Raw genomic sequence first — 55,910 nt, 5'->3', positions numbered from 1 at the left:
CGCGCCTGGTTCTGGACGTTGTTGCTCGCGGTCGTCGCGGTTGCGGTGGCCGTGGTGCTTCGGGCGCATCCCGGCAATGTATTGCTGCTGGTCTGGCCGTATCGCATCGAGCTTTCGCTCACGCTCGCGGTATTGCTGCTGGTCGCGCTTTTCGTGGCGATCTACGTGGGACTGCGGGTGCTGGCGTGGTTGCTGGCCATACCGGATCGCATGCGGGCCTGGCGCGGACGCCGGGCGCAGGCGCGCGATCACGAACTGCTGGAGCGCGGTTGGATCGGCCTGCTGGAAGGACGCTACGCGCACGCTGAAAAGGACCTGGTCAAACTGCTGGACCAGACCAAGGCGCGCAATCGGCGCGTGCTGGCGGCCTTGTCGGCGGCGCGGGCGGCGCAGGGCCTGGGCGAGTTCGTGCGGCGCGACGTCATGCTGGATCGTGCGCGAGAGGCCGCCGGCAGCGATCCCGGGCTGATCGAAGCCGTGGCCACCGTTACCGCCGACCTGCTGCTCGAACAAGGCCAGGCCGAGCGGGCGCTGGAAGTCCTGGCGCCTCTTCAGGATGGCGGCGCCCGTCATTTGCATACCTTGCGGCTATTGCTGCGGGCCGAGCGCGCGCTGGGGCATCACGAGCGGGTATTCACCTTGGCGCGCGGCCTGTCGCGTCGGGGGGCAATGGCGCGCGATGAAGCCGTGCGCGTCATCGGTGTGTCCGGGGCCGCGCGCCTGCGCGCCGCCGATGGCGACCTGTGGCGTGCCGTCTGGAAGGACCTCAAGGCCGAGGAACGCCTGTTGCCGGATATCGCGCTGGCCGGCGCGGCCGCATTTGAAAATGCCGGCGAAGCCGACGAAGCGGCCCGCATACTGGAAACCGCCATCGCGCAGGGCTTCGATCCGCGGTTATTGAACGCCTATTCGCGCTGTGACGCCCAGCAGGTTCCCCGCCGGCTGGAGCGCGCCGAAAAATGGCTGCAGCAGCGTCCCGCCGACCCTGATGTGCTGACGGCGCTGGGCATGCTTTGCCTGACCGGCCAGCTCTGGGGCCAGGCGGAACGCTATCTCCGCCGCGCGGTGGAACGTCGCGCCGATGCGCGTACCCATGCGCTGTTGGGCAGCCTGTACGACCGCCTGGACCGGCAGGGCGATGCCATCCGGCATTGGCGGCTGGCCACGGCCGCGGGTATCGCATTGCCCGTGCTGGCGGCCGATGAAGCCTTGCCTCCCGCCGAAACCTACGCCGATCCGTCGCGCGTGGATCCCGAAAGCGGCTTCCTGTCGGACGCCGCGGAAGCGCCCGCGCCGGCAAGCAGTCATATCCATGAACCGATGCCCGCCGAGGCGCCGGTAGCGGACTACGTACTCGATCCCGACGCCCGTGAGCACGCGCAGCCCTTGCTGGGCGAGCCGGCGCCGTCGTCGCCGTCGCCCGTGTCCGCGCCTCCGGCGGCCGCATCGCCGGCCGATGTCGAGGACTATTTCGACAGCGCGCCGCTTCCCGTCGCCGGCCTGGATGACGAAGACGAAGAGCCGCGGCGAGCCGCCTCGACCGGCGCCGCTTCGTCCAGGCGCGATGACTTCGCCGGAGACACGCCATTCAAGCCGGGCGGTTCCGGCGACGGTGGCAAGTCCTGATTCTTTCTCATCATGAAGGTTGAACCATGAGTCTCGATCGCGTCCCGCCCGGCTCCAAGCTGCCGGATGAATTCAACGTCATCATCGAAATCCCCATGAACGCGGATCCGGTGAAGTACGAGGTCGACAAGGACACAGGCGCCGTGTTCGTCGATCGCTTCATGCTGACCGCCATGCACTATCCGTGCAACTACGGCTATATCCCGCAGACCCTGTCGGAAGACGGCGACCCCGCGGACGTCCTGGTGGTTACCCCGTTCCCGATCCAGATCGGCTCGGTGATCCGCTGCCGCGCGCTGGGCGTGCTGGAGATGGACGACGAGTCGGGCGGCGATGCCAAGCTGCTGGCCGTACCTGTCGACAAGCTGTATCCGCCGTACCGGCACATCAAGTCCTATCAGGATCTGCCGGAGGAAGACATCAGCCGCATTCAGCACTTCTTCGAACATTACAAAGACCTGGAAAAGGGCAAGTGGGTGAAGGTGAAAGGCTGGAAGGGCGTCGATGCCGCGCACGAAGAGATCACGCGCAGCGCCGAACGCTACGGCAAGGGCGGCAAGTAAGCATCCCCGCTTTCGACGAAACCAAAAAAGGCCGGCCTGCCGGCCTTTTTGCTGCCCGCCCGCCGCGAAACGATTACACTCGCGCATGATTATTTCAGCGCCGGTGCACCGGTCGCGTCTCAAACGAGGTCAACAGCATGGACTACGTTTTGCCCCCTCAGCCCGTCATGGCCGTTCCGGTAGCGGGAAGCGCCGCCTTATTCCCGGTTCGCCGCGTGTATTGCGTTGGACGGAATTACGCCGAGCATGCCAAGGAGATGGGTTTCACCGGCCGCGAGGATCCGTTCTTCTTCTGCAAGCCAGCCGATGCCGTCATCGCCGTGCGGGACGGCGAAACGGGCAAGATGCCCTATCCGTCCAAGACCTCGAACCTGCATTATGAAATGGAGCTCGTCGTGGCCATCGGCAAGGCGGGCAAGGACATCCCCGTCGAGAAGGCCAACGAGCACATCTGGGGCTATGCCCTGGGCCTGGACATGACCCGGCGCGACCTGCAAGGCGAAGCAAAGAAGCTGGGACGTCCCTGGGAAGTGGGCAAGGGCTTCGACCAATCGGCTCCCCTGGGCCCCATCCACCCGGTGGCCAAGACCGGCATCCTGGAAAAAGCCGACATCTGGCTGGATGTGAACGGCACCCGCAAGCAGAACAGCAACATCAGCGAACTGATCTGGAATATCCCGGAGAGCATCGCCTATCTGTCGGGGCTGTTCGAACTGCAGCCCGGCGATCTGATTTTCACCGGCACGCCGGAAGGCGTGGGCGCGGTGGTGAAGAACGACCTGATGGTCGGTGGTGTCGCGGGTCTGGGCGAGCTGCGCGTCCAGGTGGTGTGAACGGTCGCTGCCGGAACAGGCAGCGTGAAATCAAGGAGAGCAAACCATGCGCTCGAAGATGATGCTGACGACGTTGGTGGTCTTTGCGATGGTTTTGGCGGGTTGCAATACAGTGGCCGGCGCCGGCAAGGATTTGCAGCGCGCCGGCAATGCCATTACCAACGCCGCGGAAAAGTAGAGACGACGTTGCCGTGCATGGCCATGACGCCGCCTTCGGGCGGCGTTTTGTTTTGCGGTGTATGCGGCGCGACGTTTCCGCGCGTCCCGACGCGTCGCGATGCGCGCGGCATGGCGATGCGCGATCTTTTGATCCAGCTCGGCATGTACGAATAGGCGCCGCCGCAGGCGTTGCGCACACTGGAGGCCTACCAGATTCACGGAGGCATCCATGCGCAAGCACTATCGGCTGCAGCTCGGCCAGGGTATGACCGAGTACGTTATCGTCGTCGCGCTCGTCGCCGTGGCGGCTATCGCGGTGTATCAGCTGTTCGGTCAGGTGGTGCGTTCCCAGACCGCCGCCATGGCGCGCGAACTGGCGGGCGAAAGCGGCGCGGAACAATCACGGGCGGCGCAGACGGCCGCCGGCAAGGCGGCGGCGCAGGCCAAGGCCAAATCCTTGAAGTCATTCACCGGCAACGCCGGCGCGGCGCAATGAGCATGCGGCGCCATGCATCCGGCCAGGCCTTGCCCCTGGCCCTGGGATTGGCGGGGCTGGGGGCCTTGTCGCTGGTCATGCTTTACAACCTCGGACAAACCATCGCCGCGCGTGCCCGGCTTACGCATGCGGCGGACGCCGCCGCCTATAGCGGGGCGCTGGTGCAGGCGCGCGCCTTGAACCTGATCGCCTACCTCAACCGCGCGCAGATCGCGCATCAGGTTGCAATGGCGCATCTTGTGACGCTGGCGACCTGGACGCGTTTCGGGCAGGCCGAAGGGCAGCGGGTGTTGCGAGGCAATCCACCGGCGCCGGTCATTGGAATGCTGTTCGGGCCGACCCATGGCCGGGGCTATGCCAGCGCCGCCATCGCGGCGAACGCCGGCGCCCTGGCGCCGCGTTTCGAGCGCGCCTACGAACAGCATGACGCTACCGTGCATCGCGTGCTGGCCGCCACTATGCGCGAAACGCTGGCGCGGCTGCCGGATACCCGTATGCAGGCCATGCGGGCCGTTGTCCTGGCGAACTATCCGGAGTTCCAAGCGCCGGTCGCCGAGCCGGCGCCCGCATCGCAAGGCGGTCCGCGCGATGCGCTGCGCCTGCAAGTGCGCTCGGACGAATGGCCCGGCTTTGTGCGGCGTTATGCCGGCAATGGCCGCGGCGCGCTGCGCGCCACGGTACTGGACGCCACCGGCCGCTACGGCTTTCTGGGGCCTCGCAACCAGGACGCGCGCAATGCCTGGCCCGTCAGCTTTCGCTGTCCGACGTGGCGGCATGAGCTGCGACGACGCGGTGGCACGCGGCTGGGGAGCGATGGGTCGTGGCGGTCCATCGATACGCAGTCTTTCCACAAGGTGCGTTCCAACAAGTACATCGGCTGCTATTACCGCGAATACGCAATGGGGTGGGGGAAGGCGGATGCGCGTAGCACCCGTGCGAAATCGGCGGACTCGCGTGCACCCGATGTGTCCGCCGTGCCGGACGATTTCGCGCGGCAGGATTTCTGGAGATGGGTACGGCAGCATACGTCCTGGGACATCGTCAACGGTGTCTCGAATCCGCTCGCGTATGCCTATGCCGTGCGCGATGCGGCACGCTGGACGGGCACGTGGCTGCCGTCGTACGCCGAGGTCCCCCTGCATCGCGCGGGGCGGGGCGCGCGCTTCGCACTGGTGCTGCGGCAACCCGCGCCGCTGTTGGCGACGACCGACGCCGGCAGCACGGTGGCCTCGCCCAAGGGACGCTTTTCCTACGCTGGCTTGAAGCGCGAAGACGACGTCACCGTCATCAGCGCCGCTGAAACCTATTTCGCCCGGCCGCGGGCGCGTCGCGATGGCCTGGACGAAATTGCCACTTTGTTCCGGCCATATTGGCAAGCCCGGCTGACCGGGATTGCCGCGCTGAAGGCGGGTCGCCATGGGGAATAAGGCGCAGCATGGACAAGCCATGGTGGAAGCGGTCGCGGGCCTGGCCGTGCTGGGCCTGCTTGCCACGGCCGTGCTCAGCGTCGCGCGCTTCCAATGGCAAGGCTTGTGGGCGTCCCATGCCGCTCGTACGCAGGCGTTTCGTTATGCCTTGGGAGACCGCGCTGGCGATGTGGCCGCGCCGGGATCGTCATCGTCATCGCTCTCCCGGGGCGGGGCGGTCCATGCCGCGGCACCGTTGCCACGATACGGCGGCGCCAATGTGCAAGTTATGCGCGCCGCGCGGGCGGCCGATTTTGTCGGCCCGGGTGGTCCGCGGGCTGCTGCCTTGCGGCGCGAACTCGGGGCCGAAGACCAGGGCATGGTGCACGCGCTTGCCTCCGTGCGTGTGTCGCCGCATCCCCATCACGGCACCGGCCTGATCGTGCGCCGTCATGCGGCGATTCTGGCCGACGCTGGGCATGCGGACAGCGATAGCGCGGTCCAGCGACGCATCGGGGCGTCGCGGGCGGCCTGGGCGGAAGCCGCGCGCGGCAGCCTGACGCCGGCACGCCAGGCACAGGCGCTATTGAAGCGCATCGATACGGGATGGCGTCGTCCGCCGCCGGATCTGGATTGGCTGGGGCCGTGGTCCGATCTGGTCCCCGCCGACCGGCTGCATCGTGCCGGGACAGGCACAGCAGGATGGCGTCCATGATGACCTTTCCACTGCCGGGCGGGCGTCCTCCGACGTTCGTGCGATCCGCCATTGCCGGCTTGCTGGCCGGCGCGGGCCTGCTGCCGTGGTCCTGTCCCGCCCATTCCTTGCCAGAGGGCGCGCGGCCGGAAATCGCGGGCTCTTTGGTGGCGCTGCCCGCGCTGCCGGCCGGTAGCCGCTACATGCCGCTAGGCGAGGCGATGTATATCCAGGGCTTGCCCTTGCACGCTTACATCTTCGATGCCCCTGTGGCGCCTTCCGAACTGGCGTCGTGGCTGACCGCTCGCCAGCCGGCGCTACGGGACATGTGGGTCATGCGCGATGCCGTCGTCCTGGCCGGTGTCGCGGATGGGCTGCATTGGGTGGTTCGCTTCGCCGATGCCGGCGTGGGCCGTACGCAAGGCACGATCTCCGCGCTGCCGATCGGAGGGCCTGCCGCGTCGGCCAATATGGATTCGCCCGATGCCGCCTATTGGCGGTTGCCAGGCGGACGGCTGCATTTCGAGCTCAGGTCGCGGGATGACGATGCAGCGGTCGTCCAGCAGGTATGGACGCACGTGGCCGCGCCGACGGCGCTGCGGCAAAGGCTGGCACGCGATCTGGCGAGAGAGGGATGGATAGGCTCGGTGGCCGGTGTGGAAACGCCGGATGGCGCCGCGAACCCTGACGGCTTCGCGGCGCCATCCGGCACGCGGCGGGGCATGCCACCGGACACGAGACAGGACGTCCAACACGGCGAACAACACGGCGAACAACACGGCGAGCAACACGGCGAGCAACACGGCGAGCAACACGATGTGCAACGGGACGTGCAACAGAACGGGCGACATGGCGCTCCGAACGCTGCGGCACAGGCCGCGCAGCGATGGTCGCGTGGCCGCGTGACGCTGCTCATTACCATCGCGCCCCTCGACCAGGGCAGCGGCATCACCGCGGTGATCCGCGTCGGAGCATAGGCGCCATGTTGGACCGCATCCCCCAACGCTGGCTGATGGCGGCCGTGACGGTCGCGGCCGGCGTGCTCGCCGCCTGGGCCGCGCGACAGCATATACAAGGCCGCATCGCCCAGATCGAGGCGGACGCCCAGGTGGCCACCGTCCCCCGCCTGGTGGCCGCCTACGACCTGACCCCCGGCACCCGTCTGGAAGAAGCCTATGTCGCCGTGCGCGATATCCCCACCGCATGGGCTCCCAGCGATGCCTTGGCGCCGGAGGACTTCGCCGCGTATACCTACAACGTTCTGGCGCATCCGCTGCGTCGCGGCGATCCGGTATTGCGCTCCCATCTGGTGCCACAAAAGTCCGCGCCTTTGTCGTCCCGCGTATCGGCGGGCCGTCGCGCCATCACCATTCCGGTGGACGATATCAATTCCCTGTCCGGCATGTTGCAGACGGGAGATCTGCTGGATCTTTACGTTTCCTTTGAGCATGGCCGGCGGCAGATCACGGCGCCGCTGCTGCAAGGCGTACTGGTTCTGGCCACGGGCCGGACTGGCGATGACGGCGAGGCGACGACGGGTGCGTACTCCACCATCACGCTGGACGCAGGCCCGGAAGACGCGGTGAAACTCGTCGCCGCCCGGCAAGCCGGCCGCATCACGGCCATCCTGCGCCATCACAGGGACGCCAATACCAACGCCACGGCGGCGCGCGGCGATCTGGCGGCGTTGCTGGGTATAGACGCCGCGGACGATGCGCCGCCGCCTCCCGTGCCTGTTCTGTATGGCGATCGACCCGATGGCCGCGCCAGCGAGCCGCGCGACGACGCTGATGCCGGCTCTCCCGGTTCCGGTTGGTTCGATGCCGATGTGCCCGACGAAGTCGTCAGCGCGGGCCGCACGCGCCCGGCTCCCCCTCCCGGCAGCGCGCGAAGAGGACGATCGAGGCCTTGAACATGCACTCTCATCACGCGTACGGTGATCCGGGGATCGGCGCGACCATGGCTACACGTCGGGGATTGCGACACGCGACGTTGCTGTGTTTGCTGTGCTCGTTGCTCGCGTCCTCGCCGGCATCGGCGCGCGCCGCCGCGGTCCTGGACATGCAGGTGGGCGAAACACGTGTGCTCGCCCATCCCGGCGTCAGCAGGGTCGCGGTGGGGCATGGCGAAATACTCCAGGCGGTTCCCGCGGATACCGCGGAGGTCATTGTCTTCGCACGTGCGGAAGGCGAGTCCTCGCTGCATGTCTGGGCTGGCAGGAAGCGCAGTGCCTATACCGTGCGCGTCGCGCCCGCGCGATCCCGCAGCATGCGAGCCGAGGTCGATGCGCTGCTGGCCCGCATTCCCGGCGCACGGGGCGAATCGATAGGCGACCAGATCGTGATCGAAGGCCATGATTTGTCGGACGCCGATCGGGCGCGTATCGCGGCCTTGGCCGAGCGCTATCCGCAGGTGATCGACTTCACCGGCAAGGTCGGATGGGATCGCATGGTCCTGCTGGACGTCAAGGTGGTGGAACTGCCGCGGTCGCGCCTGACCGAGCTTGGCGTGCGATGGGACGGTACGACACAGGGCGGCCTGATGGCGGGCTGGGCGCTGGATGCGGCGGCTTCCAGCCGCCTGAACGAGCGCCCCGGCGAATCGCCCGTGCCCGTTGCCTTGCGCGCCGCGCCGGGCGCCGGCTACGCCGGCATGAATATGCTGCTTTCCTCGCGCTTGAATCTGTTGGCGGAAAGCGGCGAGGCGGTCGTGCTCGCTCAGCCGCAATTGCTGGCGCGCAGCGGCTCTACCGCCGAGTTCCTTGCCGGCGGCGAAGTGCCGTATGCGACCGTGGACAAGGACGGCAACGCGTCCACGCTGTTCAAGCCTTACGGCGTGTCCTTGCGTATCACACCCACCATAGCGTCCAGCGGCACCGTGCGTTCGCGTATCGAAGTGGAAGCCAGCGCGGTCGATGCGACGGTGACCGGCAACGGCGGTCCGGCGCTGAAAACGCGGCGGGCCTCCACCGAGTTCAATGTCCGTTCCGGACGCACGCTGGTGATCGGCGGCTTTCTTTCGCGCGAGCGGCACACGCAATCCAGCGGCCTGCCCGGTTTGCGCGATATCCCCTTGCTTGGATGGCTGTTTGGCGCACGCCGCGATCAGTTCCGCGAGACGGAGCTGGCCATTTTCGTCACGCCCGTCGTGGTGTCCGAAGACCATGGCGTCATGCGCCGGACCACGGCGCAGGCCGACGAACGATTGCGCAACGCCTTTCCGGAGCCGCCACGCCTATTGACATCCGACCCGGCGGATCCCGCCGCGGCTTCCCCTGTTGGCGTCTGGGATCCCTACCGCGGCCCGGGCTCGCAATGGTCCGAGCCGAACGTGCGCACGGGCGCCAATCAATATGACTTCAAGGACTGAATCGTGCTGGAAATCGAACTCCAATTCGAGGATGGCACGCACCGTATCGTGCGTGTCGCGCCTCCGGTCACTTTGGGTAGAGGCCCTCATTGCGGGATACGGATCCGGCATTGGCGCGTAGGTCGCGAACACGCGCGTCTGCTTGTTTCCGGGCAGGACGTAGTCATCGAAGACGCCGGTACGCTGTCGGGCACCTTGGTCAACGGCAAGCGCATTGCACGGTATGGGCCCTTGACGTCGACGGATGAGGTCCTGGTCGGCCCCTGCCTGATGAAGGTGCGCCGCGAGCCGTTCCTTGCCATGCTGGCGGACGCGCCGCCGCATGGGACGGAAGCCATGCCCTTGCCGGCATCATCGGAGATTCCACTGACCGGACCCACCTTGCGTGATGCCGCCGTGGACCGGCAAGTCTATGGCGCGGATAGCGATCTGCGATCCGCGATCGAGTTGCTGCCGCATCGGCAGCGACTGCAGTCCGCGTTGCTCGATGCGCTCGACTTGCGGCGCCGCGATGTCGCGAAGATGAGCGACGGGCTCTTGCGCAGCGAAGCCACCGAACGTCTGCTTGCCATCGTCCGCGCGGATACGCAGCTTCCCGACGGTATCGATCCGGAAGCCTTGATGCGGGACGTGCTGGACGAAGCCCTGGGTTTCGGCCCGCTGTCACCCTTGCTGCAGGATCCACGCATCACGGAAATCATGGTCAACCGCTACGACGAAATCTATGTGGAGCGCGAGGGCCGTCTGGTCCGCCATGCGGCCGTCTTCAGCAGTGAGCAAGCGGTGTTGAGGGTGCTGGAACGCATCGTGGCGCCGATAGGACGCCGCATCGACGAAAGTTCTCCCATGGTCGACGCGCGCCTGGCCGACGGATCCCGGGTGAACGCGGTGGTGGCGCCCGTAGCGCTGAAGGGCGCCAGCCTGACCATACGCAAGTTTCCACAGCGGGCGCTCGGCATGCAGGACCTCGTATCGCGCGGCTCCCTGGACTCGTCCATGGCCGACTTCCTGGCGCGCTGCGTCGCCGGGCGGCTCAACATTGTCGTATCCGGCGGTACGGGATCGGGCAAGACGACACTGCTGAATATTCTCTCCAACGCCATTCCCTGCGGCGAACGCATCATCACCATCGAGGATGCCGCCGAGCTGCGCCTGCGCCACGCCCACGTCGTGGCGTTGGAGGCGCGGCCCGCCAATATGGAGGGCCGCGGCCACATCACCATACGCGACCTGGTACGCAATGCCCTGCGCATGCGGCCCGATCGCATCGTGGTGGGCGAGTGCCGTGGCGCGGAGGCCTTCGACATGCTGGCGGCCATGAACACCGGCCACGAAGGATCGCTGACCACGCTGCATGCCAACAGTCCGCGCGACGCGCTGGGCCGGCTGGAAACCATGATCCTGATGGCCGGCATGGACCTGCCGTTGGCGGCCGTGCGTGAACACATCGCGTCCAGCATCCATCTGATCGTGCAGCAGGCCCGGCTGCCCGACGGCCGGCGCCTGATAACGGCGATCGTCGAAGTGACGGGAATGGAGGCCGGCCGTATCCAGACCCAGCCGCTGTTCATACACGAGAGCGGACGCGCGGGGGGCGGGTTCGCGGGATGCGGAACGATGCCCACCTTTGCCGATGCGTGGCGGGAAGCGGGCCGGCCGCTCGATCCCGGGCTATTTACGGGTCGTACACCGTTGGCACCGTTGGCACGCACCGCCCTCGATGACGGTATCGCCCGAGCCGAAAGCGGGCGGACGCGTCGCGCGCACGGCATGCCGCGCACGGATGCGCCATGATATGGCTGGCGGCACTGGCCGCGACATGCTGCGTGACGGCGGCCTGCTGGGGTGTTTCCGGCTGGCTTGCCGGGGCCTGGTCGCGCTACCGGCAGGTTTATACCGACGACGCCGGGGCGCGATTGGGCGAGGTCTTTCTCTTCGTCGACCCGCGCCAGCTATGGGCCATCAATCTGGCCTTGTGCTGCACGGCCGCCCTGGCGGCCTACGCGGCCAGCGGCAGCGCCGTGATTGCCATGGCGGCGGGTCTGGCGCCGATCCGGGCGCCGCAAGTCCTGATCGGCGTCTTGAGGCGCCGACGGCAGCATCGCTTCGACGCTCAGTTACCCGACATGCTGTTGGCGCTGGGTTCCAGCCTGCGTGCCGGGACCAGTTTGGCGGGAGCCTTGCGGCAGCTGGTGGAGCATTGCGAGGCGCCGCTATCGCAGGAATTCGGCCTGATCCTGCGGGAGCAGCGCCTGGGCGTTTCCTTCGACCAGGCGCTGCTCAATCTGCGGGCGCGCATGCCCGGCGAGGCCACCGGCCTCGTCGTGGCGGCGCTGCGTATCGCCGCGCACACCGGCGGCAATCTGGCCGAGGCGCTGGACCGGATCGCCGCCGTGTTATCCGCGCGTCTCCAACTTCAGGAGCGCATCCGCACCCTGACGGCCCAAGGCCGCCTGCAGGCCTGGATCGTCGGAGCGCTGACGCCTTGCCTGGCGATCGTGCTGACCTGGCTGGATCCGGCCTCGATGTCCTTGTTGTGGCATACCCGGGCCGGATGGGGCGCGCTGGGCATCATCGTCATGCTGGAAGCAGCCGGCATCATGTGGATACGGCGCATCGTAAACATCAACGTCTGACTAGGGCGGCAACACCATGCATATCCTGGCTCTGATGATGGCCGCGCTTTTCGCGGCGGGGGCATTCCTCTTGTTGCGGCCGCTGTTCCGGCCGGCCGGGCGCAGCCATCCGGCGGCGGGGCGGCTGCCGCCGGCGTGGCGGGCGGCGTGGCCTTGTCTGGAGCTCCTGGCGCCCTTGGCCGCGTCGCTGTTGTCCTGGCGCCGGCGCAAACGCCTGGCCACGCAGTTGCTGCGCGCCGGGCTGCCAGGCGCCCTGGCGCCCGGCCAGGTCGTGGCCGCGCAGTGGTTATGCGCGGCCGCGAGCGCCACGGCCACCCTGGCGCTGCTGCTCGGACTGGACTACGGTTCGGATCGCCACCTGCTCCTGCCGATCGCATCTGGCGCCGCCATGACCGGGGCCGCCATGCCATGCCTGTGGCTGCGCGCGGAAATCAGGCGCCGCCGCGGGCGCATGGCGCGCGAACTGCCGTTCCTGATGGATATGACCACGTTGTGCGTGGAATCCGGCTTGAATCTGCAAGGCGCCTTGAAGCAGGCGGCGGAGCAGGGCCCGGACGGCCCCTTGCGCGACGAGCTGTTGCTCGCATTGGCGGATATGCGCGCGGGCCTGCCGCGCTTGCAGGCGCTGTACGCCTGGTCAGATCGTGTCGATCTGCCGGGCGTGCGCGCGCTCACCGCCGCGCTGGCCCAGGCCGATACGCTCGGGATGAGCCTGGGGCCGGTCTTGCGGGCGCAATCCGAACGCCGCCGCGCGGAGCGATTTCAACAAGCGGAGAAACTTGCCATGCAAGCGCCGGTCAAGATGCTGTTCCCGCTGGTCTGCTGCATCTTTCCCTGCACTTTTGTGGTGCTGGCCTTTCCGATCGCGGTCCAGTTTTGGCAGGCCTTGCAATGAGCGGCGTAGCCCGAGGCGCCGTCGCCGGAACGCAAGGCTGCCGCTTGCGGATACTGCGCGCGAGTGGATGGGGCGGGCGCCTGCGCGGCCTGCTATGCCGGCGCAGGCCGCGGCCCGGGATAGGGCTGTGGCTGACGCCATGCCGAGCCGTGCATACCTTCGGAATGAAATACCCGCTGGACCTCGTATTCCTGGACGGGAGCGGCCGCGTGGCGGCCGTCGTCGCGGGCCTCCGGCCCTGGCGGGTGGCGCTATGCCTGCGTGCCGTGTCCGTCGTCGAGCTGGAAGCCGGCGCCGTCGATCTCGAAAACGGAGGTATAGGCCGGATAGAAGCTGCTATACAGGATGCCGAACGCCGCAATGCTGACGGGAACCTGCACCGTATTCACCAGGGTCTGCGACACGTCCAGCGAAATCAAGGTACTGGCGCAGAAGTCAATGCCCAGGAACACCGCGGCCCAGGTCAAACCGTAGACCAGGAAGGCCCACTTGTTGCGCCAGCAGGCAACACCGGAGAAGAACAGCGCCTGCGGCAGCTTGACGTTGTGCCAGGCCACCAACACCGGTGCGTGCCAGAACAATGCGCCGATGATCAGGTAAAGCACGCCGAAGACCAGCAGGGCGGTGTGCAGGGTTTCGAAGAAGGGCACATAGTCATTGGTGACCGATGCGGCCCGGATGCCGTCCGCGAGTTCGTTCGAGAACGGTACGAAAGCGATAAGACCGGCCAGCATGCAGAGGCCGGCGTACAAGCCCCCGAGGATAAGCAGCTTCTTCAGCACCCCGGGCTTCTGCAAGGGCTTCAGCCACATGGACGGCAGCATGGTGCGGTCGGCTTCGATGTGCTTGCAGGCCGACAGCGTCATCAATGTGACGCAGGGCATCAGCGCGGTGCAGAAGAGCGGGCCGATGGGCACCGTGAACATCGCGAACAGCAACAGCAGGCTGACGACGAGGGACCACGTGAACAACGCCAGCGGCTGACGCATGAATAGCCGGAACCCGTCTCGCGCCCATTGCCATCCGGCGGTTGCAGGTAAGGATGCTGCTTGCATTTTCCTCTTTGCTTATCTCTTTGCTTATGCTGCCAAGCACATAGTCATGTTTGAATTATGGAGCCAGCCCGCGTCAGGGCAAGGTCGGCGGTGTTTCGCGGTGGCGCGCGAGCAACACTCGCTCGAAATGCCGCGGGTCGTGGGGTTTCAAAGTCTGCGCGGGCCGCGGCAAATGGAAGTCGTACAGCCGGGACAGCCAGAACCGCAGGGCCGCGCCGCGCAGCATGGCCGGCCACGCCTGCCGTTCCTGTTCCGTGAACGGGCGTTCGCTGGCATAGGCGCTCAGCCAGCTTTGCGCGAGTTCCGGCACGATCTGCCCCGTCTCGCGCACGATGCACCAATCGTTGATGCTGACCGCCACGTCGAACAGCCAGGTATCGCAGCCGGCGAAGTAGAAATCGATAAATCCGCCCATCAGCGGGTTCTCGAACGTGCCGGCGAACAGCACATTATCGCGGAACAGGTCGCAATGGGCGGGCCCGCTGGGCAGGCCGCGCCACAAAGGGCTCGCCGCCGCGGCAATCTGCTCGTCCAGGCTTTGCCGCAGCAGTTCATCCTGGGGCTGATCCAGGAAAGGCCGTACCTTGGGCGCTGTTTCCCGCCACCAGGACAGGCCGCGCAGATTCGGCTGGCGCAGCGGCAGGTCGCGCGCCGCGATGTGTGCCAGGGCCAGCGTGCGGCCGGTCAGCGCGCAATGCAGCGGTCCGGGCGCCGGCTCGTAGCCGCCAGGCAGCCTGGTGACGATGGCGCAGGGCTTGCCGTGCAGGTCGACCAGCCGGGAGCCGCCGCGGCTGGTCTGCGGCTGCGGCACCGGCACGCCGCGACCGGCCAGCTGGTGCATCAGCTCGATATAGAAGGGCAGCTGTTCCCGGGTAAGCACCTCGAATACCGTCAATACGTACTCGCCGGCAGTCGTGGTCAGGAAGTAGTTGGTATTTTCGATTCCGGCCGTAATGCCCTGCAGGGAAACCAATTCCCCCAGCTCGAATTGCGTCAGCAGGCTGCGGGCGTCGTCGTCGGTGACGGATGTGAATACGGCCATGGAGGATGCGGCTAAGGTTGTCGGGTATCGTCGGCCGCGCCAGGCTGCGGCGGCGCAATTTTAGACCACCCGGCGCGGTCGCCCGGCGCCACGGCTAAAATGGCTGCATCTTCCCTCCAGGTTCTGTCCGTGCTTTCTTCCGACTGGCGGCTGTGCGTCGCGCCCATGATCGATGTCACCGATCGCCATTGCCGCTATTTCCATCGGCTGCTGGCGCCACGCGCACGCCTGTATACCGAAATGATCACCACGGGGGCATTGCTCCATGGCGACGTCGCGCGGCACCTGGACTTCGACACCGCCGAGCATCCCGTCGCCTTACAGCTGGGCGGCAGCGAGCCGGACGCCCTGGCCCACGCCGCCCGCCTCGGGCAGCGCTGGGGCTATGACGAAATCAACCTGAACTGCGGCTGTCCTTCGGAGCGCGTCCAACGGGGCGCCTTTGGCGCATGCCTGATGGCTGAACCCGATCTGGTGGCGGACTGCGTCAAGGCCATGCAGGACGCGGTTGACGTCCCCGTTACCGTCAAGCACAGGCTCGGGCTGGATTATGACGACTCGTATGCCTTTGTCCGCGATTTCGTCGGCAAGCTCTACGACGCCGGCTGCCGCGTCTTCATCGTGCACGCGCGCAATGCGGTGTTGAAAGGCCTGTCGCCGAAGGACAATCGCGAGATTCCGCCCCTGCGCTACGATGCCGCCGCGCAATTGAAGCGCGACTTTCCCGACTGCGTCGTGGTGTTGAACGGTGGCCTGGCCGATGCCGGGACGGCGGCGCAGGCGGGCGACGGATTCGATGGCGTCATGCTGGGAAGGGCGGCCTGGCATACCCCGCGCGTGCTGTCGGAGCTCTCCATGCGCTTCTGGCCCGGCAGCCGACTGCCGGGCGATGCGCAGGTGGTCGATGCCATGACGCGCTACGCCGCGCAGGCCGTGGCGCGCGGCGTTCCTTTGCGTGTGATCGTGCGGCCCTTGCTGGGCCTGGTGAACGGACAGGCCGGGGCCCGTCGCTGGCGCCGCATGCTGTCCGATGCGGCCGCCCTGAAATCGGATGATCCAGGGCTGATCTATGAAGCCTGGCGCAGCGTCTCCCACCCCGCGGCACGGCATGCCGAACCGGTGGAGCTGGAGTAGCCGGCTGGATTTGCCAGCCGGACTTGCACGCTAGATTTCCTTGGACGCCGCGCTTTCCTCGTCCATGGGCCAGTCGCGGATATAGGCCTTGAGCATATTGTTCTCGAAGCGCTGCGCATTCACGATGGCCTGCGCCATGTCGTAGAAAGAGATCACGCCCATCAGCATGTTCCCGTCCATGACGGGGATGTACCGCGCGTGCTTTTCCAGCATCAGGCGCTGCACTTCTTCCGCGCTGGTATTGGGCGTAACGCTGACCGGCGCATCGTCCATGATGGCGCGGATCGTGGTGGCGCCCAGCGTGCCGCCGTTGCGGTTCAGGTGCTGGATGATCTCACGGAAGGTCAACATGCCGGCCAGCATGCCGGATTCCATGATCACGAGCGAGCCGATGTCCTGCAGGCTCATGGTTTCCACGGCCTTGCTGACAGGAGTATCGGGCGAGGCCGTATACAGGGTGTCACCCTTGACGCGAAGAATTTCGCTGACTTTCAACATGATGTCCTCCATGGGCTGCTGCCCAGGCTTATTTTTTGACGGCCTCGATCTTCACGACGTCCGCCGAGCCATTCCGGGTATTTTGCGCCTCCTGCATCAGATCTTCCAGCGTCGGCGCTGCGTCTGTCGTAAGAATGGCGCGGGCGGTGCGCAGGATTTCCGGCGATTCGCGTAGCCGTGCCTGGTGGCGATCGAGCAGGAAACGGTCGAAAAGCGGCGCCAGGGCGGCACGGCGCGGGTCGCAGGCCAGTATCCAGCGCTGCTCCTGCGTGCGCACCACCATGCCCAGGTCGGCCAGCGCTTCCAGGACGGCGTTGAGTTCGTCATGATGCAGATGCAAATCGACGGCAAGACGGCTGGCGCTGCGGCCGGGCGGGTTGGCGCCCATATTGCGATACAGGCAACGCAGTACCTCGACGGCGTCGACGAAGGCCGCGCCCGGCTCGCGGTTGATGTCCCAGCGGCCCACGCGGATCATGGGCAGGCTGGCCGCGACGGTGGCGCCGAACAGTACGGCCAGCCAGGACAGGTAGATCCACAGCAGAAAGATCGGCAGGGTGGCAAAGGTGCCGTAGATGACCGTATACGTGGGAAAGCGCGTCAGGTAATAGGCGAAGGCCGATTTCATGAGCTCCAGCACGATGGCGGTGCCGAAGCCGCCAGCCAGGGCGTCGGTCCATAGCACGCGGCGGTTGGGCACGACGATGAACAACGCGGCGAAGCCCAGTCCCGTCAGCGCCAGGGGCAGGAAAGACACCGCCAGCCCGATGAAATTCGGCACGTCCCTGACCAGTCCCAGCGATTCCCGCGCCAGGAAGGACGTGCCCCAGAGGCTGGCGCCCGCGACCACCGGCCCCAGCGTCAGGACCGCCCAGTACATCAGGGCGCGCTGCGACAGCGGCCGCTGCCGGGTGACGTGCCAGATATCGTTGAAGGTCTTGTCGATCGTCATGATCAACAGAATCGACGTGACCAGCAGCAGCCCGCCGCCGATGGCCGTCAGGCGGCTGGCCTGGCGCGCGAACTGGTTCAGGTAATTCATGATGTTGTCCGACACCGCGGGCGGCATCAGGCTGTGCGTCAGGAAGTCCTCCAACGCGATCCGGAATTCCTGGAAGACGGGGAAAGCCGTAAACAGCGACAGCACCACGGCCAGCATGGGCACGATGGCCAGGACGGTGGTAAACGTAAGGCTGGATGCGACCTGGAGCAGCTGTTCTTCACCCGCGCGCTGCGAAGCGAAACGCAGCACCTTCCCCACCCGGCTTACCCACGAAGCGCGGTGGTTTGGAGACTCCGGTTCCGCGTCCGCGGCGGCCGTTTCGACGGGCGGTTTCATGCGGCGATAATAGCAGCATGGATATCGAACTCAACCGTAACTTCCGGCTAGCCTGCATTCTGACCCTGCTGGCGCTGGCGATATTGTGCGTAGTATGGGAGACCGTCGCGGCGCCGCTGCGGCCGGGCGGCTCCTGGCTATTCCTGAAGGCGGTGCCGCTGTTGCTGCCCTTGCGGGGTATCGCGCGCGGCAACCTGTACACCTATCAGTGGGCGTCCATGCTGATACTGCTGTATGTCATGGAGGGCGCCGTGCGGGTGATGTCCGACACCGCCACGCTTTCGGCCGTATTGGCTGGCGCGGAACTTGCACTGTCGCTGGCATTTTTCGCCTGCGCCGTGCTGTATGTGCGGCCCGCCAAGCAGGCGGCCCGCCGTCGCCGATCGCCGGCCGCCTGATCCTGACCAAGGCAATCCGGCCGCCGGCGCCGCCGCGGCGCCGGCCATCGCGGCGCGCTGTCCGTCATTGATCCCTTTATAGGGTAGGAATTATGTCCGCTGTATCCGAAACGCCCGTGCCTGCCGCCCTGGCCACGGCGCTGGACCAGTTGCCGATGAGCAACTCCTTCGCCGCCTTGCCGGACGCTTTTTACACCAGGCTGAACCCGCAGGGGCTGAATGCGCCCAGGCTGGTACACGCGAACGAAGACGCCGCGGCGTTGATCGGCCTGGCGCCGGAAGCCTTGCGTACGCAGGCTTTCCTGGACGTCTTCTCCGGCCGGGTGCCGCTTCCGGGCGGGGATAGCCTGGCGGCGGTCTACAGCGGTCACCAGTTCGGTGTCTGGGCGGGCCAGTTGGGCGATGGCCGCGCCCATCTGCTGGGCGAGGTCGACGGCCCCAACGGGTCCTGGGAGCTGCAGCTAAAAGGCGCCGGCATGACCCCTTACTCCCGGATGGGCGACGGCCGCGCCGTTCTTCGGTCGTCGGTACGCGAGTATCTGGCCAGCGAGGCCATGCACGGTCTGGGTATTCCGACCACCCGCGCCTTGGCGCTGGTCGCTTCCGACGATCCCGTCTACCGGGAAACCGTGGAAACGGCGGCCATCGTGACCCGCATGGCGCCCAGTTTCGTGCGGTTCGGCTCTTTCGAGCATTGGGCGGCGCGCCGCCAGCCGGACATGCTGCAGACGCTGGCCGACTACATCATCGACCGCTTCTATCCCGAATGCCGCCGCCCGGTGGCGGGGGCGAGCCCGGCGGCCAATGCGCCCCTGGTACGGCTGCTCGACGCGGTCATGGTGCGTACCGCCAAATTGATGGCCCAATGGCAGTGCGTGGGCTTTTCCCATGGCGTGATGAACACCGACAATATGTCCATCCTGGGACTGACGCTGGATTACGGTCCTTACGGGTTCATGGATGCCTTCCGGTTGGATCATGTGTGCAATCACTCGGACACGGAAGGGCGCTATGCCTGGAACCGCCAGCCTTCCGTGGGGCTGTGGAACCTGTACCGCCTGGCCGGCAGCTTCAACAGCGTGGGGCAGGACGCGGACGCCCTGAAAGCGGTGCTGGACCGCTACGAAGCCGTTTTCAGCCGCGCTTTCCACGATGGCATGGCCGCCAAGCTGGGATTGGGCGTGTGGCGCCCCGAAGACGAAGCGCTGCTGGATGATCTGCTGCGGCTGATGCATGAGCAGCGCGCCGACTTCACCCTGGCGTTCCGCCGGCTATCCAACGCCGTGCGTGGCGATGCGCAGCCCTTCGTGGACCTGTTCATCGACCGCGACGCCGCGCGCGCATGGCTCGAGCGCCTGCTGCGTCGCCAGGAAGGCGCGCCGGGCGCCGCCGAAGATCGCGCGGACGCCATGGACCGGGTCAATCCGCTGTACGTGTTGCGCAACCATCTGGCCGAACTGGCCATCCGCGCGGCCGCTCAAGGGGATGCCAGCGTGATCGATGCGCTGCTGCGCGCGCTGCGGGATCCCTATACCGAGCGACCGGAGTTCGCCCAATATGCCGGGCTGCCGCCGGACTGGGCAGGCGATCTCGAAGTCAGCTGCTCATCCTGAACGCGGCTTCCGCGCGACGAAAATTGCGAAAACTCAGTTCTTTGCGATAAGGAGTGTATAGATTGTTGCAACGTGTGGAAATTTGGTGCATTCTCGCCCATGGGAAGAAGCGGCAACTATGAGAGACGAATTCCGATAGTTGCCATCTTTTGGCGCCGTTTTCGCATTGTTACCAATGATAGAATTGCGCCGCTGCTCAAGCAGCATCCTGCCTGTTCACAGCGGCTGGGCCCTATGGACCATGCAGTTCATAGGCCGATTTCCGGGGATATATCGTGCAAACGCAAGCAGCAGACGGCGTGTTATGTATCGGTCTGTTAGAGGATGATGCGGACTTTCGGGAAGAGCTGAAGCTCGGCCTCGGCGGATACGGCTTTCGCGTCAACTTCGCGTGCGCCAGTGCCGCGGATTTCTACCGGCATATGGAAAGCCAACCCTGCGACGTCGTCATCCTGGACGCCAACGTGCAGGGCGGGGAAGACGGTTTTTCGGTGGCGACCCGGCTGCGGGCCCTGCATGCCGTCGGCATCGTCATGCTGACGGGCCGCGGCGCGCTGGAAGACCGCGTACGCGGCCTGGAAGGCGGGGCGGACATCTACATCACCAAGCCGGTCGACCTGCTGGAACTGAGTTCCGTCATCCGCAGCCTGGCGCGACGCATGCGTCTGTCCCGCAACGCCGCGCCGCAGCCGGTGGCGGAACGTGGCAACCAGAACTGGAGCCTGCAGGACGGTGGTTGGATCCTGGTGTCGCCGGACGGTGGCAGCCTGCACTTGAGCGCCCAGGAGCGCGTTTTCCTGAACGCATTGATCGAAGCCAGCGGCAATGTCGTCAGCCGCCAGGCGCTGTCGGAGCTGTTCAGCCCCGCCAATCCCAGCGAGTTCGAGCTGCGGCGCATCGACGTACTGGTCAGCCGCCTGCGCGCCAAGGCGCAATCCGGCGGCATGAAACTGCCCGTGCTGTCCGTGCGCGGACAAGGCTACGTTTTCGCGGCCTGAGCGGCCTGGTTGGCTCCTAGCGCACTTTGCTGACGGGCAGCGCGATCGTGAAGCGCGCTCCTTTGCCCGGTTCGCTTTCAACGGTCAATGTGCCGCCCTGGCGTTCGCAGATCTTGCGCACCAGGAAAAGACCCAGCCCGAGCCCCTTCGTTTCGCGATGGGCGGCGCGGCGGAAGTGCGGGTCGAAAATGCGCGCCTGATCTTCCTTTTCGATGCCGGGGCCGCGGTCGGCGACCGCGATCCAGGCGGTGCGTTCGCCCGGGGTGGTCACCGTACCCACCTGGATAACGATAGGCTGGTCGGCCGGCGAGTACTTCACCGCATTGTGGATCAGGTTGCGCAGCACGACGCCGGTCAGCGGGCCGTCGCACCAGGCTGGCGCCGGCGTGGGCGCTTCGAGCTGCAGGCGATGCGCCACGTCGTTCTGGATCGCGGCTACGACATCGGCCGCCAGGCGGGCCAGATCGACGACTTCGTGGCGGGGCGCGACGGCTTCATCGTAGGCGCTTTCCTGCACCAGCAATTGGTCCATCAATTCGCTGATCCGGGCCACGGCGCGCCCGATGCGCTGCAGGCGGCTGTCGATCTGTTCATCGCTGCCTTCCAGCACCATTTCCAGGGATTGCACCGCGGCGCTGATGGTGGCCACCGGCGAGCGCATTTCGTGCGACAGCAAGGCATTCATCTGGCGCTGCCGCTCCAGGACTTCGTTGAGCATGGATAGCCGTGCTTCGATTTCCCGTTGGCCGGCGGCCAGCGATGCCGGCGTGGCTTTTACCTCCGTGCGCGGGCCGGCATGCCTGCCCAGGGCCGATCCCGCATCGCCCAGCGAGCTGCGTCGTGCCGGCATGGCGGCCGCCGCCAGCACGACCAGCAGCGCGATGCCGCCGCATGCGGCCGCGAGCACGGCGAACGCCGGCGCGACAGCCGCCGGGCTTGCCTGGACGTAGAAGGCGACCGCATCCACGGCGTAGGCGACGCAGAGCGCCGCGATCGCCGCCACCCATGCGGCGATCTTGAAAATCATCGCCCATAAGGGCGCCCTGCGTCGGCGCAGCGCGCATCCCGCCATCCACAGCACGGCGCTCGCGCCCAAGCCCAGGCAGGCGGCCGACATGCCGGCTTGCGCGGCCGGCGGCACCCATGCAGCCAGCAATCCCCACAGCAATGCGACCCGCGCGGCTTGCGACAGCAGGAGCAACAGCGTGGCGATAGGCGGGAAACCGGTGCGGCGCCTGGCCGCGACCACCAGGATGGCGATCAGCACGGCGGCAGCCAGGCCGGCCAGACTGGCACGGTGCGAGTTCAAAAGCGCGCCGGCGGCGGCCGGATACCAGGAATCAGGATTCATGCAGACTTCGTAGGGGCCGGTGCGGTGTGCGGCAGACGTGGTGCGTGCGGCACCTCGCGATAGTGCCTTGGCGTTAGTTTGCGCGGAAGTATAGCGGCATGCTTGCTGAAGAGCGTCGCATCGCCGTGCCGCGGCGCATCAATGGGGCCACGCCGGGCCGCGGGCACGGCGCCGCGTTGCCGGCCTGCGGCTTCAGGGCCGCGGGCCCGGCGGCCGCAGTCTTGGGCTGGCGCCCGCCGCGGCAGGTTCAGGCGGGCAGGGTCTCGGCGGCATAGCCGACGAGCACGATGCCCTGGCGCGCCAGGAATGCCGCGGTATCCTCGTCCGCGCGGCCATCCGCGTAGACTTCCACGCCCAGGCCCTTCGCCGTCTCACGGACGGACGCCGCCAGATGCCGGCTGCCGGGGCTGCGCGCCATGGCCTCCACGAACGACGCGCCCAGCTTGACGTAGGCGACGGGCAGTTCATGCAGGCGGGTCATGACGCTGAAATCGTCCGCAAGGCGGCTCACGCCGATGCGCGCGCCAACCTCGCATACCACTGTGCACAGCGCGCGCACGTGGTTGAAATTTTCCAGCAGCCCGCGCGCTTCCACTTCCAGCACCAGGCGTCCCGCCTGCGCCGGCCGGTCCCCCAGCATCTGGCCCAGGCGCGGCAGGAAGTTGGACTGTCCCAGCGACGGCAGGGCCAGCGCGACCGACAGGTCGCCGCCGTGCGACACCAGCCAATCCAGCGCCAGCCGTATGGCCTGGATGTCGCATTCGGGCGACAGGCTCAGCCGGATCGCCGCCGGCATGAATACGTGCGCGGGGATGGGCGCCTGCGCGTCGGCGTCGTGCAGCATCAGCGTGCCTTCATGGCGCAGCGTGACGCCGTCCGCGACCCGCAGCGCCTGGGACGTCAGTGAAAAGCGGTGCTGCTCCAGCGCCATCACCAGGGTGTCGCGCCATTGCAGCTCGCCGGCGGTCTCCGTGGTGCCCAGCGGCTCGGCGCCGACGGGAACGTCCGTATCGGCGCTCTCCGCGCGCATCAGCGCGTGGTCGAGCAGGGCCAGCAATTCGCTGGCGTGATCGCCGCGTGAGTACGGAGCCACTGCCAGCGCCCAGCGGCACCACTGGTTCTCGCCCAGCGACACGCGCAGCGCGCGCAGCTCCTGCCGCAATTGCTCGGCCAGCGGCCCGGCCTGCGACGCCGGCACGCCTTGCAGCAGCAAGGCGAAGTCCGAGCCGTTCAGACGGGCCAGCAGATAGGGTGGTACGTGGTGCCGGCCCAGCTTCTGGTCGAGCCTGAGGCCGACCGACCGCAGCCATTGGTCGGTGATGTCGCGCGGCATATGGCGATTGATGGCGGCCAGATCGCGCTGGCGGAACATCAGGACATGGCCCGATTCGGCGTTCGAATCCTGCCTGCCGGCGGTCAGGGCGCGGCGCAGCTCGTTGAAGAAGTATTTGCGATTGGGCAGTCGCGTGACGGCGTCCAGGTTCAATTCCAACTGCAGCGATTCAATGCGCGCGTGGGCCTCTTCCGCCGTCATCCGCAGCCTTGCGCGCGCCTCGGCCAGCGCATCGGCCACGTCGGCGACTTCGCGCCAGGGAGGGAGGGCAACGGGCGGATCGGAATCGCCCCGCGCCAGGGCGCGCACTTGCGCGCTGATGCCTTGCAGTACCCGTTTCTGCAGGCGGCGAACCATGCCTCTGGCGTACACCAGCCAGCACAGGCCGGCGAACCCGACCAGCAGCGCCAGGCCGACCGAATGTCGCCACAGCGCCCGTAGCGCCTCCGTATCGTCGGCGATGACGGTAACGGTGCCCGGGACGCCTTCCACGGTCTTGAATGACCGCGCCGCGGCGGGCGGCCGCGGCGCGATCAAGGAGGCGAACCAGTCGGGCACCGCGCCGGGCGGATCCTGCTTGACGTACTCGAATGCCGGTCCGCCGCGGACTTCGATGCGCCGATAGGCGCCGCTGGCGAAAATGTCCCGCGCCACAGCGCGCCAGGTATCCTCATCGCCGGCCGGTTCGCGGCCGAATACCGCGGCCAGCGTGGTGGCGGCGATCTCGCCGCGGGCACGCAATTCATCGCCAAGGTACCGGCGCGCCGCATCGATATTCAGCATCTGCGAGCCGATAAGGAGCAGCGCCGTTACCGCGGCGACGCTGACGAGCAATTGGCGCAATAGGGACATAGGGGACTGCGCGTTCCATCGTTGGGGGCAGGCTCGTGCCGGCCGCCGTACCGCCGTGCCGGGATAGGCGCGCATAGTGTAGGGCGTTTTGGCGGATCGCAGGCCGTCCCGGCCCGCCGCCGGTTATTGCGCGAGCTCTTCGCGCTCGCGGCCGTAGACTTCGACGCGGTTGCGGCTGCCGCTCTTGGCCCGGTACAGCGCCATGTCGGCGCGCATCAAAAGCGTGTCGAGCGACACGCCGGGCTCGTGCATCGCCAGGCCCAGGGAAATCGTCATGCTGAGCGGGCCGCCTTCCAGCAGGCCTATCTTCATGCCGGCGACGGCCTGGCGCAGGCGTTCGGCCGCCACCAGCGCCGCCGGCAGATCGGTATGCGGCATCAGTACGGCGAATTCCTCGCCGCCGAAGCGGCCGATGATGTCGCTGTCGCGCAAGGTATTGGTGATGGTGTCGGTGACGCGGCGGATTGCCTGGTCGCCCACGTGGTGGCCGTAACGGTCGTTGATCGATTTGAAGTGGTCGATGTCGATCAGCAGCGCCGCCAGCGGATGCGGGTACCGGCGGCATTGCAGGATCTGCGCCTCGGCGGTTTCCATGAATGCCCGCCGGTTCTTCAAACCGGTCAGCGGATCCGTATTGGCCAGCCAGACCAGCTGGCGGGTGCGATGCGCGACCGCCGATTCCAGGCGGGCGTTGGCCTGCGCCATGCGCTGGTTGAAATGGCGCGCGTGGCGATTCAGCACCAGCAGCCAGATCGCCAATATTCCGCTGCAGAGCAGCAGGCCGACGAAAGACCATTGCAGTCGCTTGAAGCCGTCCGCCACCGCCGTATTGTGCTGGGTGGTGTCGCCACGCTGGGCCTGGTGTACGGCGCCGCCCAGGCGGTCGACCAGCATGCGCGCTTCGTCCGCATGGTCGGCCAGGTCTTTCGCCGCGGCGCGGATGCGCTCCGCGTCGCCGGTATCGGCGGCGTCGCGCCAGGTCCTGAGACGATCGTCCAGCATCTGCACATCGACCCGCGCCGCCGGCAACGAACGCACCAGGGCGACGCCCGGGGCGCTTTCGGCAGTGCCGGGATTGACGAAGGTGGCCAGCGCCTGCAGGTTCTGCACGAACTCCTTGTAGTCCCCGCCGGCCACGGTCTTCTGGGCATCCGCGATCAACCGGTTCATCTGCGATACCAGGCGGTAGCTGTACAGGCCGCTATCGGCGCCGCCCGGCTGGGACACCACTCGCGATTGGCTGAACAGCGTGGCCCCCGTTAGCAATGCCAGCACCGCCATGGTGGCCAGCAAGGAAATGAGCGCGAGCGCCAGCCCGCGCCGCCGAGGAGTCGGGGCCGCGGCGTGCCAGGTCTCGTCCTGCGGAAGGCCGGACTCTTTGGCGGTCGCGGGTTGCGGGGGGGTCATGGATGCGCTGGACGATGCAAGCGGTCAGGTCCGCGCGGGGCGGGCCCGCGGGGCAACCGGCCGCCAGGCCATGGCGGGGCCGTGTGAAGTATCAAGCTGCGCGGGCAAACGGTCGTACATGCTGTCTTTCTCCTGCCTGGATGGTGTGCGCAGCGTAACCAACGGCTCGGGTGCCGGCGCAAGATGCTGTCCGGCACGGGCTACGCATGCGAAAAGACATGGATGCGGGACGTTAGAGGGCGCAATGAAGGCCGCCTGATACAAAAAGCATCCGGGATTTTCAGCGGGTTAACATTTTGGGGTCCGGACGGGCATGTATCAACAACGAATAATCGCGCTGAGTTGCCGAACATCGAGGTTTTATTGCCGTCCGTCTCTTTGTATGCGGCGTCTATCGCTGTTTAACCATTGTGTGCGCCGGAATGGGCGGTGCCGTCAGTGGGTGTCATAATCCACACCAGCTTCCGCGTCCGTCCTGGACGCTTCGAACCCAGAACAATTATGTCCGGCAATACATTAGGCAAACTCTTCACCGTTACCAACTTCGGCGAGTCCCACGGGCCGGCCATCGGCTGCGTGGTGGACGGCTGCCCCCCCGGCATGCCCTTGTCCGCCGCGGACATCCAGGCCGAGCTGGACCGGCGCCGGCCGGGTACGTCGCGCCACGTCACCCAGCGCCAGGAAGCGGACCAGGTGGAGATTCTATCCGGGGTTTTCGAAGGCGCGACCACCGGCACTCCCATCGGCCTGCTGATCCGCAATACCGACGCGCGCAGTAAGGACTACGCCAACCTGGTCGATACGTTCCGGCCCGGCCATGCCGACTACAGCTACTTCCAGAAGTATGGCGTGCGCGATCCGCGCGGCGGCGGACGTTCTTCGGCGCGACTGACGGCGCCCACCGTCGCGGCGGGCGCCATCGCGAAGAAATGGCTGGCGGCCACGCATGGCGTGCGCATACGCGGGTACATGAGCCAGTTGGGCCCTATTCCTATTCCGTTCGAAAGCTGGGATGCGGTCTCCGACAATCCCTTCTTCGCCCCGAATGCCGGCATCGTGCCGCGGCTGGAAACCTTCATGGATGAGCTGCGCCGCGATGGCGATTCGGTCGGCGCGCGGATCGAAGTCGTGGCGCAGAACGCCCCGGCCGGCTGGGGCGAACCGCTGTACGACCGCCTGGACGCCGATATTGCCCACGCGATGATGGGCTTGAACGCGGTCAAGGGCGTGTCGATCGGCGCGGGTTTCGATTGCGTCGCCCAGCGCGGGTCGGAGCACGGCGATGAAATCACGCCGCAAGGTTTTGTGAGCAATCATGCAGGGGGCGTGCTGGGCGGGATCTCCACCGGCCAGGACATTACCGTTTCGCTGGCCATCAAACCCACGTCCAGCATCCGCGTCGAACGCCGCTCGGTGGATCGGGCCGGCAATCCCACGACCGTACAGACGCTGGGCCGCCATGATCCCTGCGTCGGCATCCGCGCCACGCCCATCGCCGAGGCCCTGCTGGCGCTGGTGCTCATGGATCACGCCTTGCGGCATCGCGGTCAATGCGGTTGAGGGGGCGCAACCCCGCGGCCGCCGGCCAGACCCTAAGCAAAACTTGGAGACCGGACATGATTGATCACAAAATTCATGGCCGCCGTCCGCGCCTCCTGTTGGGCGCCGGCGTGCTGGCCTTGTCGCTGCTGGGTGCCTGTTCCAGTGTCAATACCACGCAAAGCGGCGCGGTGGGCGTCGACCGCCAGCAGTACATGTCCAGCCTGGTGTCCTCGCAGGCGCTGCAACAGGAAGCGGATAAGCAGTACGCCGACATTCTGGCCCAGGCCAAGCAGAAGAAGCTGCTGGATGTGGACCCGCAGCAGGTGGCGCGCGTGCGGACCATCGCGCAGCGTCTGATCGCCCAGGTGGGCGTGTTCCGCCCCGACGCCGCCTCCTGGGGCTGGGAAGTCCACGTCATTTCTTCCGATGAGATCAATGCCTGGTGCATGCCCGGCGGCAAGATCGCCGTCTACACCGGCCTGCTGACCCAGATCAAGCCCACCGACGACGAACTGGCGGCCGTCATGGGGCATGAGATCTCGCATGCGCTGCGCGAACATGCGCGCGAGCGGGTTTCGCAGCAGATGGCGACCAGCGTCGGCCTGTCCGTGCTGTCCGTGGTGACCGGATCGTCGGCGGTGTCCGACCTGGGCGGCAAGCTTTCCGACGTCATGTTCACGCTGCCCAACAGCCGCACCCACGAAGCGGAAGCGGACCGGATGGGCGTGGAGCTGGCCGCCCGCGCGGGCTATGACCCATCGGCGGCGATCTCGCTGTGGCGGAAGATGGCCCAGCTTTCCCAGGGCAAGGAGCAGCCGGAAATCCTTTCCACCCACCCGTCGGCGGAATCGCGCATCGCCGATCTGCAGGCCGCGTCGCAACAGGTGATGCCGCTGTACCAGCAGGCCAAGGCGGGCAAGTAGGCAATGCCTTCATCGTCGCGCCGCCGTGCCGGATAGCGGGCGGGGAGGGGGGCGCCAGCCACTAACGTGGTACTGCTTGTACCAGTATCCATGCTGCCGTTGTACTAGGTTCAGTACCAGCGCATAATCGGTTTCCGGCCATCTTCCATGGCCGGCCTTCTATCTGGCTGTTTCCCTGTTCGGTGATTTTTCATGGCCCAAACCCTTTACGACAAGCTCTGGGACGCGCACGTCGTCCATCAAGAATCCGACGGCACCTGTCTGCTGTACATCGACCGGCACCTGGTGCATGAAGTCACCAGTCCGCAGGCGTTCGAGGGCCTGGCGCTGGCGGATCGCAAGCCCTGGCGGCTGGACGCCAATCTGGCGGTCGCCGACCATAACGTGCCGACGATCCACCGCGAACAGGGCATCAGCGATCCCGTGTCGCGCCTGCAGGTCGATACGCTGGACGACAACTGCGCCAAGTACGGCATAACCGAATTCAAGATGAACGATCTGCGCCAGGGCATCGTTCACGTCATCGGACCGGAGCAGGGCGCGACCCTGCCGGGCATGACGGTGGTCTGCGGCGATTCGCACACCAGCACCCATGGCGCCGTCGGCACGCTGGCCTTCGGTATCGGCACGTCGGAAGTCGAGCACGTGCTGGCCACCCAGACGCTGCTGATGAAGAAAAGCAAGAGCATGCTGATCAAGGTCGAAGGCGAACTGCCGTTCGGCTGTACCGCCAAGGATCTGGTGCTGCACATCATCGGCGTCATCGGCACGGCCGGCGGCACCGGCCATGCCATCGAATTCGGCGGCTCGGCGATCCGCGCGCTGTCGGTCGAAGGCCGCATGACGGTCAGCAACATGGCCATCGAGGCCGGCGCGCGCTCGGGCATGATCGCGGTCGACGACAAGACCATCGAGTACTTCCGCGGCCGTCCATTCGCGCCCGTCGGGCCCTTGTGGGACCAGGCGGTGCAATACTGGCGCACCCTGCATTCCGATCCGGACGCCAAGTTCGATCGCGTGGTGGAAATCGACGCGCGCCAGATCAAGCCGCAGGTCACCTGGGGCACCTCGCCGGAAATGGTGTTGTCCGTCGACAGCCGCGTACCGGATCCCGATCGCGAAAAAGACGACGTGCGCCGCAGCGGCATGGAGCGCGCGCTGGACTATATGGGCCTGAAGCCGAACACCCCGATCACCGATATCCGCGTGGACCGCGTCTTCATCGGTTCCTGCACCAACTCGCGCATCGAGGATCTGCGCGCCGCCGCCGCCGTGGCGCGCGGCAAGCGCGTGGCTTCGAACGTGAAGCAGGCCATGGTCGTGCCCGGTTCCGGGCTGGTCAAGCAGCAGGCCGAGCGCGAAGGGCTGGACAAGATCTTCCGCGAAGCCGGTTTCGAATGGCGCGAACCGGGCTGCTCCATGTGCCTGGCGATGAACGCCGATCGGCTGGAGCCCGGCGAACGCTGCGCTTCCACGTCCAACCGTAACTTCGAAGGCAGGCAAGGCCAGGGCGGACGCACCCATCTGGTCAGTCCCGCCATGGCGGCCGCGGCGGCTATCGCCGGCCATTTCGTTGACGTCAGGAATTTCCGCTAAAGATCATGCAAGCATTCACCCATCACGAAGGCCTGGTGGCCCCGCTCGACCGCGAAAACGTCGACACCGATCTGATCATCCCCAAGCAATTCCTGAAGTCCATCAAACGTTCGGGCTTCGGGCCGAATCTGTTCGACGAGATCCGCTATCTGGATCATGGCGAGCCCGGCATGGACAACAGCAAGCGTCCGTTGAATCCGGATTTCGTGCTGAACCAGCCGCGCTACCAGGGCGCTTCCATCCTGCTGGGCCGCAAGAATTTCGGCTGCGGCTCCAGCCGCGAGCACGCGCCGTGGGCGCTGCAGCAGTATGGCTTCCGCGCCATCATCGCGCCGTCCTATGCCGATATTTTCTTCAACAACAGCTTCAAAAACGGCCTGCTGCCGGTCGTGTTGTCGGAGCTGGACGTGGCGCGGCTGTTCGACGAGGTCAAGGCTTTTCCCGGATACAAGCTGCGCATCGATCTCGAACAGCAGGTCGTGCTGACGCCCGAAGGCCGCGGCATTCCGTTCGACATCGAACCCTTCCGCAAGTACTGCCTGGTCAACGGCTATGACGACATCGCGCTGACGCTGCGTCAGTCGGACAAGATACGCGCGTTCGAAGCCGAACGCCTGGCGCGCCATCCCTGGCTGCAATCCCGTCCGCTGGCCTGAGCCCGCGGCGCCATTTTTATCGAGATGCACTGATGACACACAAGATCGCGGTCCTCGCCGGAGACGGCATCGGCCCGGAAATCGTCGAACAGGCCTTGCGCGTGCTGAGCGCGCTCAAGCTGGATCTGGACGTGCGCGAGGCCGCCGTGGGCGGCGCCGCCTTCGATCAATTCGAACACCCGCTGCCGCCGGCCACGCTGCAGCTGGCGCAAACGTCGAATGCCGTGTTGTTCGGCGCCGTCGGCGACTGGAAATACGACAGCCTGCCGCGCGAATTCCGGCCGGAGCAGGCCATCCTGGGCCTGCGCAAGTCGCTGGGCCTGTTCGCCAACCTGCGTCCCGCCATCCTCTATCCGGAATTGGCGAACGCTTCGTCGCTCAAGCCTGAAGTGGTGTCCGGCCTGGACATCCTGATCCTGCGCGAGCTGACGGGCGACATTTATTTCGGCACGCCGCGCGGCGTGCGCAGCGCGCCGGACGGCAACTTCGCCGGCGAACGCGAAGGCTACGACACCATGCGCTACAGCGAGCCGGAAGTCCGCCGCATCGCGCGCATCGGCTTCGAAGCCGCGCGCAAGCGCAACCGCAAGCTGTGCAGCGTGGACAAGGCCAACGTACTGGAAACCTCGCAGCTGTGGCGTGAGGTCGTCACGGAAGTCGCCCGCGACTATCCCGATGTCGCGCTGTCCCACATGTACGTCGACAATGCCGCCATGCAACTGGTGCGCGCGCCCCGTGAGTTCGACGTCATCGTCACGGGCAATCTGTTCGGCGACATCCTGTCGGACGAGGCGGCGATGCTGACCGGGTCCATCGGCATGCTGCCTTCCGCTTCCTTGAATGCCAGCGGCCAGGGCTTGTACGAGCCCAGCCATGGCTCGGCGCCCGACATCGCCGGCAAGGGCGTGGCCAATCCCCTGGCTACCATTCTGTCGGCTGCCATGATGCTGCGTTACTCGCTGGACCTGGCCCCGCAGGCCGACCGCATCGAAGCCGCCGTGCGGGCGGTCCTGGCCCAGGGCCTGCGCACCGCCGATATCCACGAGGCGGGCACCACCAAGGTGGGTACCAGCCAAATGGGCGATGCCGTCCTGAAGGCTCTGGCGTCGTAAACCGTCATCGCGTAGTATCGGGGACGCCCTCGCCGCTCCACTGTCGGAGGGGCGAGGGCGTGCTTTCTGATAAATTGTCGGTTTTGTCCAGCGAAAAGGCGTGTTTTCGGACGTTTTCTCGCGAATTTCCCTCTCTTCCTCTATTCCTGACATTCAAGAGCGTACGAAATGAGCAATGCAGTGGGCCTCGTCGGTTGGCGTGGCATGGTCGGATCGGTATTGATGCAACGCATGCGCGAAGAAAACGATTTCGCGCTGTTCGAGCCGGTTTTCTTCTCGACTAGCAACGCTGGCGCCGCGGCTCCCAAATGGGCCGAAGGCGCGGGCGCTCTGCAAGATGCCTACGATATCGATGCGCTCAAGAAACTGCCCATTATCGTGACCGCCCAGGGCGGCGATTACACCAGTGAGGTCTATCCCAAGCTGCGCGGCGCCGGCTGGAACGGCCTGTGGATCGATGCCGCCAGCACGCTGCGCATGGCCGAAGACGCCATCATCGTCCTGGATCCGGTCAACCGGCCGGTCATCGACGCGGCGCTCAAGCGCGGGGTGCGCAACTTCATCGGCGGCAACTGCACGGTCAGCTGCATGCTGATGGGCCTGGCCGGCCTGTTCAACAGCGACCTGGTCGAGTGGATGACCTCCATGACGTACCAGGCAGCCTCCGGCGGCGGCGCGCAGCATATGCGCGAACTGCTGACCCAGTTCGGCATCCTGAACGACTCGGTCAAGTCGCTGCTGGACGATCCGGCTTCGGCCATCCTGGACATCGACCGCGGCGTGCTCGGCAAGCAGAAGGACGCCAGCCTGCCGCGCGAACATTTCGGCGTGCCGCTGGCGGGCAACCTGATTCCCTGGATCGACAAGGACCTGGGCAACGGCATGTCGCGCGAAGAATGGAAGGGCGAGGCCGAGACCAACAAGATCCTGGGCCGCGGCGCAGGCTTCGGTACGCCCGCTACGCCGGTGGATGGCCTGTGCGTGCGCATCGGCGCCATGCGTTGCCATAGCCAGGCGCTGACCATCAAGCTGAAGCGCGACGTGCCGCTGGACGAGATCAGCGACATCATCGCCAGCGGCACGCAGTGGGCCAAGGTGATCCCCAACACCAAGGAAGCTACGGTCGAAGCCCTGACGCCGGTGGCCGTGACCGGCACGCTGGATATTCCCGTGGGCCGGCTGCGCAAGATGTCCATGGGCGGCCAATATCTGAGCGCTTTCACGGTGGGCGACCAGCTGTTGTGGGGCGCGGCGGAACCGCTGCGGCGTATGCTTCGCATTGCTCTCGCCGAAGCCTGATCGCAGGCACCGCCCGCAAGAGGCGGTATAGGGGTACCGAGGGCACCCAGGGTGCCCTCGTCATTTCAGGACATCTTTAAACGCGGCTTTGCCCGCCTTCGCGGAAACAGGCTATGACGCTACGCTCGCTGCGCCCTTCGTCCACATCAAGCCGGAACGCAATGCGCTTCGCCGTCGCGCTGACCCTGGGTTGCGCCGTCAGCGCGCCCGCACATGCGTTCCGCATGGCGCACAGTCGCATCGTGTCGGCGCCGAATGCGCCTTTGCAAGTGCTGGTCGGCATTGCCGACCTTACGCCCGACGAGCAGCGCTCGCTGATGGCCTCCCTGGCGGATCCCGCCGCCTGGCAGCAGGCCGGGGTGACGCCCCCGGTGCCGCTGTCCAGCATTACCTTGCGACTCGAAGGCGGCGGCAATCCGACGCGGCGCAATCTGCGCGTAACGTCGCCGGAAGCGGCCAAGGGGCCGGTGGTCGATCTGCTGCTGAACGTCGGCACCAGCGAAGGCCAGCGGCAGGTTCAGGTCAGCATGATGCAGAGCGCCGGCGGGTTTCCGGGCCTGACCTCGCAGGCTCAGGCCGGCGGCGGCGCCCGCCCGACGCGCGGCGCGGGCGCCGTGGCGGTGCGGCCCGGCGATACGCTGTACGGCATCGCGCAGAGCAATGCGGTGTCCGGCGCGACGCTGTATCAGATGCTGGTGGCATTGTGGCGCGCCAATCCGAATGCCTTCATCCAGAACAATATGAACCTGGTGAAGGCCGGCGTGACCCTGGTCGTGCCGGATGCGGCGACGGTCCGCGCCATCGATCCGGCCGAAGCCCGGCGGATTTTCATCGAACAACAGGAAGCCTACGCGCGCTATCGGGCCAGTCTGGCCGGCGCGGCGGCGCGCGGCGCCGCGGCCTCGGCCGCCGGCTCCACCAGCGCCGGCCAGGTCGGCGGGCCGCAAACGCCCGTCACGCCGGAGGCCCCGCCCCAGGATCGCTTGCGACTGTCCAGCGGGCAGGCCGGGCAGGGCAGCGCGGAAGCCCAGGCGCAAGCGCAGGCGGACGCGCAGACGTCCGTCGCGAAGGCGTCGCAGGATGCCCAGCAGCGGGTCGACGAGCTGGAACGCAACGTCAAGGATTTGAATGAGGCGCTGGCGGCGCGCGCGGCGCAGCAGGGCGGGGGCGCAAGCGCCCAGCCCGGCGCCACGGGTGGGAATAGAGCTGGAAACGGCCAGCCTGGCGGCTTTACCTTGCCTGGGCTGGGCGGCGCGGCAGGTGGCGCCGCGGGCACGGCCAGTCCAGGCACGGCCAGTCCAGGCACGGCCAGTCCAGGCACGGCCAGTCCAGGCACGGCCGGCGCACGGCCGGGCGCGCTCGCGCAGGCTGACGGCGTTGCGCAGCCGGGTGCTGCTCCTCAGCCCGACGCGGCCGCCAGGCAGCCGGGCGCGACTACGCCGTCCGGCGCCGCCACACAGTCCGGCGCCGCAACGCAGGCTGGCGGCGCAACGCAGGCTGGCGGCGCGGCCGCCGGCGTACAGGCCGGCTCGGGCAACGCAGCCCCGCAGGGTGACGGTGGCGTGCAGACGCCCGGCATATCGGGTGATGCATCGAACCTGGGCACGCCCGGTACCGCCGGAACACCCGGCACTTCCGGTTCCGCCGCGGGCGGTGCATCGGCACAGACCGGCGGTGCCGCCAGTGGGACCGCGGGCACGGGCGTTACGCCGCCGGGCGCGGGGAGCTCCATGCCGTCGGGCGCCAACGGCGCTGGCTCTGCCGCCGGTACCGGGACAACTGCTCCGAATGCCGGAACCGGATCCGCAGCTTCGAACGCCGGCCCTGGTGCCACTTCGACGCCCGGCAACGGCGCCGCGACAACGGCTCCAGGCGCGGACGCCACGACCGCACGGCCGGGCACGTCCGCATCTTCCGGACAGGCCGGCGTCGCGACCGAGTCCGGCCCCGCCATCACGGCCGGCCCCGGCAGCGCGTCTGACGCAGCCTCCAACGCCAAGAGCAAGGACGCCACATCCGGCCTGCCGTCATGGCTATCCGACAACCTTCTCATCATCCTGACCGCTGTACTGGCCCTGGTCGCCTTCGTCATCGCATGGCTGCTGCGCCGCGCCGCCGTGCGTCGCGACGAAGACCAGGACGACCTCGACGATGAGCTCTACATGTCGGAAATCGACCAGAGCGCCATCGACCGCCGCCTGGACGGCATCAACCTGGACCTGGACGAACCGTCCGTCGAAGGCGACCGCCGGCCGTCCGGCCCCGGCCCTGTGCGGACCTGAGCGATGCCGCGTCTGGCCCTGGGCCTGGCATACGATGGATCGGTCTGGCAAGGGTGGCAGACCCAGCCGCATCGCCAGACCGTACAAGACACGCTGGAAGCCGCCCTGCATCAGTTCCTCGCGACGCCGGTAGCGACGGTCTGCGCGGGCCGCACCGACACCGGCGTGCATGCCGCCATGCAGGTCATCCATCTGGATACCGACGTCCAGCGGCGGCCGGAGTCCTGGGTGCGCGGCCTGAATGCGCTATTGCCGCCCAGTATCGCCGTCCGGTGGGCAACGCCCGTTGCCGACGCTTTCCACGCAAGGTTCTCCGCCTTGTCGCGGACCTATACCTACCTGCTGTGGAACGACCGCGTCCGTCCGGCGCTCTGGGCCGGCCGCGCAGGCTGGTGCTTCCAGCCCCTGGACGTCGATGCAATGCGCGCGGCCGCCGCGCAACTGCTGGGCGAACACGATTTCAGCAGCTTCCGGTCGTCGCAGTGCCAGGCGCGGCATCCGGTGCGCACGCTGCACCAGCTCGACATCGCGGCGCAAGGGCGCTTCCTGGTATTCACCCTGCGCGCCAACGCCTTCCTGCACCACATGGTGCGCAACATCATGGGCGCCTTGCTGCAGATCGGACAGGGCAGGCAGGCGGTGCCGTGGATGAGCGGCCTGCTGGCCGCACGCGATCGCAAGCTGGGGGCGCCCACCTTCATGCCGGATGGTTTGTATTTGTCGGCCATCGAATACGCGCCCGACTTCGGCCTGGACGACCTGGACGGCCGCAAGCATCTGCTGGCGCCCTTCGCCTGATTGCGCCTTGCGCCCATCTTGTGCCGTCATGCCCCACGCCTGCGTGCCGTGAACAGGCCCGCCGTGCCGGCTGCCCGCCATGCGCTTCCGGGGCGGTGAGCGTTAAACTCTGGCTTTACCTGATCGCGCCTTGTGGCGTCGCTGCTTTCCCCATGCGTACCCGCGTCAAAATCTGCGGCATGACCCGCCCTGAAGACATCGCCACCGCCATCGAGGCAGGCGCCGACGCGGTAGGCCTGATCTTCTATCCCAAAAGCAAGCGTTACGTCACGGTCGAACAGGCTGCTCGCCTGCGCCGCGCGGTACCCGCATTCGTCAACGTCGTCGCGCTATTCGTCAACGCCGCCGACGACGACATCGAGCGCGTGCTCGACGTCGTCGGCCCCGACCTGCTGCAATTCCACGGCGACGAATCGCCGGAAGCCTGCGAACGCCCCGGTCATCGCTACATGAAGGCCTTCCGCGTCGGCGGCCCGGGCGCGGAAACCGCCGACGAACTCGCGCGCACCTGCGCCAACTACCGCGGCGCCGCCGGTTGGCTGTTCGACAGCTATTCCGCCGGCTATGGCGGCAGCGGCCTGTCCTTCGAGCACGACATGCTGCGCGACGTCCAGGCCGACGGACGGAGCGCCCCCATCATTCTGTCCGGCGGCCTGTCGCCCGACAACGTCCAAGCCGCCGTCGCCACATTGCGCCCCTACGCCGTCGACGTCAGCAGCGGTGTCGAAGAGTCGCCCGGCATAAAGTCCGCCGAGCGCATCCGCGCCTTCGTGGAAGCGGTGCGGCGCGCCGATGCGTAGCGCATCGCCGCCGTTCCGGATGGCCGGCTAGATTCGCTGGGAGACGCACCATGCTTACTGTCTGGGGTCGCCGCACGTCCTCCAATGTCCAGGCCTTGATGTGGTGTATCGGCGAGCTCGGCCTGGCCTATCGCCGGCACGACGCCGGCCATCGCTATGGTGTCATCGACACTCCAGCATTCCTGGCGATGAATCCCAATGGCACCGTGCCCGTGCTACGGGATGGCGAGGCCGAACCGATATGGGAAACCGGCGCGATCATGCGCTATCTTGCCGGCCGCTACGGCGACGACGCTTTCTGGCCCCGCGACGCGCAGGCACGCGTCCAGGTCGATAAATGGGCTGAATGGGCCAAACTGAATGTCGCCCTGAACTTCACGGTCCCCGTGTTCTGGCATGTCGTCCGCATGGCCCCGGCGCAGCGCGACCCGGCCGCGCTCGCGCAGGCGTTCAAGGTGCTGGATCCCAAGCTGGATATCGCCGAACAGCGTCTGGCATCGCACGCTTTCCTGGCCGGCGACCGCTTCACGCCCGCCGACATCCAGCTGGGCCACGTGTTGTACCGCTATTTCGACATCGAAATCCCGCGCCCGGAGCGCCCCGCGCTGCGGCGCTATTACGAAGGCCTTACCGGGCGGCCGGCCTATCGCGAACACGTGATGGTCTCGTACGAGGAATTGGTAGAGTCGATTTGACGACCCTAATCCAGCCCTATATAATTCTTCTTCTTTGCAGGCGGTTAGCTCAGCTGGTTAGAGCGCTACGTTGACATCGTAGAGGTCGTTGGTTCGATTCCAATACCGCCTACCACCGAATACACTAGGCAGCGCCAAACGCTGCTTACTGCTCCAAGCACTGCCAGTGCCAAGCACCGCCCAAGAAACCCGCTCAAGTCTTCGAACTAGCGGGTTTTTTTGCGTCCAAGTCCGAACCTATCGGTGTTGCTACGGGCACGGTTCCTTTCGCAGTCCCCACAGCGATACCCAGCAGAATCAACGCGGTCGAAAATAGCAACGAGCCATCAGGCCGTTCATCGAGAAAAATCGTCGAGCCGGTTATTCCCGCGATGGGGACCTTCCAGGCACATTGCCGATGCGCCAAGTACGGCTCCCGCCGGCATCGGTAGTGCCGTTAATGCAAGCGCCTGCGCACTTCCGCACCAATATAGTCGCGGAACCGCTCCATCTGCTCGATGGCCGCTTGCATCGCCGCAAGCAAACGCAGGGCATCTTCGGTTTCGCGACCGAATGCACGCAGCTCCTGGACCAGGCGCGTCTGACGCTCTAAGCGCGCCCTGGCTTGCGCGATGAGGAAGTCCGTACGTCGAAGTCGCAGCAATAGGGCTTCATGCCCCGACACATCAGCTCCCCGGTGGCAAGGCAACGACGCGAACTGTGTCGTTCGTCCATGATTGAACCTACCACGTATTCTGGCGTCTGCGCATTCCTACCATTTGGCTAAAGAAGCACAATATCCCGTTCTGGCGCAGCTGCCCTTGCACGGTGAACGTCTTTGTGCGCCTCAAGGTAAAGCAGGGTCCGACCTGCGGCGCTTGCCTGGTTGGCCGGATGCGTCCGTATACTCGAACTCGATCCTGGTCACGAGGCTGTCGGGTGTCGTGCCCTTGTGCGACAGGCAAAACATCTGGACCCAGGCGCTTGGGTGTCCATACTCCGGGTGGCCTTCGTAGCCCTCCCGGCGCACCTCCTCGTAGCCATACTCCAGATCGTCGAGCATGGTCCGCAACGGCTCTCGCCGCACGCTGACGATCCGTATAGGCGCCCGCAGCGGCTCAATCTTCTCGCCGGGGCGCAGGCCCCTGGCCTTGCGGACAGGCCTTACCAGGTCTCCCGGCTTAAGGAACAGCCAGCCTGAGCGTCGCGTGACGTCCTTGGTGCCGGACTTGATCTGTCCGGTTGTTATCGAGAAGCTCATATTGCGCATCGCCCCATCATAGAGCCGCAATCGCGGCGGAGGATGCGCGCGAGCATCGCCACCACCGGACCAGGGAATGCTCGGTTGAAGCAGGGGGGCGTTCTCTGCCTGGGCACCGAGGAGGGGGGGGCGTAGAACAGGCCGGCGGCCGGTATGTGGGCGCGCTTGCGGCGCCTACAATGGTCATACAGACCGCGCACGCGTCCTTGGTTTGCAGCGGCATGAAAGACAATACGCGGTTCCATACCGCGGGCAATGTCTTTGTTTGGAGTCCCATGTTATGAAAAACCTGTCCCCGGCTTTGTCATTCGTCCTTGCCGCCAGCCTCTGCGCCACTCTGGCCGGATGCGCCAATACGCCGTCGAGGGGCTACAGTTCGCAGGCACCCGCCGCGGCGCCTGCCTCCGCGCAACCGTCATACACCGACCGCGGTGCGTCCAAGCCGGCGCTCACCATTCAGGCAGGCGAGGGTGAAAAACTGAACCTTCCGTGGTTCGTGCAGGACATCCAGGGTGCCGTCAACCGGGGCACCGGCCCCACCACCGAATGGCGCTCGATCGACAATCCCTGACCCGCCAGGGTGCCCGCGTGGCTCATCGCGCCCTTCAGGCCGTCGCGTGGCGGGATGTACCAACGGTCCCGTCGCGAGAGTGGCTCGTTGAAAATGGGCCATGCAGATAGCGGAACTTGGTTACCAAGGGCAACAATCAGGGCCGAACCCCGCACATACACTCGGCGTCCTCATCCACCTGAAGGATCCTTTTCTATGAGAACGCTGATCGCTATCCTGCTTGCCGCATCGCTGGCGAGCTGTGCCGTCTATACCCCTAGTGGCGCGGTCGTCGTCGATCCGCATGGCGGCGGAGGCGGCGGTGGCTTCTGTCCTCCAGGACAAGCAAAAAAAGGTAACTGCTAATACCCTTGTCCGAGCCCCGCGGAGGTTAATAAGTCCGCTTTTTACTCGCCTACCCGGGAGCACGCGCGGCGGCCTATTCAGAATCCCAGGTCTACGTCCCGTAACTGGCCGTTATCCGCGGCCGGTGTCGCGGGCGTTTTCACTGTCCGGAAGTGAGAGGCTTATCCGTGCATCATTCGGCGCAGCGCGCGCGCTTTTTTCTATGGCACATGGTGTACTTGCTCCTATCTGTCGCGCTGCCGTTCCTGCTGGCGATACCTATAGTCCTTCAGCAAGCCGAGCGTCGCGCACAGGATCAATTGCGCATAATCGAAAGCCTGGTCATCTCGCAGTCTGAAAACATCGTGGCTCACGCGATCCAAGTGGCGTCGGAGATTGATCCCCTGGCGGGAAAGTCCTGCAAGAATATCGCCCGCACACTGCGGGAGGCCGGTTCCCTGCGGCCGTACTTTCGTACTCTGGCGGTGATAGACCGCAACGTCATGTACTGCACTTCGGTCAGCGGCCCGCTGGACCGCCCATTGGGCCAGATGGTGCCGGGCATGACCAAGTTGCCGCCCGGCGTCACGCTTTCCACCGTGCCCGGGACGCCGCTCGTTCCCGACAGGGCGGCCTTGTTCGTCTTCCTGGGCGTCGATGAGGGACGCGGCGTGCTCGCCAGCGTGGACGGCCAGTATCTGCACGACATCATCGCGGCCGTGGATCAGGAAGGGCATTACGCCGTCCAGTTGCGCATCGGCGCCGGCTATGCGCTGAATGCCACCGGCATACATGAATGGGACCCCACGGCCCCGGGCGAGCCCGGCGGCATCACGGTTACCCGGAAATCGGCGCTCTATCCTATCGAAGTCAGGGCGACGCTCAGCGCCAGCCGACTGAGCGCATATCACCATACGCTCTGGCTGCAATACATCCCCTTCGTGGCGATCGCGGCCGCGCTGCTGGCCTATCTGGTCCATCGGCTGAATACGCGGCGGATCGCCATGGCGACGGAAATCCGCCGCGGCATGCGGCGCCGGGAATTCTGCGTGCTCTATCAGCCTATCGTCGACCTGGCGACCGGCGCCTGCGTGGGCGCGGAAGCCCTGCTGCGCTGGCGACATCCGGTGTATGGGACGGTGCAGCCGGAACTCTTTTATCCCCTGGTCGGCGAAAGCGCCCTGGCCATGCGGCTGACACGGCATCTGCTTTCCCTGATACAGCGAGACCTGGGCGGCGCGTCCCTGCCGCAGGGGTTTCATCTGAACATCAATCTGAACGCGGAACACCTGTGCCGGCGCGAGCTCGTGGGCGACGTCGAGCGCTTTCTGCATGGTTTCAAGACGACCAGCCCTCGGCTGATATTCGAGCTGACGGAACGCAAGGGCCTGCCCGATACCGCGGCGGTATTGAGCAATATGCGGGCGTTGCGCGCCATTGGCGTTGCCTTCGCCATCGACGATTTCGGTACGGGCCATAGTTCGCTGGCCTGTCTGGAGAAGATCACGGTCGACTACCTGAAGATCGCCAAGGGCTTTGTCTCCGTGATCGACACGGATGCCGTGAATGCGCCGGTCCTGGAACTGATCATTTCGCTGGGCCGTCGATTGGGTGTCGCCCTGATCGGCGAGGGCATAGAGACCGAGACGCAGGCGGCCTATCTGCGTGCGAAAGGCGTCAGGCTCGCGCAAGGCGGCTTATTCTCGCCGCCGGTGCCGGCGATATCGCTGCTGGCGGGCTTGTAGAGGCGGCGCATGGGGCGACCTATGCTGCCTGCTGCCTGCTGCCTGCTGCCTGCTGCCTGCTGCCTGTGTGCCTATAGGCCCAGCTCGCCAACCGTTTTTTCGATGACGGCTTCCAGCTTCCGCAGATGCTCCAGCGCGGCGTCCTGGTCCAGGCGGGATCCGGCGGGCAGTCCTTGTTTGATGGCCCTGGACAGCGGATGCAAGATCGCCGCGGCCTGTTCGGGCTGGCCCGTCAGGAAGGCAACCGAACCCTGCAGGCGATGCGCCAGATCGCCGGCGCGCTCGCAGGCGCGGCCGGCCAGCGCACGCTGCAGATCCTGCCGGTCATCACGCAGGATCTCCATCGCGCGCCGGAGAAACTGGCGCCGCCCTGCCGGGTCGGGATAGAGCTCCGTAAGTGTTTGAAGGTCGAGCAGCATGAGGTCTGGCCTATTTGTCGGGTTCCGCGGTGCTGGCCGGCAGGTAGCCAGTACGTTGCAAGGCGTCGCGCAACTTTGCGCGGGTGGTCGGCTTGGGCACGTAGTCGTCCATGCCGGCGGCCAGGCAGGCACGCGCATCGGACTGGGTGGCGTTCGCGCTGAAACCGATCAGCGTCGTACGCGGCCAGGCATTGATCATCTCTTGGGTGCGGACGCGGCGGGCGAGCTCGTAGCCGTCCAGGCACGGCATGTGGCAATCCACCAGCATGACGCGAGGGCGCTGCGTGAGCCAGGCCGCATATCCGGCTTCGCCGTCCTCCGCGGAGTGCGCTTCTATGCCCAGCAGCGCGAGCTGTCTCAAGGTGATGTCCCTGTTGATCTCGTTGTCTTCCACGAGCAGTACGTCGGCCGCCGCCGCGGGGTCTGGCGAACCCGGCGTACCGGGCTGTACCCTTTTGAGCACATTCGTTTCGCTGGACGACTCGAGCTGGGTGGCGTGATCCACTTTATCCGGATCCCGGGGGCTGCTCGGCACGGGTTCGACCATGGGCACAGCGTCACAGACCGGCGACCATAGCGTTTCCAGTGTGCGCAGGAAGGGATAAACCGAGTGCATCGGGCCCATGCGCTGGGTCGCGGTTGCCACCCAGAATCCATCGCCGCCATCGGTCAGGACGCGTATATCGGCCGGACAGCCGTGATCCAGAAGCTGGATCCGCGATTTGCGGCACCAGGCGCGCAGCATCGGCGTCATCGCGGGATTCGTTACGTGCAGGCTGGCGCTGCGTTCCGGATAAGTCGGCCAGGTGAAGGCCTGCGTATTCCAGTGGGCGGGTATGCGCACGCACGCGGACGTGCCGTATCCGCGCCGGCTGCGTATGGTGATCATGCCGCCCATGCGTTCCACCAGGTGCTTGACGATGGACAAGCCCAGGCCGGTACCGCCGTGCCGCCGCGTGGTCGAGGTGTCTTCCTGGTGAAAAGGTGCGAACAGCCGGCGCTGGTATTCCTCCGACATGCCGGCGCCGGTATCGCGGACGGTGATCTCTATCTCGTCGCCGCCGCCATGCGTCAGCCGTCGCCTGGCCGACAGCGTGACGGCGCCACGGTCCGTAAAGGCGATGGCGTTGCTGAGGAGGTTCGCGACGACCTGACTGACGCGGATCTCGTCGCCGACCAGCCGCCGGTCGAAGTGGGGCATGATCGCCACGGTCAGCGTCAAGCCTTTGCGACGCGCCAGCGGCAGGTACAACTCGGCCATGTTCTCCATGGCGCGGTAGAAATCGTAGGGCGCGTTGCACAGCGGCAAGGCGCCCGATTCGATTTTCGCGTAGTCCAGGATGTCATTGATGACACGCAGCAGCAGGCGCGCCGACTGCATGGCCGTACCAAGATAGCGCTGCTGTTCGGCGCTGAGCGGAGTGTCCTGCAGAATGTCCAGCACGCCGATGACGCCATTCATCGGCGTGCGGATCTCGTGGCTTACCGTGGCCAGAAAAGCCGATTTGGCGGAGTCGGCCGCTTCGGCCCTTTCCCGGGCGAGTATGGCCTCGGCACGGGCCTTTTCAGCGGTGTGGCGCACGATGCGCATACGCCGCTGGCTCCACAGCAAAATACCTACGGCGAAAAGCGTCAGCAGGACGCCGAATACAGCCAGGACTATCGGGATGCTTCTATCCGGTATCACTGGCGGGAATCCATCAATGGAAAATTCAGTCGCCTATCGACTGTTCGAACTTCTCTTTCAAGTACAGCGCAAGAGCGAGATCGTCGGCCAGTTCCAGCTTTTTCATTGCGCGCCGCTTATGCGTGCTGATGGTCTTTTTGCTGCGCAAAAGCTTGGCGGCAATCTGCGTCACCGACAGTCCGAGCGCGATATTGCGCAGGATTTCCAGCTCGGCGTTGGTCAACCGTTCTTCCGGCCGCTTGGGCCGGCAATCGCGCACGTGGCCGTCGCTGCAGGAATAGAAGGCGCGTGGCGCGTTGACAGCGAGCCGGATCATGTCCGCCAGGAAGGGCAGGCGCTCGCCTTTCGGCACGTAGCCGTTGGCTCCGGCCTTGAACGCGGCGTATTCCGTGTCCATGATCTTGCCGGCCGAAAAGGTGATGATGATCAGATCGGGATGCAGCCGGCGTATGCGCTTGATGAAATGGATCCCTTCCCAAGGCTGGCGCGGCAGGTAGAAATCGACGATGACGACGTCGCAGGGCACTTTTTTCAGGCTGTCCAGGAAGCGGACCGCCGAAGTTTCGGTATGCACGACTTCGAAGTCGGCCTGGTGCTGCAAGAACGACGCCATGCCCAGCGCGATGACCGGGTGGTCGTCCAATACGGATACGCGGATGCGATGGCGTGGGCGCGATGTCAGCAGATAGCGCCGCACGGAAGGTTCGCCGGAAATCAGCATTTGCGTGGCGGCGGGAGGAGGGGGGGGAAGGCTGGGAGCGAGCGGCATGCATTTCCTTGCTTGCAGTGCGCGCGCCGGCCGCAGGCGCGGCGTGGCGGCTTGCCAGTGGATAAAAGCGGGACACTGGCGGCGGGTCGTTACGCAGTTTATGGAGGGCATTCCCATATCAGCCATTCCTTGGGTGAAAATAAGACCGGCCTGAGGAGTGTGGATACAGTCGCTTTCATGCCGGTGCAGGGTGCGCTCTCCGTAACCTATTCCAGGGTTTTGCTCCCAAACGGTGATACAATCGGAAAATTCCATGGTGGTATCGCCCTGCCTCCCGAGCTGTGTTCCATGGCCGGAATCGTCGGCGGCGTCGTCCATCGGCTACAGACTTGAATGCGCATCGCCATGCACGCTTACCAACCCGTCCCGGCAGCACGAACGCCGACGCGAACTGCGACCTGGAGTCGTCGCCAGCTACCGCGTTGAACGCTGTTTCGTGTCTGTCCCGTGGAAACGGGATCGCAACACCAAGCCAAATCACCAAGAAAAACGCGGCCGAAAGCCGCGTTTTTTTACTTGTCACTCAGGAAAACTAAGATGGTACAAATCACCTTGCCCGACGGCTCCCGACGCGAATTTCCGGGCCCTGTCACGGTGGCCGAAGTCGCCCAGTCCATCGGTACCGGGCTGGCGCGGGCCGCCTTGGGCGGCAAGGTGACCGTCGAAGGTGAAGCGCCCAAGCTGGTCGATACCAGCTTCCGCATCGAGCAGGATGCCCGGCTGGGCATCGTCACGGCCAAGGATCCGGAAGGCCTGGACCTGATCCGGCATTCCACGGCCCACCTGCTGGCCTACGCGGTCAAAAGCCTGTTCCCGGATGCCCAGGTCACGATCGGCCCGGTGATCGACAACGGCTTCTATTACGACTTTTCGTACAAGCGTCCCTTCACGCCGGAAGACCTGGAAGCCATAGAAAAGAAGATGGCCGAACTCGCGAAAAAGGACGAGGTCGTCACGCGCGAGGAGTGGAAACGCGACGATGCGGTGGCCTTTTTCAACGGCATCGGGGAAAAGTACAAGGCCGAGATCATTGCCTCCATTCCGTCGAATGAGACGATCAGCCTGTACCGCGAAGGCGACTTCATCGATCTGTGCCGCGGCCCGCACGTGCCGTCGACGGGCAAGCTCAAGGTCTTCAAGCTGATGAAGGTGGCGGGCGCCTATTGGCGCGGCGACAGCAAGAACGAGATGCTGCAGCGCATCTATGGCACGGCCTGGGCGAGCAAGGAAGAGCAGGACGCCTATCTGCACATGCTGGCGGAAGCGGAAAAGCGCGACCATCGCAAGCTCGGCAAGGAGCTGGACCTGTTCCACTTCCAGGATGAGGCGCCGGGCCTGATTTTCTGGCATCCCAAGGGCTGGCAGCTGTGGCAACAGGTGGAGCAGTACATGCGCGCCGTGTACCGCGACAACGGCTATGACGAAGTCAAGGGTCCGCAGATCCTGGACCTGTCGCTGTGGAAGAAAACCGGCCACTGGGACAACTACCGTGAAAATATGTTCACGACGGAGTCCGAGAACCGCGTCTACGGCCTGAAGCCGATGAACTGCCCGGGCCATGTGCAGATCTTCAATGCCGGCCTGCGCTCTTACCGGGACCTGCCGCTGCGCTATGGCGAATTCGGCCAATGCCATCGCAACGAACCGTCCGGTTCGTTGCACGGCATGATGCGGGTGCGCGGATTCACCCAGGACGATGGCCATATTTTCTGCACGGTGGACCAGATGCAGGACGAGTGCGCCGCATTCACGTCCCTGCTGCAAAAGGTCTACCGCGATTTCGGTTTCGAGCAGGTGCTCTACAAGGTCGCGACCCGGCCCGAAAAGCGGATCGGCGACGACGCCACCTGGGATGCCGCCGAACAGGCGCTGATGGATAGCCTGAAGCGTACCGGCTGCGAATTCGAAATTTCCCCCGGGGAAGGCGCCTTCTACGGCCCCAAAATCGAATACACGCTGAAGGACGCTATCGGCCGTCACTGGCAGTGCGGCACGCTTCAGGTGGATTTCTCCATGCCGGTGCGGCTGGGCGCCGAGTACGTCGACGCGGATGACCAGCGCCGGCCGCCGGTCATGCTGCACCGCGCGGTGCTGGGTTCGCTGGAACGTTTCATCGGGATGCTGATCGAAAATCACGCCGGTGCGATGCCCGCGTGGCTGGCGCCGGTGCAGGCCGTGGTCTGCTGTATCTCGGAACCGTCCGCGGATTACGCCGCCCAAATCACGCAAACCCTGAAAAAACAAGGCTTTAGGGTGGAGTCGGATTTGCGCGGGGAGAAAATCACTTATAAAATCAGAGAGCACAGCCTGCAAAAGGTCCCGTACATTCTTGTCGTGGGCGACAAGGAACGGGAAGCCGGGTCGGTTGCCGTCCGCGCGCGCGGGGGGCTGGACCTCGGAACGCTCGGATTGGACGACTTCGTCGCCCGTCTGAAGGACGAAGTCACGCAACGGCGTGATATCGGCCGCCCTGAGCAGGATTCGTAAACGTTTTAGGAGTTGTCAACATCGCCACTGAAAAAGCCAACCGCATCAACGGTGAAATTCGTGTTCCCGAGGTGCGTCTGATAGGTCTGGACGGGGAGCAGCTCGGTATTCAAAAGATTGCCGATGCATTCCGTCTGGCCGAACAAGCCGACGTCGATCTGGTGGAAATCGCGCCCAATGCCGAGCCGCCGGTCTGCCGCCTGATGGATTACGGCAAGTTCAAGTACCAGGAACAGAAGCGCCAGGCGGAAGCCCGTGCCAAGCAGAAGGTCATCCAGGTCAAGGAAGTGAAATTCCGCCCGGCGACCGATGAAGGCGATTACCAGGTCAAGCTGCGCAATCTGCGGCGTTTCCTTGAAGAAGGCGACAAGGCCAAAGTGACGCTGCGGTTCCGCGGACGCGAAATGGCGCACCAGGAACTGGGTATGCGGGTGCTGGAACGAGTGCGCGACGATCTGACGGAGCTGGCCATGGTCGAATCCATGCCCAAGCTGGAAGGTCGCCAGATGATCATGGTGTTGGCGCCGCGCAAGAAAGCGACGCAGGGTAAGGAAGCGGCGGGCGCCTGAAGGCCGGCCAGTCCGTCGTCAACACGCCGCCCTCCCGACGGAGGGCGGCGCACGTTCCGGGTGTCGCGATGCATGTCCTCTTCATTATTGATCCCTTGCCGCTGCTAAAGGCGTACAAGGATAGTTCCGTCGCCATGATGCGCAGCCTGGTGGCGCGCGGCCATACGCTGAGCGTGGCCTTGCAAGGCGATCTGTACATCGACGAAGGCCGTGTCCTGGTGAAGTCCACGCCTATTTCCTTGGTGGCGGACGCGGACCTGCATGCCCACGATTGGTGGCGCGATACCGGCGCGGCGACCGAGCAGCCCTTGTCGGCCTTCGGCGCGGTCCTGATGCGCAAGGACCCGCCTTTCGATATGGAGTACGTGTACGCCACGCACCTGCTGGAATATGCGCAGGGCCAGGGCGCCAAGGTGTACAACCACGGCGCCGCCATCCGCAATCATCCGGAAAAGCTGGCGATCACGGAGTTCTCCGAATTCACGGCCCCCACGCTGGTGACGCGCGATATGGCGCGAATCAAGGCCTTTCATGCGCGGCACCATGATGTCATCGTCAAGCCGCTGGATGGTATGGGCGGCACGGGCATTTTCCGCTTGCGCCAGGAAGAGCCCAATCTGAACGCCATATTGGAAACGCTGACGTATGACGGTACTCGCACCATCATGGCCCAGCGCTATATCCCGGACATCGTCAAGGGCGATAAGCGGGTATTGATCATAGGCGGTGAACCGGTTCCGTACGCCTTGGCGCGCATACCGCTGGCGGGTGAAACGCGCGGCAATCTGGCCGCCGGTGGCCGTGGCGTGGCGCAGCCCTTGTCGGACCGCGATCGCGAGTTGGCGTCGACGATCGGCCCGCGGTTGGCCGCGCGCGGTTTGCTGCTGGTGGGATTGGACGTGATCGGCGACTACATCACCGAAGTCAATGTGACCAGCCCCACCTGCTTTGTCGAAATCACCGAACAAACCGGTTTCGATGTGCCCGGCATGTTCGTCGAAGCGCTGGAACGCGCTGTCGCCGCGTAAGCGAAACTCCTCATGACCGGCATCGTTATCGTCGTACACACGCCGCTGGGCTCGGCGATGATGGACTGTGCCAGTCACGTGATGGGCAGCGTCAAGGAAGTCGCCGTCCACGATATCCGGGCGGACGACATGCCGGACGCCAAGGTCCCCGGCGTGGTGGCCGATATCCTGCGGCTGGGGCAGGATGGCAACGGGGTATTGGTGCTTACCGATCTGGTCGGCGCGACGCCGGCGAATATTGCCAAGCAGGCGGTGCTGGAAGCGCAGGCGCAAGGTGTCCAATGCGCCGTGCTGGCCGGCCTGAACACACCCATGCTGCTAAGGGCATTGACCTACCGCGGCCTGCCGCTGGCGGAGACCAGGGAAAAGGCGCTGGCCGGGGGGGTACAAGGAGTCTTGCGTGTAGACTGAGCGGAAATTTATCCTATCATGTCACCTGGTATCTTCAGCCCTATCGCCAGCGGTTCCGCGCCGACTTCCCCTATGCCTATCACCGAAATCACGATCAGCAATAAACTCGGCCTGCACGCGCGCGCAGCGGCCAAGCTCACCCAGCTGGCCAGCAAGTTCAACAGCGATATTTTCATCTCGCGCGGGGCGCAACGCGTGAACGCGAAGAGCATCATGGGCGTCATGATGCTGGCGGCAGGCCTGGGCGTGACGGTAAAGCTGGATGCATCGGGACCGGATGCGGAAAACGCGCTGAAGGAAATCGAATCCCTGTTCGACAGCAAATTCGGTGAGCTCGAATAAATCGATCATCGCGCAAGCCTTGCCTGAACCCGCCCGCGCGCAGGTTCGCCGGGCCGCTGCCGCCGTTCAGGGCGGCGGCGATGCCGGAACGCCGAATGCGGTCATCTGCCTGTACGGCCAAGGGGTGGCGCGCGGTTATGCCATCGGCCGGGCCGTGGTCATGGGCGCGGCGGCGCTGGAAGTCGCCCACTATCGGATAGCACCCGAACAAGTCCAGGCCGAATGCGAGCGCCTGACCGCGGCGCTGGAGGCCGCCCAGGCCGACCTGCTGCAGATGGCGGACACGCTGCCGGACGATGCGCCGCGCGAACTCGGCGCCATGCTCAATGTGCACCGGCTGCTGCTGGGTGATCCGTTGTTGGCGGAGCAGGCGTTGCTGCTGATCAAGGAGCGGCACTACAACGCCGAATGGGCCTTGACCACGCAAGGCCAGCTGCTGGGCGAACAGTTCGACGCGATGGAGGACGAATACCTGCGCGAACGTGGCGCCGATGTGCGCCAGGTCATCGAGCGGGTGCTTCATGTGCTGGCCGGGACATCCGGCATACGCGATCCAGCCGATCTGGACGGCGACGATCCGCTGGTCGTGGTCGCGCACGATATTTCCCCCGCGGACATGCTGCGGCTGCGCGGCGGTCGCTTCCTGGCCTTCGTGACGGACCTTGGTGGCTCGACTTCCCATACGGCCATCGTGGCGCGCAGCATGGGCGTGCCGGCGGTGGTGGCGCTGGGCAATGTGCGGGAGCTGGTGCGCGACGGCGATATGCTGATCGTGGACGGCGCGACGGGCGCGGTGATCGTCAATCCATCGTCCGTCGTGCTGGACGAGTACCGCGACCGGCAGCGCGTCTATGCCAGCGAACGGGCGGAACTGGCCCTGCTGCGCGACGAGCCTTCCATCACCCTGGATGGCATCGGCATCGTGCTGCACGCCAATATCGAATTGCCTGAAGAGGCCGAGCCCGCGCTCGCGGCCGGCGCGGATGGCATAGGCCTGTTCCGCAGCGAATTTCTTTTCATGGGACGGCCCGACCTTCCCGGCGAAGAAGAGCAATACCAGGCGTATTCGTCGGTGGTCAAGGTGATGGCCGGGCGTCCCGTCACGATACGTACGTTGGATATCGGCGCGGACAAGGCGCTGGATGACGAAGCCACGGTCGCCACCAATCCCGCCCTCGGGCTGCGGGCGATCCGCTACTGCCTGGCCCATCCCGAAATGTTCGCGACGCAACTGCGCGCCATCCTGAGGGCGTCCGCGCACGGGCCGGTGCGGGTGCTGATTCCCATGATCGCGCACATGCACGAGGTCGAGGCCACTCGCGTGGCGCTGGATGCGGCGCGGCGCGAATTGGATGCGCGCGGCCAGCCGTATGCCGCCCATATTGAACTGGGCGCGATGGTGGAGGTGCCCGCGATTGCGATCGCCATTGAACCGTTTGCCCAGGCCCTGGATTTCCTGTCCATCGGGACCAACGACCTGATCCAGTACACCTTGGCGATCGATCGCGGCGACGGGCTGGTGGCGCCTTTGTACGATCCGCTGCATCCTGCCGTGTTGCGCTTGGTGGCGCATACCATCAATGCCGGCGAGCGTGCCGGCAAGCCGGTGGCGGTGTGCGGCGAAATGGCTGGCGATGCCAACCTGACGCGCTTGCTGCTGGGCCTGGGCTTGACGGAGTTCTCCATGCATTCGCAGCAATTGCTGGATGTGAAGCGCGAAGTCCGCCGCGCGCATTCGAATGCCTTGCGTGTCAAGCTGGCCGCGGTATTGAACCGGGCCTTGCCCGTCGATCTGGCAACGCTGAACCAGGCTTGACCGCGGTCCGGGCGACCCTTTCACGAGCCTGGGGCAAGCCCGCCTGGCCCATGCCGGATCCTTGAGACCGCATCGGTCTTTGGTGTTCAACGCGCGCCGGTATCACCACCCCATGGCATACGCCGTCCGCCTAGGATCGGCGCCGGCGGCGCGCGGCCCGTATTCCGTGTCCACGCAGATAGCGCATAGCGCACCCGCGCTGGCGATGAAGTCCGGCCACATGGTGACCTGGTGCCCCTTGGCCGCCAGTTCCGCCAGCGTCGACTCGGGAATGCGGCCCTCCGCGCACAGGTGGCCGGGCGTGTAGTTGTGCGGATGCTGGCTGGCCGGGAAATTGAACGTGGCCACGCGCGGCTGCTCGATGGCCGCCTGCACGTCCATTTTGTAGTCGACGACGTTGAGAATGAGCTGGGTCATCGCCTGCGGCTGGACGTCCAGGCCTGGCGTGCCGAACGTCATCGCCAGCTTGCCGTCCTTGAGCATCAGGGCGGGGCTGGGCGTCAGGCGCGGCCGCTTGCCCGGCTGCAGGGACGAGGGATGATTGGGATCCAGCCAGCTCTGGAAGCCGCGCGGCGAAAGCACCACGCCCACGCCCGGCACCACAGGGGTATAGCGGACGCCGTCGCTCGGCGTGGCGGAAAACCCATTGCCTTCGCGATCGACCACGCAACAGTAGCTGGTGTCGGATCCCAGCGGACCCGGTTGCGGCGCGGGCGGCTGGTAGCCCCCGCGCCCGGCCTTGCCTTCGAAAGCCCATGGGTCGCCGGGCGCGGGCATGTCCTTCCAGGCCGACTCCAGCGAAATGCGCTCGACCCACTGCTTCGCGTAATCCTTGTCGAGCAGGCCGCCGATGGGAACGTCAACGAAGTCCGGATCGCCATAGAAAGCGTGCCGGTCCGCGAAGCTGGCCTTCAGCGCCTCGATGATCACGTGCAGGCTCCTGGCTGAATTATGGCCATAGGACGCCAGGTCGTAGTTCTCCAGAATATTCAGCGTCTGGGGCAGCACGGGACCTTGGCACCACGGTCCACAGGCAAAGACCTCGTAGCCGCGGTACGTCGTTTTGACCGGCGGCTCCACGCGCACGGAGAATTCGGCCAGGTCGTCATAGTCGAGGAAGCCGCCTTGCTCTTGCGAAAAGCGCGCCATTTTTTCCGCCAGGTCGCCTTTGTAGAACACGTCGCGCGCGGCCATGATCGCCGCCGCGCGGTCGCATCCGCGCGCCGCGGCCTCGCGTTCGGCGTCCATCAATACCCGCAGGGTTCCCGCCAAGGTCGGTTGGCGCACCATGTCGCCGGTCTGGTACGGCGTGCCGTCCGGCCGGACATACTCCCTGGAAGTGGGCCATCGCATGAGATTCGCGTGGATGCCCGTCAGCATGTGGGTGAACAGGCGGCTGGCCGGGAAGCCCTCGGAAGCCAGCTGGAGCGCGGGCTCCAGTACCTGCCCCAGGGTCATGGTGCCGTAGCGCGCAAGGGCTGTGAGCCAGGCGTCGCAGGCTGACGGCGTGATCGCGTTCTTCACGCCCAGGGGAATCTCGCCCTTGAGTTCATCGCGGAAGTATTCCAGGCTGGCTTTCTTCGGCCAGCGGCCCAGGCCGGAAATGGTGACGACTTCGCGGGTCTTCGCCAGATAGATGATGATGGGGGCCACGCCCCCCAGATTGGTCAGGTCCGGCTGCGTGACGTTGATGCAGACGCCCGCGGCCACCCCGGCGTCCACGGCATTGCCGCCCATTTGCAGAATGCTCATGCCGGCCTGCGTGGCCAGGTAGTGGCCGGCGGAGACGGCATAGTTAGCCGAGGTGATGACGGGGCGAAACGTTGGGGTGACGAAAGTTGCCATGATTACACCTGCGGTCTGTTAGTACGCGATCCGTATCCGGAGAGAAGAAAGCCAACCGTGCGCGGGACCCTCTGGGGGCGGACGTCTGGGTAGTCAGGTATCCGCGCGTCATCCCGGCATGAGCGCATCCGCGAGTCGCCGAGCCGTATTGACGGACCCGGTCAGGCCCAGGTGTCCATGCCCGACGGCCAACCACAGGCCGGCGTGCCCGGGCGCGGGCCCGACCACCGGTACGGAATCCGGCATGCACGGCCGATGTCCCATCCAATGCTGCGGTTTCACGCCCCTCAACCGCGGAAACACCTCCACCGCCAGTCGTTCCAGCACCGCCGTACGACGCGCGCTGGGAGGGGCATCGAGACCGGCGATCTCCACGGTGCCGCCGATCCGCAGGCCATCCATCATGGGCGCCATGAAAACCTTCTTGTCCGCCAGCACCACCGTGCGCGAGATCAAGGAGGATAGGCCCGGGTACTGGACGTGATAACCGCGCTGGCTTTCCAGCCGCAGCTTGATGCCCAACGCGCCCACCAGGCGCGGCGCCCAGGCCCCCGCCGCAACGACGATCTCGTCGCACTCGATCGGGTCGCCATCGTTCATCACCATCCAGCCGCCCGCCGATGGCTTCACGGTTCGTACATCGGCCCGCAGCAGCTCGCCGCCGCGCGCGACGTAGGCCCGTACTATCGCCTGCACGTAGCGCAAGGGATCCAGCACGGTAGCGTGATCCGGAATGAGGACGGCCGACCGATACCTGGCGGGAAGTCCGGACTCCAGTTCCTCGATTCCGGCGCGGTCGAGATACTCCAGCCGCTGCCCGTACGAGCTGCGCAGCGCCCAGGTCGCCTTGTCCTTGGCGCGCGCCTGATCGTCGGGGTAGAGAAACAGGTGTCCTTTCTGTTGCAGCAGATGCGGGACGCCGACCTCTTGCGCCAGCGCGGCATGCGCGACATTGCTACCCTGATACAGCTCGTGCAGCCGGTTCGCACTGGTGTGGACGGTTTGCGGCCTGGCCGAGGCCAGGAAGCGCCACAGCCATGGCAGCGCACGCGGCAGGTAGCGGGGGGCCAGCGCCAACGGGCTGTCGGGATCCGTCAGCATCGACGGCAGGGTCGAGACTATGCCGGGCATCGCCAAGGGAGCGATGGAACTCTCGCTGATGGCGCCCAGATTGCCATAGCTGCATGCACGGCCGGGTTCGTCCCGGTCGATCAACACGACTCTCGCACCGCGCTTGACCAGCGCAAAGGCGATACACGCACCCACGATACCCGCGCCGATCACGGCGACCTGCTTGGTCATGCTATGGCTACTCCTCTTACTGCTTTTCCATATGCGCGGCGACGCGCAGCTTGTCGAAACGCTCGATATCGGCGCGGATCAATTTCTCATAGCCGGCGGGCGTTTCGTGCACCGGCACCGAACCCACATCGGCCAGCTTCTTCATCACTTCGGGCGAAGACAAGGCGTCGTTGATCGCCTTGTTCAGCTTGGTGACAACATCGGCCGGTACGCCCGCTGGCGCGATCACGCCAACCCAGTCCGCCACCTCGTATCCCGGCAAGCCGGATGCGGCGATGGCCGGCACCTCGGGCAGCAGCGGCATGGGCTTCGCGCTGCCCACGCCCAAAGCCCGCAGCTGCCCGCTCTTGATCAGCGGAACGTAAGCCGTGACCGAATCGATCGACGACACGACCTCGCCGGAGAGCAGATCGCGCAGGGCCTCGCCCGTGCCCTTGTAAGGGACATAAGTCACGGTGGTGCCGGCCAGGGTGTTGAACATCAAGCCGGCGAAATGCGCGGAGGATCCCGGCCCGCCCGACGCCATGGTAAGCCCCGGATGGCTCTTCACGTAGGCGATGAATTCCTTGACGTCATGCACCGGCAGGGAAGGGTTGACCACCAGGACCTTGGGCGTACGGGCGACGGGTGCGACCGCCCGGAAATCCTTCAGCGTGTCGTAGGGCAGCTTCTTGTAGATGGCCGCATTGATGGCATGCGAGGTCGAGGCGAACAGCAAGGTGTAGCCGTCGGCGGGCGCCCTGGCCACGGCCACGGAGGCCACGGTGCCGCCCGCGCCCGCGCGATTCTCCACCACGACGGATTGCCCCAACCGCGTCGTCAGTTGTTCCGCGGTAAGGCGCGCCATCATATCGGTGTTGCCGCCGGGGGCGAAGCCCACGACCAGCCGGATTGCATGCGTGGGATAGCCCTGGGCGGCCGCGGGAGAGTGATAGGCGCCCGCGATGCCGATGACTAGACAGGCAAGCACGGCGTGCGCACGATGGTTCGCGTTCATAATTTCCCTTGATCTGTTGTAGCGAACGTCCACGTTGTGTCGTGGCGGCCCCTATTCGTGGTGGCGCAATTAGGTTAGCCTCCGGCATACCCCGGGGTCCAATCGTTTTTGGTTCTGGTTCCATAAGCGCATTGGATACTCCAGTGCACTGCTCATGCTCAATATCCGACAACTCAGGGCTTTCGCGGCCGTCATGCTGGCCGGTTCGGTAACCGGCGCGGCCGAGCGCCTGCGCATATCGCAACCCGCGATCAGCGCGCTGATCGCAGGCCTGGAGCGCGACCTGGGCTTCAGCCTGTTCGTGCGCGACCGCAACCGGCTGCAGGCCACCAGCGAAGCGACCTTGTTCTACCGTTCAGTGTCGGCGGTGCTTGAACGCCTGGACGGATTGGAGCGCCTTGCGACGGACATCCGCCACGCCGACGAAGGGACGCTGCGTATCGCGGCCCTGCCTATGCTGGCGCTTGAATTCCTGCCCAGGGTGGCGGCCGGATTTCTCGCGCGGCATCCCAATGTCAGGATGATCTTGCAGACGCACAGCTCGCCCACCGTCGCCAGCCTGATGGCCACGCAGCAGTTCGACCTCGGGTTTTCCGAGTCGGCCTATGACGAGGGATGGATCAACGCCCAACGCTTGCGGGTGCGCTGTGTGTGCGTGGTGCCCGTCGGTCATCCTTTGGCGTCCCGCGCGGTAGTGACGCCCGCCGATCTGGATGGCCTGCCTATCGTGACGGCGCCGGCGGGTCATGTGCGCACCCAGCATCTGGCGGAAGTGTTCCAGGCCCGCGGCGCGCGATTGAACGTGCGGGTCGAGACAACGTTGTTCGCGTCCATGTGCGCCTTCGTGTCGCAGGGCGCCGGTTATGCGCTGGTGGATGCCATCACCGCCGGCGGTGCCCATGGCGCCGGCCTGGTGATCCGGCCATTCGAGCCACCCTTCTACAATGACTTCGCCGTG

The 55,910-nt window shown here is 65.7% G+C and carries 52 protein-coding genes, 1 tRNA gene and 1 pseudogene (2 of these 54 only partly in view); 39 read left to right on the top strand and 15 right to left on the bottom strand.

What is annotated here, in order from left to right; translation table 11 throughout:
• The 14 genes and pseudogenes from ACNA0R_RS21310 to ACNA0R_RS21245 all read left to right on the top strand — a co-directional run.
• Positions 1 to 1,626, top strand: the 3' portion of a protein-coding gene (locus ACNA0R_RS21310; protein ID WP_415828068.1) for a heme biosynthesis HemY N-terminal domain-containing protein. The gene continues 3 nt to the left of window position 1, outside the view; only the last 1,626 of its 1,629 coding nucleotides appear in the window; the start codon falls outside the window, past its left edge; the stop codon is at positions 1,624 to 1,626.
• Between the two features lie 26 nt (positions 1,627 to 1,652).
• On the top strand, positions 1,653 to 2,189 hold the full coding sequence (gene ppa / locus ACNA0R_RS21305) for an inorganic diphosphatase (RefSeq protein ID WP_415828067.1): 537 nt from the start codon (positions 1,653 to 1,655) through the stop codon (positions 2,187 to 2,189).
• A gap of 137 nt (positions 2,190 to 2,326) precedes the next feature.
• Positions 2,327 to 3,022 (top strand): fumarylacetoacetate hydrolase family protein, encoded by a 696-nt coding sequence (locus tag ACNA0R_RS21300; protein ID WP_415828066.1) that lies wholly within the window; start codon positions 2,327 to 2,329, stop codon positions 3,020 to 3,022.
• A gap of 46 nt (positions 3,023 to 3,068) precedes the next feature.
• Positions 3,069 to 3,200, top strand: coding sequence for an entericidin A/B family lipoprotein (locus tag ACNA0R_RS21295; protein WP_066347456.1), 132 nt, complete (start codon positions 3,069 to 3,071; stop codon positions 3,198 to 3,200).
• Positions 3,201 to 3,410: 210 nt separating this feature from the next.
• Entirely contained in the window at positions 3,411 to 3,677 is a 267-nt protein-coding gene (locus tag ACNA0R_RS21290; protein ID WP_415828065.1) for a hypothetical protein, read from the top strand.
• A complete protein-coding gene (locus ACNA0R_RS21285) occupies positions 3,674 to 5,104 on the top strand; it encodes a hypothetical protein (protein ID WP_415828064.1) in 1,431 nt (476 codons plus the stop codon). The genes ACNA0R_RS21290 and ACNA0R_RS21285 overlap by 4 nt, the downstream gene beginning before the upstream one ends.
• Complete coding sequence (locus ACNA0R_RS21280; RefSeq protein WP_415828063.1) at positions 5,094 to 5,798, top strand: hypothetical protein; 705 nt, start codon at positions 5,094 to 5,096, stop codon at positions 5,796 to 5,798. The genes ACNA0R_RS21285 and ACNA0R_RS21280 overlap by 11 nt, the downstream gene beginning before the upstream one ends.
• The gene (locus ACNA0R_RS21275) at positions 5,795 to 6,754 is read left to right on the top strand and encodes a hypothetical protein (protein ID WP_415828062.1); all 960 of its coding nucleotides are present in this window, start codon (positions 5,795 to 5,797) and stop codon (positions 6,752 to 6,754) included. Before ACNA0R_RS21280 ends, ACNA0R_RS21275 begins: the two co-directional genes overlap by 4 nt.
• A 5-nt stretch (positions 6,755 to 6,759) precedes the next feature.
• Positions 6,760 to 7,689, top strand: coding sequence for a Flp pilus assembly protein CpaB (cpaB, locus tag ACNA0R_RS21270; RefSeq protein ID WP_415828061.1), 930 nt, complete (start codon positions 6,760 to 6,762; stop codon positions 7,687 to 7,689).
• A 47-nt stretch (positions 7,690 to 7,736) separates the two neighbouring features.
• The gene (locus ACNA0R_RS21265; protein ID WP_415828060.1) at positions 7,737 to 9,146 is read left to right on the top strand and encodes a type II and III secretion system protein family protein; all 1,410 of its coding nucleotides are present in this window, start codon (positions 7,737 to 7,739) and stop codon (positions 9,144 to 9,146) included.
• A 3-nt stretch (positions 9,147 to 9,149) separates the two neighbouring features.
• Positions 9,150 to 10,940 carry an ATPase, T2SS/T4P/T4SS family gene (locus ACNA0R_RS21260; RefSeq protein ID WP_415828059.1) on the top strand — a complete coding sequence of 597 codons (1,791 nt, stop codon included), beginning with the start codon at positions 9,150 to 9,152 and terminating at the stop codon, positions 10,938 to 10,940.
• Complete coding sequence (locus ACNA0R_RS21255; protein WP_415828058.1) at positions 10,937 to 11,782, top strand: type II secretion system F family protein; 846 nt, start codon at positions 10,937 to 10,939, stop codon at positions 11,780 to 11,782. The genes ACNA0R_RS21260 and ACNA0R_RS21255 overlap by 4 nt, the downstream gene beginning before the upstream one ends.
• A 16-nt stretch (positions 11,783 to 11,798) precedes the next feature.
• Positions 11,799 to 12,677, top strand: coding sequence for a type II secretion system F family protein (locus tag ACNA0R_RS21250; RefSeq protein ID WP_415828057.1), 879 nt, complete (start codon positions 11,799 to 11,801; stop codon positions 12,675 to 12,677).
• A pseudogene (locus ACNA0R_RS21245) lies at positions 12,674 to 12,919 on the top strand (DUF192 domain-containing protein); the annotation flags it as partial. The gene ACNA0R_RS21250 and the pseudogene ACNA0R_RS21245, both read left to right, overlap by 4 nt.
• A 9-nt stretch (positions 12,920 to 12,928) precedes the next feature.
• Here ACNA0R_RS21245 and ACNA0R_RS21240 read toward each other — a convergent pair.
• Both ACNA0R_RS21240 and ACNA0R_RS21235 read right to left on the bottom strand, forming a co-directional pair.
• Entirely contained in the window at positions 12,929 to 13,732 is an 804-nt protein-coding gene (locus ACNA0R_RS21240) for a BPSS1780 family membrane protein (RefSeq protein ID WP_415828056.1), read from the bottom strand.
• A 73-nt stretch (positions 13,733 to 13,805) separates the two neighbouring features.
• Positions 13,806 to 14,774 carry a homoserine kinase gene (locus ACNA0R_RS21235; protein WP_415828055.1) on the bottom strand — a complete coding sequence of 323 codons (969 nt, stop codon included), beginning with the start codon at positions 14,772 to 14,774 and terminating at the stop codon, positions 13,806 to 13,808.
• Positions 14,775 to 14,903: 129 nt separating this feature from the next.
• Here ACNA0R_RS21235 and dusA point away from each other — a divergent pair, with 129 nt between their 5' ends.
• On the top strand, positions 14,904 to 15,908 hold the full coding sequence (gene dusA, locus ACNA0R_RS21230; protein ID WP_415828162.1) for a tRNA dihydrouridine(20/20a) synthase DusA: 1,005 nt from the start codon (positions 14,904 to 14,906) through the stop codon (positions 15,906 to 15,908).
• A gap of 30 nt (positions 15,909 to 15,938) precedes the next feature.
• On the opposite strand, the gene ACNA0R_RS21225 is transcribed toward dusA, so the two are convergent.
• Both ACNA0R_RS21225 and ACNA0R_RS21220 read right to left on the bottom strand, forming a co-directional pair.
• Entirely contained in the window at positions 15,939 to 16,406 is a 468-nt protein-coding gene (locus tag ACNA0R_RS21225; RefSeq protein ID WP_415828054.1) for a CBS domain-containing protein, read from the bottom strand.
• A gap of 28 nt (positions 16,407 to 16,434) precedes the next feature.
• Complete coding sequence (locus tag ACNA0R_RS21220) at positions 16,435 to 17,745, bottom strand: YihY family inner membrane protein (RefSeq protein WP_415828053.1); 1,311 nt, start codon at positions 17,743 to 17,745, stop codon at positions 16,435 to 16,437.
• Between the two features lie 17 nt (positions 17,746 to 17,762).
• On the opposite strand from ACNA0R_RS21220, the gene ACNA0R_RS21215 reads away from it, so the two are divergent.
• From ACNA0R_RS21215 to ACNA0R_RS21205, 3 genes are all read left to right on the top strand, one after another.
• Complete coding sequence (locus ACNA0R_RS21215) at positions 17,763 to 18,143, top strand: DUF2069 domain-containing protein (RefSeq protein WP_415828052.1); 381 nt, start codon at positions 17,763 to 17,765, stop codon at positions 18,141 to 18,143.
• 155 nt (positions 18,144 to 18,298) lie between these two features.
• Positions 18,299 to 19,756 carry a protein adenylyltransferase SelO gene (locus ACNA0R_RS21210; protein WP_415828161.1) on the top strand — a complete coding sequence of 486 codons (1,458 nt, stop codon included), beginning with the start codon at positions 18,299 to 18,301 and terminating at the stop codon, positions 19,754 to 19,756.
• Positions 19,757 to 20,031: 275 nt separating this feature from the next.
• Positions 20,032 to 20,754: a response regulator transcription factor gene (locus ACNA0R_RS21205; protein ID WP_415828051.1), complete on the top strand. Its 723-nt coding sequence runs from the start codon at positions 20,032 to 20,034 to the stop codon at positions 20,752 to 20,754.
• A 16-nt stretch (positions 20,755 to 20,770) separates the two neighbouring features.
• Here the strand turns inward: ACNA0R_RS21205 and ACNA0R_RS21200 are convergent, their stop codons facing one another.
• The 3 genes from ACNA0R_RS21200 to ACNA0R_RS21190 all read right to left on the bottom strand — a co-directional run bounded on the left by ACNA0R_RS21200 (position 20,771) and on the right by ACNA0R_RS21190 (position 25,697).
• A complete protein-coding gene (locus tag ACNA0R_RS21200; RefSeq protein ID WP_415828050.1) occupies positions 20,771 to 22,105 on the bottom strand; it encodes a sensor histidine kinase in 1,335 nt (444 codons plus the stop codon).
• A 247-nt stretch (positions 22,106 to 22,352) separates the two neighbouring features.
• Positions 22,353 to 24,290: a bifunctional diguanylate cyclase/phosphodiesterase gene (locus ACNA0R_RS21195; protein ID WP_415828049.1), complete on the bottom strand. Its 1,938-nt coding sequence runs from the start codon at positions 24,288 to 24,290 to the stop codon at positions 22,353 to 22,355.
• Positions 24,291 to 24,413: 123 nt separating this feature from the next.
• Positions 24,414 to 25,697: a GGDEF domain-containing protein gene (locus tag ACNA0R_RS21190; RefSeq protein ID WP_415828048.1), complete on the bottom strand. Its 1,284-nt coding sequence runs from the start codon at positions 25,695 to 25,697 to the stop codon at positions 24,414 to 24,416.
• Between the two features lie 501 nt (positions 25,698 to 26,198).
• On the opposite strand from ACNA0R_RS21190, the gene aroC reads away from it, so the two are divergent.
• From aroC to ACNA0R_RS21135, 11 genes are all read left to right on the top strand, one after another.
• Complete coding sequence (gene aroC, locus ACNA0R_RS21185) at positions 26,199 to 27,257, top strand: chorismate synthase (protein ID WP_415828047.1); 1,059 nt, start codon at positions 26,199 to 26,201, stop codon at positions 27,255 to 27,257.
• A gap of 56 nt (positions 27,258 to 27,313) precedes the next feature.
• Positions 27,314 to 28,162: a M48 family metallopeptidase gene (locus tag ACNA0R_RS21180; RefSeq protein WP_415828046.1), complete on the top strand. Its 849-nt coding sequence runs from the start codon at positions 27,314 to 27,316 to the stop codon at positions 28,160 to 28,162.
• A gap of 192 nt (positions 28,163 to 28,354) precedes the next feature.
• Positions 28,355 to 29,758: a 3-isopropylmalate dehydratase large subunit gene (gene leuC, locus ACNA0R_RS21175; protein WP_415828045.1), complete on the top strand. Its 1,404-nt coding sequence runs from the start codon at positions 28,355 to 28,357 to the stop codon at positions 29,756 to 29,758.
• 5 nt (positions 29,759 to 29,763) lie between these two features.
• Positions 29,764 to 30,414 carry a 3-isopropylmalate dehydratase small subunit gene (leuD, locus tag ACNA0R_RS21170; RefSeq protein WP_415828044.1) on the top strand — a complete coding sequence of 217 codons (651 nt, stop codon included), beginning with the start codon at positions 29,764 to 29,766 and terminating at the stop codon, positions 30,412 to 30,414.
• A gap of 32 nt (positions 30,415 to 30,446) precedes the next feature.
• Entirely contained in the window at positions 30,447 to 31,526 is a 1,080-nt protein-coding gene (gene leuB / locus ACNA0R_RS21165) for a 3-isopropylmalate dehydrogenase (protein WP_415828043.1), read from the top strand.
• Between the two features lie 168 nt (positions 31,527 to 31,694).
• Positions 31,695 to 32,825 carry an aspartate-semialdehyde dehydrogenase gene (gene asd, locus ACNA0R_RS21160; RefSeq protein ID WP_415828042.1) on the top strand — a complete coding sequence of 377 codons (1,131 nt, stop codon included), beginning with the start codon at positions 31,695 to 31,697 and terminating at the stop codon, positions 32,823 to 32,825.
• A gap of 113 nt (positions 32,826 to 32,938) precedes the next feature.
• Positions 32,939 to 35,107 carry a FimV/HubP family polar landmark protein gene (locus ACNA0R_RS21155; protein WP_415828041.1) on the top strand — a complete coding sequence of 723 codons (2,169 nt, stop codon included), beginning with the start codon at positions 32,939 to 32,941 and terminating at the stop codon, positions 35,105 to 35,107.
• 3 nt (positions 35,108 to 35,110) lie between these two features.
• A complete protein-coding gene (gene truA, locus ACNA0R_RS21150; RefSeq protein WP_415828040.1) occupies positions 35,111 to 35,905 on the top strand; it encodes a tRNA pseudouridine(38-40) synthase TruA in 795 nt (264 codons plus the stop codon).
• 152 nt (positions 35,906 to 36,057) lie between these two features.
• Entirely contained in the window at positions 36,058 to 36,705 is a 648-nt protein-coding gene (locus ACNA0R_RS21145) for a phosphoribosylanthranilate isomerase (protein ID WP_415828039.1), read from the top strand.
• Between the two features lie 50 nt (positions 36,706 to 36,755).
• Entirely contained in the window at positions 36,756 to 37,400 is a 645-nt protein-coding gene (locus ACNA0R_RS21140) for a glutathione S-transferase family protein (protein ID WP_415828038.1), read from the top strand.
• A gap of 38 nt (positions 37,401 to 37,438) precedes the next feature.
• Positions 37,439 to 37,515: transfer RNA gene (locus ACNA0R_RS21135), tRNA-Val, on the top strand.
• Positions 37,516 to 37,836: 321 nt separating this feature from the next.
• On the opposite strand, the gene ACNA0R_RS21130 is transcribed toward ACNA0R_RS21135, so the two are convergent.
• Together ACNA0R_RS21130 and ACNA0R_RS21125 are read right to left on the bottom strand one after the other, a co-directional pair.
• Positions 37,837 to 38,064 (bottom strand): hypothetical protein, encoded by a 228-nt coding sequence (locus ACNA0R_RS21130; RefSeq protein WP_415828037.1) that lies wholly within the window; start codon positions 38,062 to 38,064, stop codon positions 37,837 to 37,839.
• Positions 38,065 to 38,226: 162 nt separating this feature from the next.
• Positions 38,227 to 38,649, bottom strand: a complete 423-nt coding sequence (locus ACNA0R_RS21125; RefSeq protein WP_415828036.1) for an ASCH domain-containing protein — start codon at positions 38,647 to 38,649, stop codon at positions 38,227 to 38,229.
• Positions 38,650 to 38,920: 271 nt separating this feature from the next.
• Here ACNA0R_RS21125 and ACNA0R_RS21120 point away from each other — a divergent pair, with 271 nt between their 5' ends.
• The 3 genes from ACNA0R_RS21120 (at position 38,921) to ACNA0R_RS21110 (ending at position 41,280) form a co-directional block, all read left to right on the top strand.
• Positions 38,921 to 39,211 carry a hypothetical protein gene (locus tag ACNA0R_RS21120; RefSeq protein ID WP_415828035.1) on the top strand — a complete coding sequence of 97 codons (291 nt, stop codon included), beginning with the start codon at positions 38,921 to 38,923 and terminating at the stop codon, positions 39,209 to 39,211.
• 195 nt (positions 39,212 to 39,406) lie between these two features.
• Positions 39,407 to 39,556, top strand: coding sequence for a hypothetical protein (locus ACNA0R_RS21115; RefSeq protein ID WP_415828034.1), 150 nt, complete (start codon positions 39,407 to 39,409; stop codon positions 39,554 to 39,556).
• A 209-nt stretch (positions 39,557 to 39,765) separates the two neighbouring features.
• Positions 39,766 to 41,280 (top strand): EAL domain-containing protein, encoded by a 1,515-nt coding sequence (locus ACNA0R_RS21110; RefSeq protein ID WP_415828033.1) that lies wholly within the window; start codon positions 39,766 to 39,768, stop codon positions 41,278 to 41,280.
• A gap of 71 nt (positions 41,281 to 41,351) precedes the next feature.
• Here the strand turns inward: ACNA0R_RS21110 and ACNA0R_RS21105 are convergent, their stop codons facing one another.
• The 3 genes from ACNA0R_RS21105 to ACNA0R_RS21095 form a co-directional block, all read right to left on the bottom strand.
• Entirely contained in the window at positions 41,352 to 41,699 is a 348-nt protein-coding gene (locus ACNA0R_RS21105; protein ID WP_415828032.1) for a hypothetical protein, read from the bottom strand.
• A 10-nt stretch (positions 41,700 to 41,709) separates the two neighbouring features.
• Positions 41,710 to 43,290, bottom strand: a complete 1,581-nt coding sequence (locus tag ACNA0R_RS21100; protein WP_415828031.1) for an ATP-binding protein — start codon at positions 43,288 to 43,290, stop codon at positions 41,710 to 41,712.
• Between the two features lie 121 nt (positions 43,291 to 43,411).
• On the bottom strand, positions 43,412 to 44,473 hold the full coding sequence (locus ACNA0R_RS21095; RefSeq protein WP_415828030.1) for a response regulator transcription factor: 1,062 nt from the start codon (positions 44,471 to 44,473) through the stop codon (positions 43,412 to 43,414).
• Positions 44,474 to 44,692: 219 nt separating this feature from the next.
• Here ACNA0R_RS21095 and thrS point away from each other — a divergent pair, with 219 nt between their 5' ends.
• The 6 genes from thrS (at position 44,693) to ptsP (ending at position 50,808) form a co-directional block, all read left to right on the top strand.
• Positions 44,693 to 46,642 (top strand): threonine--tRNA ligase, encoded by a 1,950-nt coding sequence (gene thrS / locus ACNA0R_RS21090; RefSeq protein ID WP_415828029.1) that lies wholly within the window; start codon positions 44,693 to 44,695, stop codon positions 46,640 to 46,642.
• A gap of 20 nt (positions 46,643 to 46,662) precedes the next feature.
• Positions 46,663 to 47,211, top strand: a complete 549-nt coding sequence (infC, locus tag ACNA0R_RS21085; protein ID WP_415828160.1) for a translation initiation factor IF-3 — start codon at positions 46,663 to 46,665, stop codon at positions 47,209 to 47,211.
• A gap of 68 nt (positions 47,212 to 47,279) precedes the next feature.
• Positions 47,280 to 48,239 (top strand): glutathione synthase, encoded by a 960-nt coding sequence (gene gshB / locus ACNA0R_RS21080; protein ID WP_415828028.1) that lies wholly within the window; start codon positions 47,280 to 47,282, stop codon positions 48,237 to 48,239.
• Between the two features lie 12 nt (positions 48,240 to 48,251).
• On the top strand, positions 48,252 to 48,650 hold the full coding sequence (locus ACNA0R_RS21075) for a PTS sugar transporter subunit IIA (protein ID WP_415828027.1): 399 nt from the start codon (positions 48,252 to 48,254) through the stop codon (positions 48,648 to 48,650).
• A gap of 72 nt (positions 48,651 to 48,722) precedes the next feature.
• A complete protein-coding gene (locus ACNA0R_RS21070; RefSeq protein ID WP_415828026.1) occupies positions 48,723 to 48,992 on the top strand; it encodes an HPr family phosphocarrier protein in 270 nt (89 codons plus the stop codon).
• Positions 48,993 to 49,101: 109 nt separating this feature from the next.
• The gene (gene ptsP / locus ACNA0R_RS21065; RefSeq protein ID WP_415828159.1) at positions 49,102 to 50,808 is read left to right on the top strand and encodes a phosphoenolpyruvate--protein phosphotransferase; all 1,707 of its coding nucleotides are present in this window, start codon (positions 49,102 to 49,104) and stop codon (positions 50,806 to 50,808) included.
• A 102-nt stretch (positions 50,809 to 50,910) separates the two neighbouring features.
• On the opposite strand, the gene ACNA0R_RS21060 is transcribed toward ptsP, so the two are convergent.
• The 3 genes from ACNA0R_RS21060 to ACNA0R_RS21050 form a co-directional block, all read right to left on the bottom strand.
• Positions 50,911 to 52,653 carry a gamma-glutamyltransferase family protein gene (locus tag ACNA0R_RS21060; RefSeq protein WP_415828025.1) on the bottom strand — a complete coding sequence of 581 codons (1,743 nt, stop codon included), beginning with the start codon at positions 52,651 to 52,653 and terminating at the stop codon, positions 50,911 to 50,913.
• A gap of 108 nt (positions 52,654 to 52,761) precedes the next feature.
• Positions 52,762 to 53,955, bottom strand: a complete 1,194-nt coding sequence (locus tag ACNA0R_RS21055; RefSeq protein ID WP_415828024.1) for an NAD(P)/FAD-dependent oxidoreductase — start codon at positions 53,953 to 53,955, stop codon at positions 52,762 to 52,764.
• Between the two features lie 16 nt (positions 53,956 to 53,971).
• Positions 53,972 to 54,952 carry a Bug family tripartite tricarboxylate transporter substrate binding protein gene (locus tag ACNA0R_RS21050; RefSeq protein WP_415828023.1) on the bottom strand — a complete coding sequence of 327 codons (981 nt, stop codon included), beginning with the start codon at positions 54,950 to 54,952 and terminating at the stop codon, positions 53,972 to 53,974.
• A gap of 154 nt (positions 54,953 to 55,106) precedes the next feature.
• Here ACNA0R_RS21050 and ACNA0R_RS21045 point away from each other — a divergent pair, with 154 nt between their 5' ends.
• On the top strand, positions 55,107 to 55,910 hold the 5' portion of the coding sequence (locus ACNA0R_RS21045; RefSeq protein WP_415828022.1) for a LysR substrate-binding domain-containing protein. 87 nt of this gene lie beyond the right edge of the window; the window shows 804 of its 891 coding nt (coding positions 1-804); its start codon is at positions 55,107 to 55,109; its stop codon lies beyond the right edge, outside the window.

The sequence above is a fragment of the Bordetella sputigena genome (assembly GCF_965137885.1).
GTDB lineage: Bacteria > Pseudomonadota > Gammaproteobacteria > Burkholderiales > Burkholderiaceae_B > Bordetella_C > Bordetella_C sputigena.
This window is presented reverse-complemented; position numbering and strand designations above follow the sequence as displayed.

What these genes read in the sequence shown, in the direction of transcription:
- ppa (WP_415828067.1), top strand. Translation starts at nt 1,653, where the DNA reads ATGAGTCTCGATCGCGTCCCGCCCGGCTCCAAGCTGCCGGATGAATTC.
- ACNA0R_RS21300 (WP_415828066.1), top strand. Translation starts at nt 2,327, where the DNA reads ATGGACTACGTTTTGCCCCCTCAGCCCGTCATGGCCGTTCCGGTAGCG.
- ACNA0R_RS21295 (WP_066347456.1), top strand. Translation starts at nt 3,069, where the DNA reads ATGCGCTCGAAGATGATGCTGACGACGTTGGTGGTCTTTGCGATGGTT.
- ACNA0R_RS21290 (WP_415828065.1), top strand. Translation starts at nt 3,411, where the DNA reads ATGCGCAAGCACTATCGGCTGCAGCTCGGCCAGGGTATGACCGAGTAC.
- ACNA0R_RS21285 (WP_415828064.1), top strand. Translation starts at nt 3,674, where the DNA reads ATGAGCATGCGGCGCCATGCATCCGGCCAGGCCTTGCCCCTGGCCCTG.
- ACNA0R_RS21280 (WP_415828063.1), top strand. Translation starts at nt 5,094, where the DNA reads ATGGGGAATAAGGCGCAGCATGGACAAGCCATGGTGGAAGCGGTCGCG.
- ACNA0R_RS21275 (WP_415828062.1), top strand. Translation starts at nt 5,795, where the DNA reads ATGATGACCTTTCCACTGCCGGGCGGGCGTCCTCCGACGTTCGTGCGA.
- cpaB (WP_415828061.1), top strand. Translation starts at nt 6,760, where the DNA reads ATGTTGGACCGCATCCCCCAACGCTGGCTGATGGCGGCCGTGACGGTC.
- ACNA0R_RS21265 (WP_415828060.1), top strand. Translation starts at nt 7,737, where the DNA reads ATGGCTACACGTCGGGGATTGCGACACGCGACGTTGCTGTGTTTGCTG.
- ACNA0R_RS21255 (WP_415828058.1), top strand. Translation starts at nt 10,937, where the DNA reads ATGATATGGCTGGCGGCACTGGCCGCGACATGCTGCGTGACGGCGGCC.
- ACNA0R_RS21250 (WP_415828057.1), top strand. Translation starts at nt 11,799, where the DNA reads ATGCATATCCTGGCTCTGATGATGGCCGCGCTTTTCGCGGCGGGGGCA.
- ACNA0R_RS21240 (WP_415828056.1), bottom strand. Translation starts at nt 13,732, where the DNA reads ATGCAAGCAGCATCCTTACCTGCAACCGCCGGATGGCAATGGGCGCGA.
- ACNA0R_RS21235 (WP_415828055.1), bottom strand. Translation starts at nt 14,774, where the DNA reads ATGGCCGTATTCACATCCGTCACCGACGACGACGCCCGCAGCCTGCTG.
- ACNA0R_RS21225 (WP_415828054.1), bottom strand. Translation starts at nt 16,406, where the DNA reads ATGTTGAAAGTCAGCGAAATTCTTCGCGTCAAGGGTGACACCCTGTAT.
- ACNA0R_RS21220 (WP_415828053.1), bottom strand. Translation starts at nt 17,745, where the DNA reads ATGAAACCGCCCGTCGAAACGGCCGCCGCGGACGCGGAACCGGAGTCT.
- ACNA0R_RS21215 (WP_415828052.1), top strand. Translation starts at nt 17,763, where the DNA reads ATGGATATCGAACTCAACCGTAACTTCCGGCTAGCCTGCATTCTGACC.
- ACNA0R_RS21210 (WP_415828161.1), top strand. Translation starts at nt 18,299, where the DNA reads ATGAGCAACTCCTTCGCCGCCTTGCCGGACGCTTTTTACACCAGGCTG.
- ACNA0R_RS21200 (WP_415828050.1), bottom strand. Translation starts at nt 22,105, where the DNA reads ATGAATCCTGATTCCTGGTATCCGGCCGCCGCCGGCGCGCTTTTGAAC.
- ACNA0R_RS21195 (WP_415828049.1), bottom strand. Translation starts at nt 24,290, where the DNA reads ATGTCCCTATTGCGCCAATTGCTCGTCAGCGTCGCCGCGGTAACGGCG.
- ACNA0R_RS21190 (WP_415828048.1), bottom strand. Translation starts at nt 25,697, where the DNA reads ATGACCCCCCCGCAACCCGCGACCGCCAAAGAGTCCGGCCTTCCGCAG.
- aroC (WP_415828047.1), top strand. Translation starts at nt 26,199, where the DNA reads ATGTCCGGCAATACATTAGGCAAACTCTTCACCGTTACCAACTTCGGC.
- ACNA0R_RS21180 (WP_415828046.1), top strand. Translation starts at nt 27,314, where the DNA reads ATGATTGATCACAAAATTCATGGCCGCCGTCCGCGCCTCCTGTTGGGC.
- leuC (WP_415828045.1), top strand. Translation starts at nt 28,355, where the DNA reads ATGGCCCAAACCCTTTACGACAAGCTCTGGGACGCGCACGTCGTCCAT.
- leuD (WP_415828044.1), top strand. Translation starts at nt 29,764, where the DNA reads ATGCAAGCATTCACCCATCACGAAGGCCTGGTGGCCCCGCTCGACCGC.
- leuB (WP_415828043.1), top strand. Translation starts at nt 30,447, where the DNA reads ATGACACACAAGATCGCGGTCCTCGCCGGAGACGGCATCGGCCCGGAA.
- asd (WP_415828042.1), top strand. Translation starts at nt 31,695, where the DNA reads ATGAGCAATGCAGTGGGCCTCGTCGGTTGGCGTGGCATGGTCGGATCG.
- ACNA0R_RS21155 (WP_415828041.1), top strand. Translation starts at nt 32,939, where the DNA reads ATGACGCTACGCTCGCTGCGCCCTTCGTCCACATCAAGCCGGAACGCA.
- truA (WP_415828040.1), top strand. Translation starts at nt 35,111, where the DNA reads ATGCCGCGTCTGGCCCTGGGCCTGGCATACGATGGATCGGTCTGGCAA.
- ACNA0R_RS21145 (WP_415828039.1), top strand. Translation starts at nt 36,058, where the DNA reads ATGCGTACCCGCGTCAAAATCTGCGGCATGACCCGCCCTGAAGACATC.
- ACNA0R_RS21140 (WP_415828038.1), top strand. Translation starts at nt 36,756, where the DNA reads ATGCTTACTGTCTGGGGTCGCCGCACGTCCTCCAATGTCCAGGCCTTG.
- ACNA0R_RS21125 (WP_415828036.1), bottom strand. Translation starts at nt 38,649, where the DNA reads ATGCGCAATATGAGCTTCTCGATAACAACCGGACAGATCAAGTCCGGC.
- ACNA0R_RS21120 (WP_415828035.1), top strand. Translation starts at nt 38,921, where the DNA reads ATGAAAAACCTGTCCCCGGCTTTGTCATTCGTCCTTGCCGCCAGCCTC.
- ACNA0R_RS21115 (WP_415828034.1), top strand. Translation starts at nt 39,407, where the DNA reads ATGAGAACGCTGATCGCTATCCTGCTTGCCGCATCGCTGGCGAGCTGT.
- ACNA0R_RS21110 (WP_415828033.1), top strand. Translation starts at nt 39,766, where the DNA reads ATGGTGTACTTGCTCCTATCTGTCGCGCTGCCGTTCCTGCTGGCGATA.
- ACNA0R_RS21105 (WP_415828032.1), bottom strand. Translation starts at nt 41,699, where the DNA reads ATGCTGCTCGACCTTCAAACACTTACGGAGCTCTATCCCGACCCGGCA.
- ACNA0R_RS21100 (WP_415828031.1), bottom strand. Translation starts at nt 43,290, where the DNA reads ATGCGCATCGTGCGCCACACCGCTGAAAAGGCCCGTGCCGAGGCCATA.
- ACNA0R_RS21095 (WP_415828030.1), bottom strand. Translation starts at nt 44,473, where the DNA reads ATGGACGACGCCGCCGACGATTCCGGCCATGGAACACAGCTCGGGAGG.
- thrS (WP_415828029.1), top strand. Translation starts at nt 44,693, where the DNA reads ATGGTACAAATCACCTTGCCCGACGGCTCCCGACGCGAATTTCCGGGC.
- gshB (WP_415828028.1), top strand. Translation starts at nt 47,280, where the DNA reads ATGCATGTCCTCTTCATTATTGATCCCTTGCCGCTGCTAAAGGCGTAC.
- ACNA0R_RS21075 (WP_415828027.1), top strand. Translation starts at nt 48,252, where the DNA reads ATGACCGGCATCGTTATCGTCGTACACACGCCGCTGGGCTCGGCGATG.
- ACNA0R_RS21070 (WP_415828026.1), top strand. Translation starts at nt 48,723, where the DNA reads ATGCCTATCACCGAAATCACGATCAGCAATAAACTCGGCCTGCACGCG.
- ACNA0R_RS21060 (WP_415828025.1), bottom strand. Translation starts at nt 52,653, where the DNA reads ATGGCAACTTTCGTCACCCCAACGTTTCGCCCCGTCATCACCTCGGCT.
- ACNA0R_RS21055 (WP_415828024.1), bottom strand. Translation starts at nt 53,955, where the DNA reads ATGACCAAGCAGGTCGCCGTGATCGGCGCGGGTATCGTGGGTGCGTGT.
- ACNA0R_RS21050 (WP_415828023.1), bottom strand. Translation starts at nt 54,952, where the DNA reads ATGAACGCGAACCATCGTGCGCACGCCGTGCTTGCCTGTCTAGTCATC.